Here is a 57,671-nt window from a genome sequence, read left to right as displayed (position 1 = left end):
ATGATTTTGATTGTTGATCATGTCTGAAACAACCTGTCGGTGTCAAATGGTGATCAAAAGCAGAACGGCGAAACTCCAAACGTGCTCATGATGACACGCGCGATCCGGCCATCGTCGCAGTGCCTCGTGGCAACCAAAGCCAGGTCGTTCTGGCAAGATTCCCTTGGATAACTCGTTAATTGCGAACGATCAAAGCTGCGGTTCGCCATCAGCTACCGGAAGGTTATGCGGGCTGCATAGGTCCTATTAACCATATTTCCATCATGCAAATCTCCCCCGCTAGACTCGCGGTACCGCCGCTGACTATGTTCCGCGCCAGTTTCAAACACGGAGCCCCACGATGATACGCATCGTCATTCTAGGAAAGACCTTCCTCAGCTCCATCTGAAGTAAGGACACCGTGTCCTCTACCTCCGGATGGGCTGCCACCCATGTGCGCCCAGGAGGTATCTATGCGCCCATCAAAAAATGTGCTGCACCACGTCTTGGTGCGTCGTGCCATTCTGACCGAATTGCGCTCCGGCAACGGAGAAGGCATTCATTCTCGCTTCCAGGTTTTCCAGGATGGCGGGATTGATGCCGATAAGAACGCAATGGTCGGGATGCGTACGTCCAAATGGTAAGCGCGACCTGTTCTTCCCCTCAACCCCACGATGAACCTGAGCTTTGGGTGCCCCCTCGCCTTCACGGAGGTGCACGCAACGTTCCTGTGAAGCACATGCTGAAAACCAACGGCGCGTCGGTCTTCGACAATCGCCAGGTACAGCATGAAAGCGAGCTGGAGCAGCAGGTTTCTGCTGTCATCCAGGCCCGCCACGGCATCGTGGAAGTCCGTTCCCAGTTTCCGAAGGTGACGTATGTCGATCCGGAGGGACACCTGCGGGAACACATCTTCGATTACTGGGCCCGGTTCAAGAACGGTTTCCGGCTGGCTATCGCGGTCAAATACGAGCGCGACAAAGCCGAACTCGATCCGGTTTTTTCTGGTGTCCAGAGAATACATCGCGCGCTGTTCGATGACATGAGGATCATGACTGAACGGCACGCGACCAAGGATGATTTTCGCAATGCAAAGACCATCCTCTGGTCTCGCGAATTTCATGATGAGGGCCATGTGCGCACGCTGTTGAGCGAGCTGCATGGGCAGAGCGGTAGCCAGATACAGTTCTTCCAGCTGTATGCGCCGCATGTCGAGCGGACGGATCGCACCATCGCGATTTGGCGGCTGATCGATCTGCAGGTCCTCAAACCTGTTCAACGTGGCCGGGTCAATGAACTGACCTGGTTCACCATCAACCTCTAACCAACCTCAATCCTGCCCTCACTCAGCCACGTCGCGCCTGGGAACGGCGAAGCTATGTCCAAAGGAAACGAAGATGACTGAATATACTCCTATCACCGAAATGGGCCCTCTCGACCGTTTCACCTACCGTGGCACCAATTGGGTCCCGGTTGACTACGACAGCAAGGAATACCGTTTCCAAAAAGAAACTGACCACCGTTTCGAAACGCGCATTTCTCATGCTGAAATCCGCCAGGCACTGAAGAACGAGACGGCTTCGGTCCATTACAATTTCCACACCAAGACGGAGACGAAGCTGCGTCATCTGGTCGGCGACAAGCGCGTCGACGACTTCAGAGCCCGTGACGTGGCCATCGCTCGTTTCCACGAAGCGTTGATCCTTCGCTATGAACAGCATTGCGCAGAAACCGGTCGCAAGCTTCCTCGTAGCGAAAAACTTGCAGGTCTGCTCAAGAAATGGAGCCTCGAAATTCAGATCGAGGCCCAGGAACTGACGGAACAGGATGGCACCAAGCGCAAGACGCGCTGCGATGCCAGCACGAGCTTTTACAACACGCCGTCCGTCCGCAGCTTTAATCGCCATTTTCGCGAGTACATGAGCTGCGGACGTGACGTTCGCGCGTTGATCTACCGTCGCAATGGACCCGGTTTCCGTAATGCAAAGGTTGAGTGCGCCGAAAGCTATGCCATCTGGCTGGAGGAAGCCCGCAACTACGCGAGCCGCCGCAAGCCGTCGAAGGCAAAGCTGCTGCGTGATGTCCATGCCCGTATTGCAGAAGAAAACAAAACCCGCGTTGGGAAGGCACCGCTCATTACTCCCGGACGCAAACGTTTCGAAGCTCTGATTGATGCCATGGACGAGTTCGAGGTTGTTGCAGGCCGCGAAGGGCTTCCCTTCGCTCGCGCCCAGTTCAAGCCGAAAATGGATTCCTACGATTCCGAACGTCCTGGCGAACGCGTCGAGATGGACGACTGGAATGCAGACGCCATGACGTCCATGCAGGCGTGCGGCTTTTGGCAAGCGCTTCCGAAGGCACTTCAGGAATACCTGATCGAAAACCCGCAACGCATCTGGTTCTGCGGCGCTGTGGACACTTCCGTCAACTACGTGCTGGCCATGAAAGGGGGACGCAACCCGTCCTCGGCCCTCATTGTCGATACGCTTGAAATGGTGATGACCGACAAGACGCATATCGCCAAACTGGTAGGAGCGAAGACGCCGTGGTTCGGCGTCCGCCCTGAGGTTGTCTATACCGATAACGGACCCACCTACATCGCGGACGCGACGCGCGATGCGTTTCTCATGTGTAAGATTGCACTGACGCGTCCGCCCGCCGGTCAAGCCTGGAAGCGTCCCTTCATCGAGAGCCTCTTCAAAACGCTCGCGCGCGACATCATGATGTTTTTCGATGGGCGTACGTTCTCGAACGTGGTGGAGAAGAACGACTATTCGGCCGCGGAAAACGCAGCTCTGGCTGTCGATGAGTTCATCAACCTGGTGATCCGCGCAATCTGCGATATCCATCACAATCGCCCGTCGGCGCGTCTGAACAATCTGACGCCGCACGAAGCCTGGGTCCAGAAAACCAAAACCTATCGTGTGCGTGCCATGCCCGGACGTCACGAGAAGCGCCACATCTTCGGCGTGACCAAGGAACGCGTGATCGATAGCGCGGGTGTCACAGTTCATGGAATTCCTTACAATTCCGATGCTCTGCAGATCCTCCGCCGTAAGGACGGCTGGAAGAAGTACAAGGTTCGCACCCATCGCAACGATCTCTCGGCCGTTTCCGTCTTCACCGGGGAAGGTTGGCTGACGGTCGAAAATCGCATCAGCATGCCGACGAACATCTCGCTGGCAGAATGGTACTTGGCCAAAAAGGACCTCAATCGCCGCAACGGGGCGAAGTCCGAAGCCAACCTGCCAATCATGTACGAGGCGATCAACGTCATGCGTCGCGCCGGTACCAGCGCCGCAATGCGCGCTGGAATCTCCCTTCACACGCTGCGCCCGGAGGAGATTTCGGACGCCACCGACCAGCTTTTTGAAGGTCGCCCTTTCACCGAGGAGGACAAGTTCGACGAGGTGAACCTGCACGATGACGAAATCGCCTACGACCCGCTTCACGACGGCTACGTCGGCCCCCAGGGCGGTGAGTTCGCTGGCCCTGCGACCAGCGAGGAGATTCAGGAAAGCACTACGGAAGCGGACACCTATTCCGACAACAACGATGACGAACCTTCGCATTTTGGAGAGATCGAATGACCGACGCCAGCATCGCCATGAACGCCCCCACCATGACCCCGTCGGACCGCAAGCTGCATCTCCATAAGCTGTACCTGCGCTACGCAAAATATCACGAGGTCAGCAAACACCTTGATGACCTTATTGCCAATGCGAAAGCCTGCCGTGAGGGAGGGGGTTTTAAGGAGCGCGCTCTCTTTATCATCGGTGAATCGAATACGGGAAAATCGCGCATGCTGGAGGAGCTTTTCCGCGAAAAGGCGGGCTTCCAGCCGTATCAGGATGAAGATGGCGAATGGGTGCGCCGCTTGATCAGCATTGAAGCGCCGTCGCCCTGCAGTTCGAGGGAACTTGCCCTCAAAATCCTGAAGGAGCTTGGTGCTGTCGTTCGTAATAAACGGATTAGCAATCCGGAACTGTACGATTTCCTGAAAGATCAGCTGCGAGATCAGAAGGTGGAGTACCTGCATATCGACGAAATGCAGGACACGGTTCTTCACAACACGGAGTTCGCCATCAAATCCGTTCAGAGCGACGTAAAGAGCCTTCTCCAGATTAAGAACTGGCCACTGCATGCCATCTTCTCTGGCGTCGATGACTTGGCAAACTTCATCAGCGGCGGTGATGATCAACTGAGTAATCGCTCTAACACCGTTCGCCTCGAACTCTTGAAAGACCCAAGGGACCTGCGGGCGGCTGAACAGATTTTGTCCAATATTGTCGTAAAGCACGCGGGCCTTGAACCTGGTTGGACTGAAAAGGACGAGCTTCCGGCGCGCCTCATACTGGCGGGACAAGGACGCTTCGGCACGATCTGTGACGACGTCAAAAAAGCCTGTTTTGCCGCGATTGACGCCAATCGCCGCAAGGTCACGCTGGCTGACTTTGAAGTGGTTTACCAGGTCCGCAAGGCACCACTGCCCCAGGACAACCCTTTCCGTGGAAGCAAATGGCGGGACATCGTGCCCAAAAACGCGCTCGCCGACATTCCTAAACCAGTTGCCAAACGAAAGAAGTGATGATGTTCGGTTCAAAGCTTGCCCGCGAGATCGCTCTCCACGATGACGAGTGCCACGCAATGTTCACTTCCCGGCTGGCGAAGGCCAACGGCTACCGTGACCTGGAAGAGTTTTGCTGGATGACAAACCTGCCCCTGTCCAAGCTGCAGACCATGGATGAGGAGACTGCAGGCTTGTTGTCGGCTTGGTCTGGCGTTCCGGCAGGACGCCTCCAAAGGTTTGCGCTGACGGGCCACAACGTGACGAGTTTCGGGGCTACGACCATCCGGCGGTCACAGTTGGAAATGGCAAATCTCCGAGTTTGCCGCCATTGCCTTTGCCATGACATGGTTGCAGAGCACGGTCGCGCGGTGACACGTCCTTACGTGCGTGCGGCGTGGCGGTGGATGGTGATTGCCACATGTCCGATCCACGGGTGCGAACTGGAGGCGATCTCTGCTAGCGATATTACCGCTTGGATCGCACGTCGCGGTGATGCGCTGGGTTCGAACCTTCCTGAAATTCGCGAGCCGGACCAGGCTGATGTTTACTTCGCCAACCGCGTGAACGGTGAAGGAAAGGCGTTTGAATTTCTGGACGAACTCCCAGCGTATGTGGCGGCAGAGTTCTGCACCGTCATCGGGCATTTTAAAAATTTGCCTGAGGACGGAAGTGCGCGCAACCGCATTCCGGAAGGATTCATGAATGCCTCATGCCGCCGGGAGGGCTACCTGATTGCCAAGCAAGGCAAGGAAGCGGTCCTGTCTTTCCTTTCCCAACACGTTCGTGCAACCATCGGAACTGCCACCGAATTCATGGACATCTACGGGGTAGCGCGGCGTTGGCTGCGGAAGTTCGTGGGGGACCCGGACTACGGCGCTGTCGTTGAACTGTTTCAGCGCCACGCCGAGCAGCATATTCCCATGGAGGCAGGTGATGTCTTCCTCACCGAAGTTAAGGAGCGACAAGTCCACACCATTCGTTCTGCTGCCGTCGAGTACCAGCTTACGCCTGCCCGGGTGAAGAACGTCGTCGAGAAACACGGATTCACTGCGGTCACCCTTGATAGTGGCGTTAAGGCCGCACGCGTGTTTCCCCGTACAGCTCTGCATGAACAACTGGTTCTGGAGAAACAGCTCCTCACGACACCTGAAGCAGCCAGCCTCCTGGGCTGCACATGGCAATTTCTCGACATTCTTCTGCAGCAGGGACACCTGCCGTATCATGCGAACTCGGAGGACTATGCAAGGGTATTCCGGCGCATTGCTCGTGAAAGCGTGGAAGGTCTCCTGGCACGGATGAAAGCGCAACGAAACTGTGTATCGAACGATGGCCTCGTCTCGATCCACATCGCCACAGCTATCTGCCATTGCAAGGTGCCCGAGATCGTTGATCTCATTTTCGGCGGCAAGCTGACGAAGGTGTCGTGGTCAGGCGATGAGCTGCTCCTTAAGAATCTGCTCGTTGATCCACAAGAGGTGCTTCCGCATGTGACCCTTGATGAAACGGAAAACTATCTCGATGTAGCCGCCCTGGAGAAAGCGTTGCGCACGACGACCGCCACAATCGATGAACTCCTTAAGCGTGAGTTCCTCCCGGTGCAAATGCGGCGTCATCCCCGCACTCGGGTCAGCCAGCGTTTTGTTCATCCGGTCGCCGTCGACGCATTTCTGGCGAAGCATATTTCGTTGAGTGCCATGGCTCGGGAGAATGGCAAGCAGATTGCCGGTTTGAAGCAAACGCTGGACAAGAAAGGGATCAACCCGATCTTTGAACCCACCGGCAAAATTGCCAGGTTTTATCGCCGATCCGATGTTCGACCGCTTGGACTAGCGTGACGGAACTTCCCTGAAAAGACCTTCAAAGCCCGCGAAAGCGGGTTTTTCTTTGCCTGTCTGGCAACAACGGCCACCGATAACCGCCCTTTCTGCAATGGACAGGTGAACGATTTCGTGCTGAAACCCCGTGAAACCTAGGCTTTCGTAACGGTCAGGGCCAAACCTTACGGGCCGCACCAGCATGCGTCAAGTAAAAGATCCACCGGATGCGACAAGAAACACGAGACACCTATTGGGGAATGCCTGGCCGGGTCCCGATGCTATAGCGATCTCAGACCTGCACCTCGATTGCGAAGGCGTCCTGTATAGAGAGAAGCTCAAAGTTGCCGCACCGGACGGCTTTGAGGACGTGGTACTCGATCTCTACAAGCAAATCCCGCCCACGCGGATCACCTATGTCCAGACGTGGATGCTGCGACTGGCTTCTGCGAAGCATTCAATCATCTGCGGAGCGCCCTGCGATGAACGTCATCCTCGCGGAAGGGACTAACTTTCACCTGCGCATGATGGCCGATGGCACAGAGACACCCACACCTTGTGGGTGTTAATCCGTATTCGACAGTGGCATGTCGAGGGCGAAGCCTACGACCGGGGCTAGCCAGGGTGGTCGAGGCGCAGGCGGGGTTACCGATCCATGAGCACTCCGGCTTCGAGCGACGGCCTATTATTTGCCGCCACCGCGCAAGGCGATGCCATTAGAGGGTACTGTTCAGAATAACCCTGACAGACCGGCCCCAAAACCTTCAGAAACCGACCTGTCGCTCTTTCTTCGACGCGTCGAATGGAAACCCTCTGGCCAAAAATATGGATGCCAGCGATAGTTAGGCTGATTTGTACGCGTGGATCGCACGCACCCGCCTTACAGAAGCGACCCGATGCCCGGTCCAGGTTTTTCCTTGCCCCGTTGGCATGCCCATTCGATTAAGCGACGCGGCGATATGTTCATCGGAGCAGCGACCAGCCATGCTGCGCATCACCGCCAGGGCATCCTCAGTGGTGGCACAACCGTGTTCACCGGTCTGAGGCTTACGGACCTTGAGCTCCGAAGCTGACCGCCCTTCCAATGGATCGTCAACACCACGTCACGCACCGCATCGTCGTGCCGAATGGAAACCCTCTGGCCGAAATACGGATGCCAGCGATAATAGACCTCGACTTCATCGCCGACATGGGCAGAATGAACGGGCTTTGGTGTTGGAAGAGGGAATTGGCTCTTCGCAGGAGCCGATACGGGAGCGGAGACCTTGGCGCGCGCCATGACGAACATCGAGACAGCAAAGATGAATGGTCTTGATCCGCAGGCCTATCTGGCTGACGTGCTCGATCGTATCCACGATCACAAGATCAGTCGGTTAGACGAATTGCTTCCGTGGAACTGGTCGGCGATCACCACAATCGACGCAAAGGCAGCCTGATGGCGACAGTCACCCACGTCCGTACGATCAAATTTGTTGCCGAAATTCTCGAAGAGGACCCGGAGCTTCTTCAGGCAATCGTCTCCAACGATGATAATCTGAGCTATGGCAGCATTATCTCCGTGTGCACTGGCGACGACGAATCCGTGACCGCACTGACAGACGACGGCATGGACGAATTGGAGCAGATGCTCAAAGACGCCCGCCGGTCATCCCAAGAATGGAACGACTTCCTCGACAGCTTTGTTGACGACGAGCCGCTCGTCGCTCGCATCAAAGCAAAATCTCCGCGGTAGCAATCGGGCCGGTTACGATCGAGGCGACGACCCTGGGTTCCCACTCGCCACCATCTCATGCACTGTCTCGACCAAGAGATGGACGGCCGCCTTAGCGGTTTCCGCCTCGCCTAAATAAGACAGCGTAAATGCCAAGGTATGCGCCTGAGGACGCCGCCGAACCTCCCGCGCGGTTTCCTGGCAGAAACGACGATACAGCCGCTCCCCCGTAGTAGCGCCTGCACCGGCTGCCTGGCCGGCTGGGCGAAGTGGGTTAGCTCGATGAAGCTTGTATACGGAGGGGACATTTGATTGATGAAAGGCTAATCGCGCGCGAGACGGCTTCTTACTTTTGCTTCCCCACAATAGAACTCGCTAAAATTGCCTGGGCTTTTAGATCGGCTCTCTTTTGAGAGGAACCCACAGGTGCTCCAGAAGACGCTGGCGATTTATTAGTAGATGAAGACCGTGCCGTTGCCATTCCTTCCTCAGGAAGCGTAGCTACTTGAGCGGCACTGTCAATCGCTCTACGGCAGTCATCAAGGAAGTTAGCTATATATTCATTGACATAGACAACCAACGGCTCTTTTGGAAGAACAATCAGACGCCGTTTGTCCGTTTTGTCCCGAGTGATGTCGATGAACCCACGCAGATGCGCTGCCTCGACATACTTTTGGCAAACAGTCTGGTTTTTAAAAGGTAGATAGCGACACGCCTGCATTTTCGTCATGGGTCTGTTATTAGCATGCATATGATATACTTTAAGCAGCAACCCAAGAATGTTCCTCAGGAAAAGTTTTTCTTCGGAATTTTCGCTAAAGAGATCTGACAAAAACGAGTCAATTTTCTCAAGCTTATGCTTTACGCCGACGTCGATCTGTTCTGGCGTATATATTACTCTTCGTGTTGTTTTCGCCACGGCCACGCCTCTGCGCAATGGGTCGTTCTGTTTTCACCCAAAGCCTGTTACCGGATCCCATCGCGGCGACATTTATCATATGTATGTCTCTATAACTACGACGAATGTAGAGTTTTTGGCGGTCGTGCGACTGACCTTCAGGGCGCACGAGCCCCCGCTCTTGTTTTCACATCCATTTATAAAAACAGTTACACAAGTGTAACTACCAGTGCTATCAAAAAATTCGGGAGCTTCGCTTCCGATGGAAGGTCGGTCTCTTAGTTGGCCCCCGACCCAGCTCGCCCGCCGCCCGAGCTGGCATGAAAGAGCCCGACCTTCCGTTTTGAACGTGTGGCTTTTCGAACGAGGGATCCGAAATGACTAAAGAGATCTGGACAGATTACAGCCTACCGTTCGGGACGATCGGTCCATTGATGACAGTGGGCGAAATTCTGGAAAAGAACATTGATGCCGGATACAATGCGTACGATGAGTATACAAACGCAGCTCTTCAGAAATTTGCTCGGTATGCCTCGGACTTCCTCTCCAATCCACATCCTCGCTTGGGTCGGGACGGGAGCGTTTGCCCTTTCGTTCCCGAAGCTCTGACGAAGGGACTCTTACGGATTGCCGCGTCGCAAGTTGTTGCAGTTGACGAAATCGAAAATGAGATGGCGCGTATGCTCGCCGTCTTCAGCCAGATGAAACCCGTTATGTCCTTCAACGATCGAACGGGCGACTGGATCTATAAGGCGATTATTATTGCCCTTCCTGGAATTCAGGATGAAGGAGAGATCAACATGATAGGTCAACTGCAGAAACGGCTGAAGCCCGACTTCATTCAGGAAGGTTTCATGATCGGTGAATTTTATCCAGGTTGCCCGGAGCCTGGGTTGCACAATAGGATGTTTCGACCGCTCGACACGCCGGTTCCAGCCTTGGCTATTCGGCATATCACCAAATATGATGCTCCTTTCATGCTTGGCAGCGATAAGTGCCTGGAGGCTTACTTCAGTATTTTTGGTGACGAGGGTCGCCGCCGCATTAGGCAACTTTTGGAGCGAACCGGCTGAAACCTACTCGCAACCGCGGTGTACTCGCAGTCGCAAACAGCCATGCTCGATCATCCTACCATATGAAACGGAAGGAAACGACTATGTTGGATGTTCATCCGAACGTACTTGCTGAACTGCACCAGATCGGAGCGTCGACGGTACGATTGTGGCGATATAGTGATTTCGCCACCCCTATTACATCCCCTTCAGATTTAGCCTCTGCTATCGGCCTTCCCGTCGGACGCGTTGCAAAGACAATGATTGTTGCGGAGCAGCAAGCAGACGATGTGATGCGCCGATTGGATCCTGGACGCCACCTTTGTGCCGTTTTGCTGCCATCACCTGCAAAGATCGACATGAAAGCGGTTGCTGGCACGTATGGATGGAAACGAGCCGAACTGGCTCAGAAAGAACAGGTACTGGATCTCTTCGGCTACCCGTCAGGAAGCGTATCACCATTCGGTCTCCAGAAGATCGCCGTACTGATTGACACCGCCCTTTTTGCTTATCCTACCGTAGTCACCGGTGCGGGCAAGTTTGGAGTCGAGCTTGAGATCGACACAAGCATGCTTTGGAAGATCGGGCAGCCGTTGCAGACGCGTGCACGAGCCACCCAAACCTAACGACTCCGTCACTTATCAAAGAGAGGCCGTCACCAAGGTTAGGTTATTTTTCGGAAGAGGAAATGCGGGTCGACATAACGGCGTCTTGATAGATAATGAGGGTTCCAATACATATGCCGCGTAACCGGCTCACAGTCCACACTATAACGAAATCCGTCCGGAGCCGCCCGCTCTAAGGCCGAAACTCAATCAGTCGAGCGCAAGCTTCAAACGTAACGGCACGTGGGCCGTCCTGAGGATAGCTGAACACGCGAAAAAACCTTCGAGCATCTACTCGCCGGCGCATGGAATTTCTAAGTACGGATCGTACGAGTTCGCGCTGACTGGTTGTTTCAACGTGAATATCTAGTGGACTATGTCTGCGCATCGGCTCCCCATAAGTGGTAGAACCATGCGCCATGCCGGACTCGGCGCTAGCGCATGCATTTCCAACCTGATTTCGTTCCATTAAACGCGCTCTCGATCAGATGCTGCGCTCGGTATCGTCGCTGATCAAAGCGGACTGCGCGGCGACAATCAAGGTGAGACTTAGCGTCAATCAGGATGAGACTCGGCGGCGGGGGTGTGACGAAGGGAGGGCGTAGCCCGACCGGAGTTACACCCCCGCCGCGGCGCAATTTTTCGGCGTCTCATGATCGCGGTTGGCTCGGTAGCGTGGGTGATTTTCTGACAATGGAGAATCACCTTTGTGCCGGGTCGCCATGTAACCGATCATCAGACGAGGCTTTTCATGAAGTACCGACAATCCAACCCCATCGAGGTCGCCGCCGCCAAGGCGTCGATCAGCCGGGCGACGGCTTACCGCATCGAGAAGGATGTGCGACTTCCATCGCAGACCAAGCCGCCGCGCGACCGGCGTCGCCCCGATCCCCTCGAGCACATCTTCGACGCCGAGGTTGTTCCGCTCCTCAAGGCCGCGCCCGGCATCCGAGCGGTCGCCGTTTACAACGAGATGCTGCGGCGTCATCCAGAACTGGCCGAAGGTATTCGCCGCGCATTGGAGCGGCGCATCCGGTCCTGGCGGGCCGTTCATGGCCAGGAGCAGGAAGTGATCTTCCGTCAGACGCACGAACCCGGCCGGTTGGGACTGTCGGATTTTACCGACATGGGGAGCCTTGGCGTGACGATCGCCGGTCAGCCGCTCGACCATCTGCTCTATCACCTCCGGCTGGCCTGGTCGGGCTTCGAGCATGCCCATGTCATCCTGGGTGGAGAGAGCTTCGTCGCTCTGGCCGAGGGGCTGCAGAACGCCCTGTGGTCGGTTGGCGGTTCACCGCTTTATCATCGCAGCGACAGCTTGTCGGCCGCCTTCCGCAACCTTGATGCTGATGCAAAAGCTGATCTCACTTGCCGCTACGACGAACTGTGCGCTCATTACCGCATGACGCCGACGCGCAACAACAAGGGCGTCGCGCACGAGAACGGCTCGATCGAAAGTTCCCACGGCCATCTCAAGAATGCGATCCGCGATGCTCTGCTGATGCGCGGAACCGGGGACTTTGACGATCTCGCCTCCTACCGCGCCTTCATCGACGAGACCGTCAGCCGCCGCAATGCCGCACATGGCAAGCGCATCGATGCCGAGCGCCCGCATCTGCAGGCTCTTCCCGATCGTCGCACCACCGACTTCGAAGAAATCATCGTTACCGTATCGAGCACCGGCGGCTTTGCCTTGCGCAAGGTCTTCTACACCGTACCTTCCCGTTTGATCGGCCACCGGCTGCGGGTCCGCCTGTTCGACGACCGCCTCGACGTCTTCATCGGCGGCACGCATCTGCTGACGTTGCCCCGAGGCCGCGCTCACGCAAATGGCAAGCACGATCAGGTCGTCAACTATCACCACGTCATTCATTCCCTGCGCAAAAAGCCGATGGCGCTTTTGGGGCTCGTCTATCGCGACAAGCTCTTCCCCAGGCCAGAATACCGAAGGACTTTCGACGCGCTCATCGAGCAAATGCCCGAGCGGCAGGCTTGCAAGATCACCGTTGAACTGCTGGCGCTGGCTCACGATCGTGGATGCGAACGTGAGTTGGCCGAAGCACTTTCCAGAGCCCTCGACGCCGGCAAACTTCCCGACCTGGCGGCCTTGAGAACGCTCTTCGGCCCGGATCCAGACCAGTTACCGACCGTTCACGTGCAACTCGCATCGCTCAATGGCTACGAAGCCTTGATCGGGACAGCCTACGCGGGAGAGGTCGCATGAAGAGCATCCACACAATCGACGAAGCTCGGCTTGGCATCATGCTCAACGAACTGAGGCTGCCCACGATCAAGACGCTCTGGCAGCAATTTGCCGAGCAGGCCGATCGTGAAGGATGGCCTGCCGCCCGCTTCCTCGCTGCGATCGCCGAGCATGAACTGGCCGAACGATCGCATCGCAGGATCGAAAGACACCTCGCCGAGGCCCACCTGCCACCCGGAAAGACGCTCGACAGCTTCGCCTTCGACGCTGTGCCCATGGTCTCCAAGGCCCAGATCATGGCGATTGCCGCTGGCGATAGTTGGCTCGCGAAAGGAGCCAATATCCTGATGTTCGGCCCGCCCGGCGGCGGAAAGAGCCACCTTGCGGCGGCCGTCGGCCTCGCGCTGATCGAAAACGGCTGGCGCGTGCTCTTCGCCCGAACGACCGACCTCGTCCAGAAACTTCAGGTCGCGCGGCGGGAGTTGCAGCTCGAAGCCGCCATCGCAAAGCTCGACAAGTTCGATCTGCTCATCCTCGACGATTTGGCCTACGTCACCAAGGATCAGGCCGAAACCAGCGTGCTCTTCGAACTGATCTCGGCGAGGTATGAGCGGCGATCCATCATGATCACCGCCAATCAACCCTTCGGAGAATGGAACCGCGTCTTTTCGGACCCAGCCATGACACTTGCCGCGGTGGACCGCCTTGTTCATCACGCAACGATCTTCGAGATGAATGTCGAAAGCTATCGGCGACGTTCCGCCATGGAGGCCAAACGCCAGCGCGGGAGGCCCGCCTCATTCGCGACAATCAAAAGCTCTTCCCAGGTTGTCGCGGAGCGGCAATCAGAAACCGACGGCGCTCTTGCCAGCGACAATCAACATGATACCTTCATCCCGACCGCGACATAAGAATCTCATCCAGATTGTCGCTCGCGTCTCATCCTGATCGCCGCGCCATAGCGGACAACCTTTTTTCGGTTGCGCCGACTAGGAATGACCGGTGTGCATTTCTTCGTTTGCAGCGAGCAGCGCAATTTGCCCAGCGTAATACTTTTTGGCTCCCAACAGATAACGCATTGGGCCAGCGCGGGCGATCAAGCCTGGCGTACGCATTAACTGTCTGACGTCTCCTACTGTGAAATTGCGGGCGGGAATCACATGGTGAGCGCATAGATTTTGGTGGTCCGGCCACCGCGACAACGGCCGATGGCTTGTCCTTGCGCCCCCTTTCCACCAAATGCCGCCGCGGGTCGTGCACAATTGGCGCAGTCCGCCGTACTCTTCGTCACTGCGCCAGTCTGCACGAGCGACTTCAGCCAGGAGCCTCATCGCGACCATCAACGGGTTGAGCGATTATAGACCTCGTCGGTGGGTCATAAGCGGCCAGGCATCACACCAGCTGCAACCGACCTTCTGAACGTGGATGATGCCCGAATCACGCGACGGTCATCCACCCCGCGTGCACCTGGCTGGTTTTTCGGCAAGTGCGACGTAAGCGCGTAGGCCACCCCACGTATCTTTCGGACTGCTGATCGGCGATTTTCTGCGTGAGTCATGCGGAGAGTCCTATGAGTGATAGTGTGAATCAGCCTCGAACCTTTGAGGTTTTGACGGCAGAACCCGTCCGGCGTCGCCGCAAGCCGCGTGACTGGTCGGATGACGAAAAAGCGCGGATCGTCGCCGCGACGCTGCAGCCTGGGGCCAATGTCTCGGCGGTTGCCCGGTCTGAAGGCCTGGATCCGTCGCAGCTTTATGGATGGCGTCGCAAGGCACTGGCATCGGGCGTTGTTGCGCCCCTGACGGCGGGAACGGGCAAGCAGATCAAGTTCGCGCGGGTTGAAACGGTAAGCAACGGTTCGGTCGATATTGTCATTGCGGATATGGTCGTGCGCGTCGGCGGCGATTTTGACCCCGATCACCTGGTGAAGGTTCTGCGGGCGGTTCGCAAGGCATGATCGCTTCGGGTGTGGTGGTCTATGTGTCGTGCCAGCCGGTCGACTTCCGCAAGGGAGCCGCCTCTTTGATGGCGCTGGTGCGGGATGGCGGTCTCGATCCCTTCAATGGCGCGCTTTACGTCTTCCGGTCGAAACGGGCCGATCGTATTCGCATTGTCTGGTGGGATGGCAGTGGGGTCTGCCTCTATTCGAAAACCCTGGAAGATCAGGGCTTCTGCTGGCCGGGCATATCGGCGGCACGGATCCGTCTGGACCATTCTCAGCTGATGGCGTTGCTGGCCGGAATGGATTGGAAAAAGATCCGCCCGACCAAGGTCAGGCGCCCCTTGTTGACGGGCTGACAGCGCCTGCGGCAAGATGAATCATGCCGCTGTAATGGTTGGGAAAACGGCTGTTTTTGTGCTCTACTTATTGCCATGGATTTGCCCCCTCACGACCTGCCGGACGACGTTGACGCACTGAAGGCGATGGTCCTCGCGATGGCGCGCGAGCAGGCTGCGAAAGAAGCCCGACTGAAGGCCGCTGAAGCTGAGATCGCCCGGCTGGAGGCGGTGGAGAAGAGCGCCAACGAGCGGATTGCCAACCTCACATCGATCTTGAAGGTTCTGCAGCGCACCCAACATGGCACCCGTTCCGAGCGACTGCGCCTTGGCGTCAACGACGAACAGGTGTCCTTTGCCTTCGAGGAAGTCGAGACCGGCCTTTCGGCAATCCAGAGCGAGCTTGATCACGCGGCCAAGGACAAGCCGAAACGGGCAGCACGTCCGCGCAAGGGTTTTGCCGCTCATCTCGAACGCATCGAGGAAGTGATCGAGCCGGAGATCCCTGCTGAATACGTGGGCTTGGAAAAGGTCCTGATCGGTGAGGATCGCTCCGAACGGCTGGATGTCGTGCCGCCGAAGTTCCGGGTCATCGTGACGCGCCGCCCCAAATACACCTTCCGCGGCCACGATGGCGTGCTCCAGGCTTTGGCACCGGCGCACATCATCGAAAGCGGCCTGCCGACGGAGCGGCTGCTCGCCTATATCGCCGTCTCCAAATACGCCGACGGCCTTCCGCTTTACCGGCAGGAGGCAATCTATCTACGCGACGGTGTCGAGATCAGCCGATCGTTGATGGCCCAGTGGATGGGGCATCTGGGCTTCGAACTTCAGATTTGCGCCGATTACATCCTTGAGCGCGTCAAGGAGGGTGAAAGGATCTTCGCCGACGAAACGACCTTACCCACTCTTGCGCCCGGCTCGGGGAAAACGACGAAGGCCTGGCTTTGGGCTTATGCTCGCGATGATAGACCCTATGGTGGAACCAGCCCGCCGATGGTGGCCTATCGGTTTGAGGACAGTAGGGGCGCTGACTGCGTGGTGCGTCATCTCGCCGGATTCAGCGGCATCCTGCAAGTTGACGGCTACTCGGCCTATACCAGTCTCGCCAAGACGCGTGCCAAAGACGGCAGCAATGAAACGATCCGGCTCGCAGGATGCTGGGCGCATCTTCGCCGCAAGTTTTACGACCTTCACATCAGTGGTGTCTCAAAGGCTGCAACGGACACGATCATCGCGATGACCGAGCTGTGGCGCATCGAGGATGAGGTCCGCGGTCGGGATGCCGACAGCCGTTCCATGCTGCGTCAGGAAAAATCTGCAACCATCGTCTCCGAACTCTTTGATCTTTGGGAGAAGGAGCTGGGCAAGGTCTCTGGCAAGTCCAAGACCGCCGAAGCAATCCGTTACGCGCTCACCCGGCGCGAAGCACTGGAGCGCTTCCTGACGGACGGCCGGATCGAAATTGACTCCAATATCGTCGAGCGCGCGATCAGGCCCCAAACAATTACGAGAAAGAACAGTCTATTCGCCGGCAGCGAGGGTGGTGGACGCACATGGGCGACCGTCGCCACCCTCTTGCAGACAGCCAAGATGAACAACGTCGATCCGCTCGACTGGCTCTCCCAGACATTGACCCGCATCGCTCAAGGCTGGCCGGTATCCGAGCTCGAGGCGCTTATGCCGTGGAACTTCAGGCCTGACGCCATCAGCTAACCGCTTACAGTGCGACTCCATTGTTAACCGCTCTTCCTTCGACAGCTTAGACAATTCTAGTCGTTTCTCCTGATCAATGCCCGGCAGTGAGTCAGGTAAGAAAACTTCATCAATAGCTGATTGGATTTTGACCGAGGGACGCGACGCATGGCTTTTATGCCTTATGTAGCTACGTCGGTTCCGTGTCATACTCGTCGGAACGAAAGCAGCTCTGGAATTCCTCGCATTGTTGGTAATTCGGAGGGGAGCACAGAATGAAACCTGCAGATTGACAGATTTGGTGGTAGAGGTTTTCTTCCACTCATATTGTGGGTGTTCTCAGCAGCGAGCTGGGGGAATGATTGGCGACCAATCTGGTTCGTTCGCCCGGGTCGTGAGGCCGAACTCCTTCCATAGGTCATCATCTCGCAAGCGCGAAGCGCAATAACTTTGGCAAATAGGCTGCTGATGAGCTCGTGCGGCCGGGCGTAATTCAGCAACAGACCATGCAACAGTCCTTGTCGACGCCAACCTCTGCATCCCGCACGTTTTCAACGGCAAATGACAAAGTAAGCGTGGTTGGATAGCGCATCTCGGAGTTCAATCTGCGAAATCCGGCACCTCCGTAGCCGTCGCCTCGCCGGCCTCAACCTCCTCCAGTGCCCGCGAAAGTACGCAAGTGATGACATACTGATCGAAGTCAATTTCGCCCTTCAGAAGGGGGTAGTGAGACAGCCACCGCTTCAGAGCGTCGCTTTGCAACGCGAATTTTTCGGAAGCTCCACTCCTGCTCACCCCGATCGGGTGCTATGGAGCTCAGCAGGATGCCTTCGCCGCGGCGGAGCCCGGAGGTACCATTCGTGCGGTCGGCGCGGCAGAAGATTGGCTTCACTTCCAGGCAGCGGAGCAGTATCCTAATGGCGCCGATGCTCACTCGCCTCTATGTGCCTCTACGCACCATGGCGATGGTCCTAGAGGCGCAGGCGTTTCTGACCCGGAAGTGTCCGTGACAAAAACGACGAGGTATCGAAAAGACGCGCGTTCTTGGCAATCAGTGCGCAACCTCCCGGCGTTTTTTCGAGGGGCTGCCTCTAAGGAGGTATGCAATGACACTCGCCACATCAACAGTGTTGCTGATCACACTTGGGGCGATCTCCGTCTGTACTATCGTTCCAACCGACGCCCATCAAGCGAAGAGCGGCTGGACCTATCCTCCGGCGTGCTGCAAGGCCCACGGTTTGAGTGGAGATTGTCAGTCCATTCCGACTCAGAACATTCGTAGAGGGCCCCGCGGTTTTTCCGTCTTACTGCATGCGGGCGACCACCACCTCGCGACAAAACCACATCTTTTCTTCATTCCGTATGGGGACGAAATCCCTTCCGGAGATGGCCGGTATCATATCTGCCTTCACCCGACTGAAAACGACGTGAACTGCTTCTTCTCGCCGCCTGACAGTACCTAACTAGCTTTGCCAACTTGGCCACCGCTAGCTTCTCCACTCGTATCACTGGCGCTGAATCAGTACGCATTCTCCATTTCAAATGGTTCTGAATTAGTTAATGGCTATGGGCCAAGTGCGGGTGTAGGGATCCCGACTTTAGCTTTGAAGCGGTTTTCGAAGCGCCAGGACTCTTTCCCAATTTCTACAATGGTGAGTCAACCAATCGAGCAGTGCTGTCGTCATCTTGGCATCACCGAACGCCGACGGGCCGTTCACCGAAGGCCATGTTCGCCGGTGACGAGGATCGAGGTGCGCTCGTAAAGCCTGCGGATAAGATGGAACAGGAGCGGGCCTCCGTCCTTCGCGAACGGCAGATAGCCGATCTCATCGAGGGTGATGAAGTCGAGGCGTGTGAGGTAGTCGACTATCCGCCTTGCTTGTCGTCACGGGTTTCCGGTTCCAACCGGTTGACCAGATCGATGACATTGAAGAAACGGCCGCGCATCAAGTCCATGAAGCGATCTATAGAGTCTGATCTGCCAGCCCCTACGCGGCGTCTCCTCATCTCCCCAATCGTAACACCTTTCATCCTATAAAGCTAAGATCTGGAAATGCAGGGACATACAACCGCACTGGCTCCTGATCCTTCCACCTCAGAAGGGACCGTGATTTCGCCCGGGTCGGCCTTACGCCACTTCGATCGACCGAAGGAAAGCAACGGTTCGGCCGAACATCCAAAATGGCATCGAACGCTTAGACGCCTTCTGAACATCGGGGCGAGCGCTGTTGTGCCCTGGGTCAGACGTGGCAAGAAGCGTTGACGTTTGAGCAACCCTTTGAAGGTGGATATCCCGGGTTATTCACCTGGTGGATCAATGCCATACAAACAATTAATTTTACGAAGCCGTGGGATGTTATTAAACACCTCGACTATGAATTGGGGATACCATGATGTTGCTCCACCGGAGAGCAGCCGAGGGCTAGGTCACAGACCTGGCCGATAAATGGAGACGAATATGGCCAACGTGGAAATGCAGAACGCACTCTCGTCTGCCAATCAAGTGCGGAGACATAGCTCTGGGTCCTTTCTTCGCCTACTGCAAGAGCCTCGTCGCATTACACCGAATACCAGCCATAACCCGTTCGGGTCGCCACAAAAGCTGAACAACCACTAATCGAACTTCCCAATCCTTGGGTTCTCAAAAGTGAACGGAGCTGTGGGTATGCGAGATGGGGTGTTACTCGCCGCGAAGTCATACAGGGAATGTGAAGGATCCAATATCATTTCAGCGTGAGCATTATGTTCAGCTCATCGGCGTCAGCATCGGTTTCAGAGCCAACGGCTTTACGAAGAGAACCGCAAGGATGTTAAGTATGGGTGAGGTAGTGAGCCTGGCGCTTTCGGAGCGGGGCTTTCGATCACCCTTTCGAAATTAACTTCGCACTTTTCAGGGCCCGGGCGGGTAAAAATGGAAGGTTTTGGAAAAGGGAATTAGAACGGAGAAATTTATACTGGCAATGTTTCCGAACGAAGCTCTTTGCCATTCCATATGCGTTATCGGTACGGCAACGCAGATAAATCCATTGATGAAACTGTAGACTGCATTCTTGGAGCAGCCACCTGATTGCGGACACGAGAGCCGTCGCCAGCAATCGCATGCTCGTAACGGTAGATGAAGCGGGTGGCGTCCTGGTCTAGGGGGTGAAAGCTGAGCAGGTTCAATAAACTCGAAGCCCCCAACAATTATCGGCTCTGGAGGTGCGGCCTCCAATTCCTGCCAGACCCTCAAACCACCTAGCGCAACGGGCTTCGGATAGATTTTCCGGCGCCGCCGTAACCATAAGATAATTCAGTGTAAACTTAAGAACGGCGAATAATTCCTGGCGAAAGACATCGGGGCCACCCTCCGGTCCTGGCCACCGAAAACTCGCCGCCAAACTTGGAGACATTCAGATGACAAACTCTCTTCCCGCAAAGCTGATGGTTGGCATTTTCGACCATTTGGACGAAGACGGCAGAGAGATTGCGCGCCAATATGAAGATCGCATGAAGTTGGCAGAGGTTTGCGATCGCCTTGGCTTTTATGGATATCACGTCGCAGAGCACCACTGTACCCCCCATGGTAGGGGACCTTCGCCGAATCTATTTCTAGCAGGCGTAGCTCAGCGCACGCAGCATCTTCGTCTCGGTCCGTTGGTTATGCTATTGAACCTTTATCATCCGATACGTGCGTTTGAAGAAATTTGCATGCTGGATCATCTGAGTGGTGGCAGGCTCGAGTTGGGCATGGGACGCGGCTCCTTACCAATCGAATGGGGCTTTTTCGGTATTGAGGAGGAGGTGGCGACATCGCGCTATCTCGAAGCCAGCGAGATCGTCATCCAAGCGATGAAGGGAGGAACCCAAGCTCTTTCCTATAAAGGCGACCACTTTGAACTCGACAAAGTCCCGTTGATGTTGAGGCCACACCAACGTCCTCAGCCTCCGACATGGATTACAACCAGTCGTCCTGAGGTTGCGCGGTGGGCGGCTGAGAACGATACAAATCTTGCCTGCGGCGGCCCAGCTTCTGCTGTTCGCCAGATCACTGATGCCTATCGAGCACACGAGAGACATACCGCCGGGGGCAGGAAACGGGCGCCATTCCTTGGGTTGGTCCGAATGGTGGTGGCCGGCAGCACGACGAAGCATGCCATTTCGCTCGCGGCCCCTGCTTATCAACGGTGGCTTCGGAGCTTTAAGTTTCTGTACGAGTTAAACGGGATACAGACTCCTCAGAACCTCCCGCCAGATTTTGATGCAGCAGTAGACTGTCAGTTGTGCGTAGTTGGTACTGCGGCGTCAGTTAGGCAAGATCTTCTCGATCATGTCGAGGAAGCAGGTGCTAATTATCTTCTTTGCCAACTGGCGTTTGGCGATTTGCCATTGGAAGCTTCCTATTACACTGCAACGAGCGTTCACTCTGGAGTTATGGCTTAATCTGGACTGGCCTCAGGTTGCTTTCCGAGCACAGAGATTAGGTCTCTGTGGCCGCGCCCTCAAATCGGTTGAGGAGCGCAAAGGCGAATTCAGCCATCGCCGTAGGAACAACCATTGTGGAAAGGCTGCATTATTGGATAGTTAAAAGATATGCGATTTAAGGGCCTCGATCTCAACCTCCTTGTCGCGCTCGATGCACTAATGATTGAGCGCAACCTTACTGCGGCGGCACGTAGCATCAATCTGAGCCAGCCCGCAATGAGTGCAGCCGTCCGACGGCTCCGCTCCTATTTCCGCGATGAACTTTTTACGATGCGTGGTCGTGAATTTGTTCCAACGCCGCGTGCGGAAGACCTCGCGCCTGCGATTCGTGAAGCTTTACAGCATATTCGGCTCAACATCATATCCTGGGATAAATTTACTCCTGATCAATCAGATCGTCATTTCAGAGTAAGCTTGTGCGATTTCGTTACAGTTGTTCTTTTTCAGAAGATACTGGAGCGTCTTGCGCGGGAGGCGCCCGGCATTAGCTTTGACTTGCTGCCTCTTACTGACAATCCAGACGAGCTCTTGCGACGCGGCGACGTAGACTTCCTTATTAGCCCACCGTTATTCATGTCGAGCGCGCACCCTAAGATAGATCTATTTCAGGAACGACTGACTTGCGTCGGCTGCAGTAATAACAAACAACTTGAGGAAGCCCTTACTGCCGAGGAGTATTCATCGATGGGGCACGCGGTAGTTAGGTTCGGTCGGACGCAGCAGCCTACCATAGAAGATTGCTTCTTGCAGGAGCATGGCCTCAAGAGGCGGGTCGAAGTCGTTGTTTCAAGCTTTAGCATGATCCCCGCCGCCCTGATGGGCACTGATCGCATCGCAACCATTCCATTACGATTAGTTGGGCTTTTTGAGGAGAAGATACCATTGCGGATGACTGCGCCCCCGATAACGCTGCCGACATTCACCGAGGCGGTCCAATGGCCGGTACTTCAAGACAAAGATCCGGCGAATATCTGGATGCGAGATATAATGGTTCAGGAGGCAGCGCGATTGCCGTGACCATCTTGAAACCTGGGAAGCTGGGCTGCGTTGGATCGATCGACCCGCGACGTAGCCGATTAGCTGAAGACGGCACCACCTGCGACTGACCCGCAGGCCATTTTATCGACGAAGCTGAGCGCCAGTCCGTCGCCGGTCGGCCGCCCTTCGGACGATTGCGCGACCTGCGGTCTAGCACCTTCGGCGGCAAAGCGAAGGGTGCTGGGGGACCACAATTGCTGGTATTGTTCGTTTCTGATGGTTTTTGGTGGCATCTGCTAAGCTCCGACGCTGCTCCTACGCAAGCAGGGACGGAGGCCTCGGGAATGTGGCCAGTGTTCACGTTTAACCGCTTCACAGGGGATTCAATCTCGAATTCTGAACTAGATTATGATAGCAGCCTTTCTAACCGCGGCTTCTTCAGCGATCCAATGCGAGCGCTCCAATGTGAATTTTCATGCGCTTGGGCTCTGAAACGCCTGTTTGGTGGGTGCAGTATCATGACGGATCTAAATACCACATGCTCTCCTTCGGCCTCGGCCGCGAATTCTCCGCGTTAGTTGAACTTGTTCGGACTCGGCAGATCGTACTCAAGCAGGAACCTCCGTCAGGAACCGGATTATTGCAGCGAGCCATGTATTTTAGGTGCGTTGGAGGAAATCATATGGGAAGCTTCCTCAACCAATATCTCCCTAAACCAGATGCTCCCTGGATCGGCATTATGTAGCGCTGGCCATTGAACAGCTTCGGTGAAGACGGGAAGCGGTAACGGAAGGTTGATGATCCGCAAAGGGAAAGTACTTTCGTAATGCTCGACTAAGCGAAGCGGTAGGTTAGCTATGCGTTTCGTGCCACGCAGGACTGATGGTATTAAGCTAAACCCTTGCACGACGACCTCCACCCGCCTCTGAATCCCATTCTCGAGCAAGAACCAGCCCTCGACCGATGGCTTCAAAAAGCGCCCAAACGCGGCAGCGACGTGTCCCATGGAAACATATTGCTCAATCGTCAGCGCTGAAGGTAGGTCCACATTTGTCGAACAGGCTACACATACAAATTTCTCTGTGAACAGCTTTGCGCTCGGATGTGCGCCCGAGAGAAAAAATTCAGGCAGGATGAGGAAATCGACGTCACCGCGGCTAAGCATTTCGTACGGATCACTATCTAAAGGCAGCAACTCGAAGCTGACTGCGGGCGCTTCTCGAGCAACGCGCTCAATGATCTTATTGAAGTATATCAGCATCATGAAATCGGACAGAACTATTCTAAAGCATCTGTCAGACTTCGACGGGTTAAATGGCTCCCAAGAGATGATTGAGCATTGTACTTGCAAGAGAGTTTCGCGCACTGCCGAGGCAAGTCCTTCGGCACGTGGCGTCAGCCGAAGTTCTCGACCATTCATTGTAAACAATTCGTCGCGGAAATAGTCCCGCAGCCTGCCAATGGCGGCACTCATGGCTGGCTGACTTAGATTGATACTACGTGCGGCAGCCGTTAGGTTGCGCTCGGTCGTGAGCGCGTCCAGTGCAACGAGCAGGTTTAGATCAAGACCCTTGAAACGCATCTTTAGTCACATCCAAACAACGGATATTTTATATCCAAACAATCAATTTTTCCAGTACAGAACCTTCCAGCGTAGATCCAATGAAGGTTCGTCAAAAAGGCTTAGGTTAGTTTGACGATCTATTAAGTAGCGTTCATAGTTACGATAGACGTTATAGTTGCAGATAGTCTAATTTAAGTATGGAAAGGCGCCTTAGCAATAGGCGATGTGGAGCGGCGTCACTGAGCGACATGACATTCGGAACGCTAGTGAACGGAATGGGCGGAAGTAGGTGCATCATATCGCGACACCGGAGGGCTTTGGTGATTGGTCGCTCGCGGCGGTCGGGCGCTATGCGCAACGGATGAGCCGCACGCTGGCTATCGACGGGCGGGGCTCCTTCTGTTTGGAGCCGGCTCAAGATATTGGTGGCGTGCCAGTAATCTGTGATGAAAAGATCAACGCGCCTGAAGGCGCTTGAGGAAGAGCCGACATGTTCACGAAGAAGTTGGAGCGCGGCCGCTTCATCTGGCCGTCGGCAGCCGACGGCAGATCGGAACGCATCCATTGGACGGATGAGTTCCATCCAAACAAATGATTTCACTTGCTTATACCGGTGCCATTAGAAGCGCTCAAACAGTGCGTATCAAGTAGTTGCTCTGTCGACGCCTGGACAGAGTATTAAGTGGAGGTTTAGGTATGAGCCCTCAGGTGCGGTGGAAAGTGTGCTGGGAAAACGAGTTGGAGCTCTCTGACCACACGGAGCTCGCAGATTTCTTTCGGAAGACCTATGGGCCAACTGGCGCTTACAACGCCCTTCCATTCGAAGGTGCTCGTAGTTGGTCAGGAGCTAGGCCCGAGCTTCGCGTAATAGGCTATGATGCGCACGGTGTGGCCGCTCATATGGGGTTGTTGCGTCGTTTCGTTCGGGTTGGCGAGGTCGATCTACTCGTATGCGAGCTTGGATTGTGGGGCGTGCGTCCAGATCTTGAGGGGTACGGCATCAATTCAATGCGCATTGTTTACCCAGTGCTGCAGCAACTTGGCGTTCGGTTTGCGTTCGGCGGTGTTCGGCAGGCGTTGCGCAACCTTGTTCTCAGGCTCTGCCGAAATGGTCTTGCGACTGTTTTGGAAGGGGTACGCGTGCGATCCACCCTTGCCGATGTTTATCTCAACCTCCCGCCGACGCGCTGTGAAAACGTAATTCTGGTAGTATTCCCAATAGGATGCTCAATGAGTGACTGGCCATCGGGGACCTTGATCGAGCGGAATGGCCCTGAGCTATGAAAGAGCATGGTCCCATAGGTGAAGTTATCCGAAGAGACGGTGGCGGCCCAGTGATCGGTGCGTCTATCTAACCCTCGATGACGGACCGACCCACACGATGACACATCCCGACCTTTCGATCTGCGAACGCTTAGACGTCAAGCGTGAGATATTCGAGACAAGCGGGACTATCAGGGACATATGCCCCGAAGCCTCGCAGGCGATGCGACTACCTTGTCTGCGATCGTTCTGGCAATCGCGACGTAGTCACACCTGTGCACGGATACTGTGGGCAGGCGCTTCGCGGTTCAATGTCATTCTCCCGCCAAAGAACATGGACAAACGCAAAGTCCAGATTGTTGCTATCAGGGGATCATCGGAATAGCTTTCACCGTCGATGCGACATGGAGAATTATTCACCTCGTGCCGTAGTGGTGCTTGCGCCGCCACGGCTTGTCGTCGATACCAATCACCGAGGGCGGGGTCGATGGCGGTTCCTTGTCTGCGGATGACACAGAGCAAGGTGTCGTCTCTAACGGAAGCATCAGCCGCTGGGCAAACCGCGCCGCCGGGCGTCCTCCAAGCGCCAACTGGTGAACGACATGCTCGAGGCGTCCGTCTGTCATAGGGCGGCAGCAGATCGTCAAACCGCTCAGCAAATACTGGCTGCCGCAGAGCACGGCATCGGAGCCTGCGCACAAGCGCACTGCCGACCATACTGCGATGGCCGACAACCCAGATCTTCTTGTTGGACAAGTCGTACACTTAGAGCTCTTCCCGACTGTTCAGGGCCTTCCAGTGCTTGACACCTCGCGCACCTTCTCGGCGACGAGCTTCCGAACCGGGTTCTTGTGTTGCCAGCCCAGCTTCTGGCGGGCCTTGGTCGGATCACCGGCAGAAGATCGACTTCCGTCGGGCGGAGGTATCGAGGATCGCCTTCCACAAGGCAGGCACCGGACGCGGAGTCGTAGCCATTTCGTCGACGCCTGACGCCTTCCATTCCAAAGCAATGTCCACGTCGGCAAAAGCCCGCTCGTGAAATTGGCGGACACTCGTCGTCTCGCCGGTCGCCAAGACGTGGCCATCCGGCTTGTCCTGCTGCAACATGCGCCACATGCCCTCGACATACTCACGTGCGTGGCCCCAGTCGCAGCTCCTGGCGCTGTTTTTGGCCAGCTGTCGGGCGCTGCGGGCCTGCGCGATCGAAGTTGGCTTGTTCAGCCACAAGGCAAAGCTCTATCACCTGGGCGCTTGCAGCGTCGCCCGTGCGATACGCCATTTCTCTCTTGGCTACAGGGATGTGCGATTGTCTCCAGTTTTCGGAGCTTCGTTTGATCCTGCTGATAGTCGCGGTCGCCCTGCCGCGCGGTCGCCCTAGCGGTGCAAGTGATGCCCTTACGACACCGTCTGTCGGCTTTGTCTTGTCGGCGACATTAGGGTTGGTTGGCCAGTTTCCTGTGCTGGCTCGGGCTAACTTCCTGAAACCCAACAAAAAGATCTTTCCTTCGGCTCGATCGGCCCACATGGCACGGGTTTTGAAGATTGCCCTGGGAGGCGGCGCGAGCTGCCGGCCTTTTACTCAGCGATGGATGGAACGAAAGAAGGAAGGCGATATGTCAGATTTGCGTCAAATCGCATTTTACGGCAAAGGGGGGATCGGCAAGTCCACCACCTCCCAAAATACGCTCGCAGCGCTTGTCGACCTCGGGCAGAAGATCCTGATCGTCGGATGCGACCCGAAAGCCGACTCCACCCGGCTGATCCTGAACGCCAAAGCACAGGACACGGTTCTGCATCTGGCAGCACAGGAAGGTTCGGTGGAAGATCTTGAGCTCGAGGACGTGCTCAAGGCCGGCTACAAGGGCATCAAGTGTGTGGAGTCCGGCGGTCCGGAACCGGGCGTCGGCTGCGCCGGGCGCGGCGTCATCACCTCGATCAATTTCCTCGAGGAGAACGGCGCTTATGACGATGTCGACTACGTCTCCTATGACGTGCTTGGCGATGTGGTGTGCGGTGGTTTCGCGATGCCGATCCGTGAGAACAAGGCCCAGGAGATCTACATCGTGATGTCCGGCGAGATGATGGCGCTCTATGCCGCCAACAACATCGCCAAGGGCATCCTGAAATATGCCCATTCCGGCGGCGTGCGGCTCGGCGGCCTGATCTGTAACGAGCGCCAGACGGACCGCGAGCTCGACCTCTCCGAGGCGCTGGCTGCCAGGCTCAATTCCAAGCTCATCCACTTTGTGCCGCGTGACAACATCGTCCAGCACGCCGAGCTCAGGAAGATGACGGTGATCCAGTACGCGCCGGACTCCAAGCAGGCCGGGGAATATCGGGCGCTAGCCGAGAAGATCCATGCCAATTCGGGCCAAGGGACCATTCCGACCCCGATTACCATGGAAGAGCTCGAAGACATGCTGCTCGACTTCGGCATCATGAAGAGCGACGAGCAGATGCTGGCCGAACTACAGGCCAAGGAGTCAGCGGTGGCTGCGGCTCAATAACTGCCGCTGTCGACAGGACGCGCTGGCCCTTGAGCCAGCGCGTCCTTCCACGAAAGACGCTTCGTCGACGACGACATAACCCGAACCTTGAAAGGGGCAGGGGCCCATGAGCCTTGATTACGAGAATGACAGCGTTTTGCATGAAAAGCTCATTGCGGAAGTGTTAGCGCAATATCCAGACAAGGCGGCAAAGCGCCGCAAGAAGCACCTCAGCGTCGCAACGAGCGGCGACGAGCCTGGCGATGAGCCGAAGGCGCTTTCCGAATGCGACGTCAAATCAAACATCAAGTCCATTCCGGGCGTGATGACGATCCGCGGCTGCGCCTATGCCGGCTCCAAAGGCGTGGTATGGGGGCCGGTCAAGGACATGGTCCACATCTCGCACGGGCCGGTCGGTTGCGGTCATTATTCCTGGTCGCAACGCCGCAACTACTACGTCGGCCTGACGGGCATCGACACGTTCGTGACGCTGCAGTTCACCTCAGACTTCCAGGAAAAGGACATCGTGTTCGGCGGCGACAAGAAGCTTGAACAGGTCATCGACGAGATCGAGGCGCTTTTCCCCCTCAACAACGGCATCAGCGTGCAGTCGGAATGCCCGATCGGGCTGATTGGCGACGACATTGAAGCGGTGTCGCGCAAGAAGGCCAAGGAGCACGAAAAGACGATCGTGCCGGTGCGCTGCGAGGGCTTCCGCGGCGTCTCGCAATCGCTCGGCCACCACATCGCCAACGACGCCATCCGTGACTGGGTTTTCGACAAGAACGAAGTCGAGTTCGAGACCGGCCCTTATGACGTCAACGTCGTCGGCGACTACAATATCGGTGGCGACGCGTGGGCTACGCGCATTCTATTGGAGGAGGTGGGGCTGCGCGTGGTCGGCAACTGGTCGGGTGATGCCACGCTCGCTGAGGTCGAGCGCGCGCCAAAGGCCAAGCTCAACCTCATCCACTGCTACCGCTCGATGAACTACATCTGTCGGCACATGGAGGAAAAGTACGGCATCCCGTGGATGGAATACAATTTCTTTGGTCCGTCCCAGATCGAAACCTCCCTGCGCGAAATAGCCAAGCACTTCGGTCCGGAAATCGTCGACAAGACCGAGGCTGTCATCACCAAGTACCGGCCCCTGGTCGATGCTGTCGTCGACAAGTACCGGCCGCGCCTCGAAGGCAAGACGGTGATGCTCTATGTCGGCGGCCTGCGTCCTCGCCACGTCATCACGGCCTATGAGGACCTCGGCATGCGGATCGTCGGCACCGGCTACGAGTTCGCCCACAACGACGACTATCAGCGCACCGGCCATTATGTGAACAAGGGTACGCTGATCTATGACGACGTGACCGGTTACGAGCTGGAAAAGTTCATCGAAGGCATCCGCCCCGACCTTGTTGGGTCCGGCATCAAAGAGAAGTATCCGGTGCAGAAGATGGGCATCCCCTTCCGCCAGATGCACTCCTGGGATTATTCGGGCCCCTATCACGGCTATGACGGCTTTGCCATATTCGCCCGCGACATGGATCTGGCCATCAATAATCCGGTGTGGGATCTCTACGACGTCCCCTGGAAAAAAAAGGCCGCGCCAGCTGAGGCGGTTGCGGCCGAATGAGAGCTTGGCCTGTCTTGGGAAGGGGCAGGCCAGGCCCTTCCATCGGCCTTGATCCGCACTCGTGACAGATGACATCCCATTGCCGCCACCGGTGCGGCGCGATGAAAAGAAAGGTGCTTACTATGCCGCAGTCGGCGGAAAAAGTTCTCGATCATGCTCCCCTGTTCCGCGAGCCGGAATACAGGCAGATGCTCGCCGAGAAGAAAGCCAATTTCGAATGCCCCCACCCGGATCAGGTCGTTGCCGATCAAAACGACTTCACGAAGACCTGGGAGTATCGCGAAAAGAACCTGGGCCGCAAAGCCCTGGTCGTGAACCCGGCCAAAGCCTGCCAGCCGCTCGGTGCCGTCTTCGCAGCCGCAGGCTTTGAGCAAACGATGTCCTTCGTCCACGGCAGCCAGGGCTGCGTCGCCTATTACCGTTCGCATCTGTCGCGTCACTTCAAGGAGCCTTCATCGGCGGTCTCGTCCTCGATGACGGAGGACGCGGCGGTGTTCGGCGGGTTGAAGAACATGGTCGACGGGCTCGCCAATACATACAAGCTCTACGATCCGAAGATGATCGCCGTCTCGACCACCTGCATGGCCGAAGTCATTGGAGACGACCTTCACAGCTTCATCGAAAACGCAAAGAACGAAGGGTCGGTCCCGCACGACTTCGATGTTCCTTTCGCTCACACACCTGCCTTCGTCGGCAGCCACGTCGATGGCTATGACGGCATGATCAAGGGCATTCTGGAGAACTTCTGGAAAGGCAACGAGCGGAAGGAGGTTGCCCAAGCCATCAACATCATTCCCGGCTTCGACGGCTTCTGCGTCGGCAACAACCGCGAACTGAAGCGCCTGCTCGACATGATGGGCGTATCCTACATCTTCATCCAGGATGCCTCCGACCAGTTCGACACGCCGTCTGACGGTACGTACCGCATGTATGACGGCGGCACGAAGATCGAAGACGTGAAAACGGCGTTGAACGCCGAAGCGACCCTGTCGCTGCAGCACTATAGCACGCGCAAAACGCTGGAATATTGCAAGGAGGTCGGTCAGGCTACGGCCTCGTTCCATTATCCGCTGGGTGTCCAGGCGACCGACGAATTCCTGATGAAGGTCTCGGAGATTACCGGCAAGGAAATTCCTCCGGCACTCGGCCTGGAGCGCGGCCGTCTCGTCGACGCTATGGCAGATAGCCAGGCCTGGCTGCACGGGAAGAAATACGCGATCTACGGCGATCCTGACTTCGTCTACGCTGTTGCCCGGTTTGTCTTGGAAACCGGCGGTGAGCCGACCCACTGCCTTGCTACCAACGGCACGTCGGCCTGGGAAGCCGAGATGAAGGCGTTGCTCGCATCCTCGCCCTTCGGCAAGGCTTCCCAGGTCTGGGCGGGCAAGGACCTGTGGGCGTTGCGCTCGCTGCTCTTTACCGAGCCGGTAGATCTTATGATCGGCAATTCCTATGGCAAGTATCTTGAGCGCGACACCGGCACCCCATTGATCCGGCTGAGCTTTCCGATATTCGACCGGCACCATCACCACCGTTTCCCGCTCATGGGCTACCAGGGCGGCCTGCGCGTCGTGACGACGATCCTCGACAAGATCTTCGACAAGCTCGATCGCGAGACGAGCGAGCCGGGTGTGACGGACTATTCTTACGACCTGACCCGCTAGGAGCGGCGGCGGTCGGCCTTGCGAGGCCGGCCGCCTTCATCTGAACTTGGAGACCGCAATGCCCTCGCTCAATGCTAAAGTCCAGGATGTCTTCGACGAGCCTGCCTGCGAGAAGAACCGCAGCAAGGATTCCAAGGCGCGTAAGAACGGCTGCTCGAAGCCGCTGATCCCCGGGGCGGCAGCCGGCGGATGCGCTTTCGATGGCGCCAAGATCGTGCTGCAGCCCGTCACCGACGTCGCGCACCTGATCCACGGGCCTCTCGGCTGTGAGGGCAATTCCTGGGACAACCGAGGATCGGCTTCCTCAGGTCCAACGCTCTGGCGAACGAGCTTCAAGGTGCTGACCGAATCAGGCGCCACCGAAAAGAAGCCTTTCGATGAGGAGGACTAGGACATGGGTACATTGACAGGAAGTACGGATGGCCCTGCTGTCAAGGAGGATGGGGATCTCGCCACCCCTTTTCTCAGATGCCTCATAAGGCTCATCCGCGCTCAGGATGCCCATGGGGCGTGGGAGGGCAAATCGGACGCTGACCTGCTGGCCGACTTCATCCTCACCAAGGAGCAGCGCCGTAAGATCCCGATCATCGGCGATCCCGATCCGGATGTGCTGTGGAGGCTCCAGAATTTTTACAGTTGCGTGGGGCTTGTGATCGAAGAGTGCACAGGCCTGTTGGCATCGCCGATCATGACGATCGGCCATGAGGGCTTCGGCCGCGTGCTTTTCACGACTGGACGGTTGGTCGTTCTGTCGAAGACCCTGCGCGATGTCCACCGGTTCGGCTTTGAGACGCTTGGCAAGCTCGCCGAGGTCGGCAACAAAATGGTCGATGACGCGATTGCAGTTATCGAAACCTATCCCGACGTTGCGCGGGCATCATGAAATCAGTTTTCGAGGAGAGAGATCATGTCAGACCTTGAGGAACTGCAGAAGAAAGTCCGTAAGCTGCAGTCACGTGCCGCCACTGCGAAAATGGAGTTGCACGATCTTGCCGAGGACCTTCCGATTAATTGGGCTAAGATCAAGACCATTGCTGGAGAGACGTTCGACGCCTTCGCCGAGTTGAACGCTGCGAAGGAAGAGCTCGCCGCATTGGAGAATTCATGATGACCGGCTCTTTCGTCACGCGCGACGGCTCCAGCTGGGTGCCGAAGTACCTGACCTGCATCGATGCTGCAACCTGCATCGGCTGTGGCCGATGCTTCAAAGTCTGCTCTCGCGAAGTCATGCACCTCTATGGCGTCGATGAAGCGGGTGGAATCCTCGGCATCTGCGACGACGAGGATGAAGACTTCGATGGCGAGCTCAATCGTATGATCATGGTTGTCGACCAGGCCGGCCGCTGCATTGGTTGCGGCGCCTGCGCGCGCGTCTGCCCGAAGAACTGTCAGACCCATCTCGCGGCAGACAAGGTTACTGCGTGATCTTGCGAACAAATCAGGAGAACGCTTTTGCCTTCATCTGGTTTGTTGCCTCCTGCTGCTCGTACTCTGCGCAAGCCAACGAACGAAGTTACTTCCTGTGGCATTCCATCCACAAAGTTAGCGTTGCGATGGTGGCTAGTTCATCGCTTCTTCAGTGAAGCTTTTTCAAAAGCGCGAAGTGGCGATCGCTGTCTCGTCGCCTTCGGCGATGAACCGATTATCCGGTTGCCAAGGCAGATGCCCCGTGATCGGATCGCCACACATGGTGACATTCGTGTCCCATGCCGGGTCCGCGGATGCGGATGCGGCGGTTTCTATCCAGATGACGGCCGGTGTAAAGAAGGCACTGCGCTTGCACGCAATGTCTCGCGCAAGCTGACCGTCAAGGCAAACACCAGTGCGCGGCTGGAGGCACTTGCGGCGAGGACCGCAACGTCACTTTCCACCCCGCAGGCTCAATACGATCCGACACAGGACGATCCTGAGCGCGATTGAATTACATGCTCATTCGCTTGTCCCCATCTCAGCTGTCCACATGTCTCGCAAATGTCGGGCACCCGACACCTATTGTCGGATTGTCGAGATTAGAACGTTTGTTCGTCCGCCAAATACCGATCAATCCGCCCATCGATAAACGAAACTCATCTTCTTGGAGCGTCTGAGCAGTTGGCATGGTGTTTGCTGATCCTGGTTACAAGCGGCAGAAAGCAGTCTGCATGATGGCGGTTCATGAAACGAACGGAACGGGGGCCACATGACGGTTCGTCATCGAACCGACGTTCTACCAAGCGGCCATGCATAGTCCGCCGGCGGAAGGGGTCAATCCCGACGTCACAGCTTGCAACCAACTCAAAGAGAAGGAAAACGCTATGACCAAGATTTCCGAAAGATCCTTTGAAACGATCGAAAACCCGGCGTCATCGCCGCTCAAGGTGCCAGATCAGTTCGGCGCATCCGTTGAAAAGGGGAACAAGCAGGTGACAGAGGCTTTTTTGAAATTTGCGTCCGGCGCTGAAGCGACACAGAAAATGCTGCCTCCGATCCTCGAAACGACAAGTCTGTTCGGCAACGAATTGTCGTGGAAGACGATCGCTGCACTGCAGGCCGACGCCGAGGCCGGCTTCTCGCATCTGCAAGCTTTGCTTAGCGCAAATTCGCCGTCGCAGGTCCTCGAACTGCAGTCGACCTTCCTGCGCAAGCGGGTTGAGACAAGTTTGCAGCACGCCAAGGAATTCCGGGTACTCGCAAGCAGGACGGTGGAGGAAATCTCAAAGCCGGTCAAGGATGCTTTTGACAAGGTGCTGACGGACCTCAAGGCGACGTAAAACTGAGGAGAGCCTGGAAATACCGCGCGGTGATCGGCCCGGTGAAGAAACAGCTGAAGTTCGCACTCGCTTCGATGACCGCTCAGTAGCCCCCGATCTTTCCCATCCATCTTCTGTGCACGGCTGATGCGCGGGACCATGTCTATGGCGCTCATATTCGCGCCCGAATGCAGAGCCCGCTCGAGCAACTCGTTGTTGGCTACGGGATAGATGAAAGAGATCAGCGTCTTTTCAGGCGACAGCAGGGCGACCTCATTAGTCGGGGCGCACCTTGACGATCACGTCGGCGGCCGCGGCGAGGGCCTGTGGACTTGGAACGACCACGACTTCCGCATTTCGGTAGGCTTCGTTCGAGATTTCCGCCGTTAGGCCGGCACCAGTTTCCACTGGCGATCAGCAAAATATCGCCGGGGGCCCGCGCATGGAGCGTGCCGAGACCGTGGGATGCGGCTCGACCGGCGACACCACGCGGACATCAATTTGAGTTGTTTCACCCGGTATCAGTCATTCTTGCTCGTTTCCTTGTGCCACGTCTCTTCGAACAGACGGGATCGCGGCTCGACCCATGTCAGAACGAGATGTTAGGCGGGTTCGAAAGTGCTGACTTTCACAGCGGACAAAGATCGGGCTGAGTCTGGCCTGAGACGTCATCATTGATTTGGGACAAGGAAGCCGGCGCGGCCGGAGGTCATAAAGCATCCTGTTTTGGGAAGGGATGCGAAAATGTCCGATGATCTGATCGCCAAATACGGCGATGCGCGGGTTCCGCGTTATACGAGCTACCCCACGGCGGCGGCTTTTTCAGCCGCCGTGGGGCCGGATGAATATGTCGGCAACCTCGCCCATATCGCCGCGGCTGGCCCGGTTTCGGTTTATCTCCACGTCCCGTTCTGCCGTTCGATATGCTGGTACTGCGGCTGCCACACAACCATCACCCGGCAAGACGCTCCGGTCGCCGACTATCTCGACGTGATGAAGGAGGAGATCGAGCTTGTTTCCTTTGCGGCCGGAAACGACGTGCCCGTCAAGTACGTGCATTTCGGCGGCGGCACGCCGTCGGTCATGAAGCCGCAGGAATTTTCGGCTCTAATGGCAAAGCTCAGGAGCGCCTTCACATTCGAAGCGAAAGCCGGCGTCGCAGTCGAGATCGACCCTCGCACATTGGTCGCCCCCATGATCGACGCGCTCGGCGAAAACGGTATCGACCGCGCAAGCCTCGGCGTCCAGAGCTTCGATCCGATCGTGCAGGCCGGTATCAAGCGGCTGCAATCCTTTGAGCAGACGGAAAGGGCGGTCGCCGGGTTGCGCTCAGCAGGCGTCAGCAGCATCAACTTCGACCTGATTTATGGCCTTCCGAAACAGACCGTCCAATCTTGCATCGAAACGGTCCGGCTGGCTGCAGAACTGCGTCCCGAACGTTTCGCCGTTTTCGGTTACGCTCACATACCCGCTTTCAAGAAACATCAGCGCCTGATCGACGAAGCATCGCTGCCGGACGCAAAACAGCGGAACGAGCAGGCGGAAGTGATCGCCGAGGAGCTGCAGAACGCCGGATATCAGCGCATTGGGCTCGATCATTTTGCACTGCCGGACGATCAGTTGGCACTCGCCGCGCGCAACAGAGCGCTGAGGAGAAACTTCCAGGGCTATACCACGGATGATTGCGATAGCCTGATCGGCCTCGGCGCATCTGCGATCGGGCGGCTGCCGGCCGGCTATATGCAGAACCACGTGCCTCTCGGCCTCTATGCCGAGCGGATTGCCTTCGGGGTGCTGCCGACCGCCAAGGGATATCTTCTCAGCGAGGAGGACAAGCTTCGGGCGAGGGTCATCGAGAGGCTGATGTGCGATTTCGAAGCCGATCTCGGCCAGTTGAGCAGCGGGTCGGGTTTCGACACCGGCTTCCTTGTCGAGCGCAACGACCGTCTCGGCGAGCTCATGGCCGACGGCGTCGTGACGATCAGCGGTGAACGGATTGTCGTATGCGAGGAGGCGCGCTTTATGGTCCGTGCAGTCGCGGCGGCATTCGACGCCTATTTTGGCTCGCACGGGCACACGCACAGCAAGGCAGCCTAATGCATGTCGCCTGAAGTTTGCATCGGTTCCGGCGACACGAAACGCATCAAAGGCCGCGCGAGAAGACATCGAGTTCCCGTTTCTCGATCGAGGACCCTGCGGTTATCTTCCCAGGAGTCCCGTCGACAACCGCACGTCGACGAGGATCAACGTCGCAAGTTCGTGTGAAGCAGGGCGGGCGCACTCACAAATATGGTGATCGGGCGCCCTGTCGCAAGCAGATGGGCGCGCGCCCGTATTACCGCCTGGACGTCGAGGTCGTTACCGTCGAGCTTTTCGGCTCATTGAAATACAGCTCGATCTCGGCAGGCCGCGGTCTAGGATATCGTTGGCGACTGACGTCGAACCTTTCAGGTGGCGTCGGCAAGCGCCGGTCCGCAGAAATGTGCCCATCGCGATTATGGCGGCCGCGCAGGCGCCTGAAGGAGCCTTGTCGCGAGGTGAGCTACCGAGCGCCACATGGTCGACGGCTCTCGCCCGCTCACGAAAGCGGTTGTTCGAGCACGTCGAAGGACGAGGGCAGGGGTCTCGTAATTGTAGCACGACTTGCCTGCCGCGGGATTTCGATCAAACGTTCGACGGCGCCTTCCGTGCAATTCCTAGAGCAAATTCTGTTCAATCTGGGTCATATCCAGCGGCCTTAAAGTAGTTTGCGCATTCTGCCGCAGTGAAGCGAGGCATCAAGGCCCCGACCGCATCCCACAGGGCGTCGATCTTTCGCTCGGCTCGGCCTCGCAACATGGCTTTCAGCTTCGAGAATGCGTTCTCGATCGGATTGAAGTCTGGGCTGTAAGGGGGCAGGAACATGAGCGTGGCGCCGACACGTTCGATGGCGTCGCGTACACCGGCTGTCTTGTGAGCCGGTAGGTTGTCCATGACCACCACGTCGCCGATCTCCAGGGTAGGCCCCAATACCTGTTCGACGTAAGCCAGGAAGACATTACCGTTCATGGCGCCATCGTAGACAAACGGCGCGGTCATCCCAGTGAGGCGCAACGCTCCGGTAAAGGTCGTTGTTTTCCAATGGCCATGTGGCACGCCAGCTCGGCAACGCTCACCTCGAAGTGCACGTCCGCGTAGCCGTGCCATCTTGGTCGAAAGGCCGGGGTGAGTAGGCCGGAGGGATTTCACCTGCCGGCCTCTCGCAGAACGGTGCGTGAACCTCTCGATTCACACCGCTCCCATCAGGTAAACGTGTTCGTTCCGAACGCCTGCCAGTGTACGAAGAGGTCCCGTCTATCTCGGGCAAGTTGCCGCAGGAACTGCGAAGCCCGAGTTTTGTGGAACCGAAAGCGCTTGTACTTTCGCATGATCCAGGCCTTGAGCTTCCGATCGACATAGTCAGTGAGAGAACAGGGCCGAACGACTGAACCGCCCATAGTAGGCAATCCATCCCCGGAGGAGCGGATTGATCTGTTTGGCGATTTCAGCCAGCGTCCCCGGCGTTTGCCGCGGAATGTTCAAGCTCTTGATCGTGGCCCGCATTGATTTTAGCGCCGCCGGACTGGCCGCTGGGGTATAGCCACAGAAGAACTCATTCCGCTGTGAAGTCGCCACCTGTCGCGGCCTGAACTGGTATCCAAGGAAGTCAAATTTGACAGTCGGATACATTTCCCGGCGCCGATTATCTTTGCAGTAGACGATATGGGTCTTAGTCGGATGCATCTGAAGTCCGCATTCTGCCAGCCGCGCTTGGAGCTCGACCATGAGGGCCTCTGCTTACTGCTCGGTCCGGCAGTGCACCAGACCATCGTCTGCATACCGACACCATGGTAGATCCGGATGCGTCCGGGTCATCCAGACGTCAAACGCGTAATGCAGGAAGAGATTCGATAGGATCGGGCTGACCACGCCCCCTTGCGGGGTACCACGCGTCCGCTCAATGACTTCTCCGTTCTTTTCCATAGGCGCGGTCAACCATCTTTCGATGTAGAGCAGAGCCCAGTTGCATTTGACGTCTTTTCTGACCGCCTTCAGCAAGAGATCATGCGGAAGATTGTCGAACAGCCCTTTGATGTCGAATTCCAGAACCCAATCGTATTTCCAGCACCGCTGACGCGTTACCCCAACGGCATCCAAAGCCGACTTCATCGGCCTGTAGCCATAGGAGTCTGGCAAGAAGAGCGGCTCTAAATCCGGCTCAATCATCTGCTTGACCACCATCTGCGCGATCCGATCACTGACCGTCGGCACACCCAAAACCCTTTCGCCTCCAGTCTTCTTTGGAATGGAGACGGCGCGCACCGACGGCGGAAAGTAAGCCCCAGAAGACATCCGATTCCAGATCTTGTAGAGATTTCTCGCAAGGTCTTTGTCAAACATCTCCAGGGTCTCACCGTCCACCCCGGCTGCACCACGGTTGGCTTTGACCGCTTTGTAAGCTTCGTACACTTGCCGCTTCTCAATCCGAAACGGCTTGTCTGTCGTACCTATCGAAGTCATCCTGTTTCCAGTTGTTCCAAACAATACGACCACCTGATCCGATCCCTTTGCTCTGGCCCCATTACAGGGCCCTCAACGCTCATACGGATCGGTCCGCCCCAGTCTCCTGCATCGGTACTCTCGCCTTACGGTTTCTCCGCTTGGGCTTCTCCCTTGGCATCAGGAGCCCGGTTCCTGCAGTTCCGCGTGAAAGCCTGTGTCCAACTCACGCCCCTCTACGCCGGTCGCCGCCCGCCCAATCATCAGGCACCCGACGGACTTGTCCCAGGATGACGAAACAGTCCTGGTTTCGACGACGCTTTATTCATAACGGCGCGTCTTCGGAGGGTTCACTTTCGTTCGTCTTTCGGACACGCACCTGCTCGGATCTCGTCCGAACTTTTTCATCCGACGCTCACCACCACGGCTCTTTACCGCAGCAGCTCGGACTGAACCCGCTCCTGAAAGCCGATCCCGGGGGGCCTTCCCCCATCATTCACGCAGCTTTACGCTACGGTCTTAGTTCATGTAACTCCTTCCGCTGCTCTGCAGCACACTTTCGTCGATGAAGATCAGTTTCTCCGGATCGAGATCCAGTTGGCCGTCGAACCAGACACGCCGGCGCTTCAGGACGTCCGGCCGGTCCTGCTCCAGTGCGTGGGCGGTCTTTTTTTAAAGGTCCATCCGCGGCCTCGAAGCCAAGCGCCAAGTGCGCTGCGGCTGATCTTCACCTGCCGCTCGACAGACAAACGTTCGACCATTCATCGAGCGTCACGTCCTTACGCTCTTCAATCAGTGTGACAACGAATTCCTCGTGTGCATCCACCGCCGACCGGCGTCTCCACCCTTGCGGCCGAGCAGTCAGCTCACCCTCTTTCGCTCTCGCAATCCAGCGGATCGCCGTCGAAATCCCAACTCCGAACCGAGCTGCGGCCTGTCGAGCCGACATTCCCGCCGCAGACGCTTTCAAAACCCGTATTCGAAGATCATCGCTCAGTGCTTGTCCCATCATCCACCTCTTCTCCTGTGGATGTTTGAATCAGCTTCGATGGACGCCGTCACATCACAATCGATTCATCGATCGCAGGACTTGCTCTAGCGATTCGACCGATGTTGGGCGATGATCACCTTTTAGCTGGGGGCACTTGTGGTGGTGCGGAGAGGTGGGGGGGCTGTGGTTTTTCCTGTTCGGTCGGAGATGGTGCGATCGACCAACTGATTAAGTCGACCGCGCGCTCAAGTGTTGCCTCGGTCCGGGCAAGGCTGGGTGAGGCTGCAATAACATGTCCAATAGCGTCAAGGTAATCGCCGTTCCTGGCGATCGTCTTCTTAGGTTCAACATAAAATTTGACCTCAGCGACACCTGGTACGGCCGCCGCCCGACTGCCGCCATCGATCCAATCAAGGGTGCCGTCGCGGTCAGGAATAAGGTACCGTGTGGCCGCAACGTCTGAACGGCTTCTGCGCAAATTCCATTCCTCGCCGATGACAACCTTGATGTGCTCGGCAACGAGATCGACACCATAAGCCAGTTGAACCCTTTGAGGGTTGGTCCCACCCGAAAGACGTGGATTGACTTCAATGACAACTGGACCACGCTTCGTCCACCGGAACTCAATGCTCGTTGGGCCCCAATCAAGGCCGAGAGCTTGCAGACAGGCTAGCGAAACATCGGCAATACGCTTATGCGCGTCGTCAGTTAGCGGTGCCGGATAGGTGCACTCACGAAAGATAAAATGGGGCGGGGAGGCAAAATCAGCGGTGCCAATCCCAATGACCTCATTTCCCATTATATCAGCGCCATAGAAAGGACCTTGTGCAAATTCTTCAACTAGTATCCTTGGCAACGACTTCCATGTGTGCTTTCTGCTCAATAGATAAGTTGTGTGTTCCGCTAATTCATTGACACTGCGACACAATCGGACACCGCTGCTGCCCGTACCCGCGGCTGGCTTAACAACCACCGGCAGGCCGATCTCCGCAGCATATTTTTCTACGTCCGTCGCGCTCGCTGCCAAGCGATAATCAGGCATCGGCACACCGGTTTGCGCGAGAAGCTGACGTTGAGCGAATTTGTCGCAGCATCGTTCAATCGATGCAGGGTTGGGTCCCGGGAGATCGAAATGCCTGCAGAGTTTGCCGACTGTCGCATAGAGCGACTCGTCGAGGGTCGTAAAGCCGGTGATGCCAGCTATGTCATGCTTCGCGCGCAGCTGGGAACATTCGCCGATTAGTGCACCGAGATTTTCTGTATCCACTTGGATTACGTCGACTCCTTCCGCTGCAAGATAATCGTACTCGGTTGGATCAGCCGACAGAGTAATTGGATTGAGGCCAAGTCCTCGGGCTTCTTTTAAGTACATTGGACCAATACTTCTGTGGCCTTCAAGCAGGATGAGCGTCCTTCTTGCCATTGGCGATGACCTCCGTTGCACTCTTTGGGCGGTCTGAGGATCAGCAGGCATCAGCCTTTGTTCGTGCCTGGCCCAGATTCGAGGTGAAGGTACCATTGTCCGCGATCTATAATTGCAAAGAATTTGTAAACTTTGTTGAATGATTTTTGAATGTTGATGGTTCGGTTCATTCTCTCAACCTGACCGTTGGTCCATGGATGCTTTACCTTGGTGGTGCGGTGCTCGATATCGTTAGTGGCGCAGGTATATTCGAAGGCATGGGAGAAAGGTTCTCCATTGGCGATTGCTTCTTTGATCAGCGGCACAGCGGAGCCTCCAGCACCGGGCGTGGTGAACTGGATCCCGTTGTCGGTGAGCACGGTGTGGATGTTGTAGGGGACGGCTGCAATCAAGCGCAGGAGGAACTCGCGCGAGACGGCGGTGGTCGCCTTCTCGTGCAGTTCGATGAAGGCAAACTTTGAGGTGCGATCGATGGCAACGAATATATGTAACTTACCCTGTTCGGTGCGCACCTCGGCAATGTCGATGTGGAAGTAGCCGATCGGGTAGCTCTTGAACTTCTTCTTCGCCGGCCTGTCGCCGTCGACATCTGGCAAGCGGCCGATGCCGTGACGCTGCAGGCAACGATGCAGCGAAGACCGCGTAAGATGCGGGATTGTCGGCTGCAGTGCATAGAGGCAGTCATCGAGCGGCAGCAGCGTATACCGGCGAAAGGCAACGATAACAGCCTCCTCCTCGACGGAGAGCACCGTCGATTTCGGCTCTTTCGGGCCGGTCTTGCTGCCGCGCAGCCTGTTCGGTCACGTGGACCAGTCTATCGGCAAGAATACTGCCGCCGGTAACCTGGGCCTGATCCAGCCGACGCGCTACTTCGAGAAAGATTTCGAGAGTTGACGATCGATGGCGTCACGATGGAATTCCAGAACACGCCAGGCACGGAAGCGCCGGCGGAGATGAATACATGGTTTCCGCAGTTCAAGGCTTTCTGGGCGGCAGAGAACATTACCGGGACCATCCACAATATCTACACGTTGCGCGGGGCCCTCGTGCGCGATGCGCTGGCCTGGTCGAAGCATGTCAGCACCGCTCTATACCGTTACGGGACAGAGGCAGAGTTCATGTTTGCCGCCCATAGGTGGCCGCGCTGGGGGAACGAACGCATTCAGGAGGTCATGCGGGCACAACGCGACACCTATGCGCATCTCAACAACAATGTACTGCACCTTGCCAACCAGGGCGTCACGATCAACGAGATCCAAAATGTCTACAAGCTGCCCGCCAGCCTTCAGAAACAGTGGGCAGCGCATAGCTATCACGGGTCTGAGGAGCATAATAGCCGCGCTGTGCTGAATCGCTATCTCGGCTACTGGGATGGCAATCCGGCGACCTTGATCCCGCTATCGCCACGCGAGTCTGCACCCCTGTATGTCGAGATGATGGGCGGCGCGGAAAAAATTATGGCCAAGGGTACACAGCTCTACGGCGCCGGCAAATATCGTGAGGCAATGGAGATCATGAACAAGCTCGTCTATGCCGAGCCCGGCAACCAGACAGCGAAAGATCTTGTGGCGGATATCTTTGAGCAGATCGGCTACCAAAAAGAGAGCCCGAGCGTGCGCAACAGCTTCCTCGCCGCCGCCTACGAACTTCGCCACGGCATGCCGAAAGGTACTGCGCCCAAGAGCAGTGGGGTCGACACGATCCGGGGGATGACCACCGAACTCTGGCTCAATTTCCTCGGAATTCGCCGACAGCAGCAAGATCGAAGGTCTTGAATACGTCATCAACCTCATCACGCCTGACAATGGCGAGGAATATGTGGAACGCCGACAGTCCATCAATTCCACGCCGCATGTCGGTCACTCCGCAGGCAAGATAGACCCGGAAATTCCCGGAAGGCCCGATCATGCCGCCTCCACGCAAGCGATCAACGACCCGAGCATCCTTAGCTCCACGTCAGCCGGAACCCTCAAGCACCGACCGTTTCGTAGCGAGATCTCGATGACCGCTGGCGTCGGTGGCGTGTCAGGTGCCTGGGTAGCGCTCACCTCCTCGGTGATTTCCACCGGAAGGAACATCGCTGGTCGACCGACATAGCTGAAGGACTGCCGCCACAAACGGATCTGGCCAGGATGAATGTCATGCCGGCGAGCCACATCACCAATGCGAACACCAGGTTGATCCGCTTCTGTCAATATCCTCAGTTTCGCCTCATCCGACCAGCGCCGCCTACGCTCAGTGCCGGACATGATCTCCATGCGAGCCATGCAACCTCTTCGATCTGGTATTAATGCCAGAACATCGCCCGATTTGCCCGATCAGCAAAATCCGCTCGTTGGGCGCTTACGATATATTGACGAGGTACCCAACTATTAAAATATTACTTTAATGCCTCGTGGGTATTGCCCCGGAAGGATGGCCTTGCTCGGTCTTCAAGCAAGAGTTCCGCACGAGCGTAATGGAAACTAAAAGCAATCGACTTGGTTACGCACTGATGTCCGCTTCTATGATAGCGGCGCGCGAGAACCGAATACCGGGTAACCCGGCTCGGTCGGATTCTAGACTGATGATCATTGACGCTTGCCTCGCCGCCTCGCCGCCGTCTCGTCGCCGTAGCATTCTGCTATAGCTCTTCCGTTCTAAAACGGGTATGGCCGCGCATGATTACACCTGGTACAATGACGGCACTCTGTTGGAAGGATCCAGTTCTTCACTATAGCCCGCTCCACCGCGGTACTACTTCCCGACATGACAATAAACCTTCGTTCATGGATTCTGATTGGCGGCGCGCACGGCAGCAATCCGACTATCCCTCCTTAGCTTCAATGCTTTAAGACCTGACTGAGAAACAGTTTTGTTCTTGGGTGCTGCGGATTCGCGAAGAAGTCATTTGGAGCACCCTCCTCGACGATCTGACCTGCGTCCATGAAGATGACGCGGTCGGCAACAGATCGTGCGAAACCCATCTCATGCGTTACGCACACCATCGTCATGCCATCCTGGGCGAGGCTTGTCATCGTTTCGAGAACTTCTGACACCATCTCCGGATCAAGCGCCGAAGTTGGCTCGTCGAACAGCATCACGGCTGGTTCCATGCAAAGGGAACGGGCGATGGCAACGCGCTGCTGCTGTCCCCCGGACAGCTGAACAGGGTATTTGTTCGCCTGTTCGGGAATGCGCACACGCTCCAGGAATTTCATCGCAGTCTTTCTGGCCTCGGCTTCCGGAACACCCTTAATCCACATCGGACCCGCCATGCAGTTCATCAGCACGGTCATGTGTGGAAAGAGATTGAAGTTCTGGAATACCATGCCAACGCTTTTGCGAACCTCAGTCACGTTGCGCATCTTGTTGTGCAATCTGACGCCATTGACGGTGATCTCACCCTCTTGATGTGCCTCGAGCCGATTGAAACAGCGGATCAGCGTTGACTTTCCGATCCGGAGGGCCCGCAGATAACAACGCGTTCACCCTTACGGACACTGAGGTTGACGTTCGTCAATACTCTGAAGCTGCCATACCACTTAGAAACGTTTTTGGCTGTAATGACATCCTCACAAAATTGATCCGAATTTAACTTATGCGCTACATCTTGGGCGGTGGCACAAGTTTTGCTACCTTCTAGGTCCATTTGAACTGCTTTGGTGATCATCGCATCTTGCTCCTGTGGTAATAGCGTTCAATCCTTGATTGAATCAGTTCGAGACAACAGGATAAAACCCAGTAAATCAACGAAGCCGCTACAAGCATCTCCATATTGTGAAAGGTGGGCTGGCCAATCGTGCGAGCCAGGAACGTCAGTTCCCATACGCCAAGGACGGACACGAGCGAGCTATCTTTCAGCATCGAGATGAAGGTGTTCCCCATCGGTGGAACGATAACGGGAAGCGCCTGCGGAAGTATAATCCTTCGCATTGTCAGACCGAAGCCGAAGCCCATGGACCTGGATGCTTCCCATTGCCCGCGGTCGATGCTCTGAATTCCAGAGCGGAAGATTTCCGTCATATAGGCGCCGATACAGACTGAAAGGGCCAATATTCCTGAAGGCACCGCGTTCAGAACGATACCGAACTGAGGCAAACCGAGGTAGATGAGGTAAATCTGCATCAGCAGGGGAGACCGCGGAAGAACGACGTGTAGAAACTTGCGATCCCGTAAGCGAAGCCGTTACTCGAAAGCTTCGCAACAGCGGCGATGATTGCGATGAGCGACGCAAAAAGCAGCGAAATTGCCGACACATACAACGTCGTAAACACACCCTGCGTTATCAGAAAGGGAAGGTTCTCCGGATGAAAGGCAGACTGAGCTCAAACGACTTGAAGAATGCTAGAATGAGCAGGAGCAACTCAAGCCAAACCAAGATGATTTGGGCTTTTATCGGCGCGAACCCGATGAGCACGAGATTAAGACTGAACGCAACCGCAATAACAAAAGCGATCGCAAAGCGGCCGTAGAGGCCGCTTTGCGACGGATCGCCGATGACGGGGCGCATAAGCTCGCCATAGTTGTGCCAGTCAGGTTATACATCAGAAACAGAGCGAGCACGACAGCGAAGGTAGAGGCCACAAACCACGGCTTGTGAACCAAGACCTCGGAGTCAATTGTATCCTGATAAAGCATTATGGCGTCCTTCGATAAGGTTGTTCAAACAAAGGTTTACAACCTATTCAGCGGTGCTATCGATACCGTACCACTTAATCGAAAGCTTAGAGAGTGTGCCATCATCCTTCATGCTTTTGATGGCGGCAGCTATCTTATCAGAGAACTCCTTGTCCCCTTTCAAAATTGCGATGGCTCCTGGGGTCGGGAACAATGCATCGCCGAGCACTCTCAGGGGGTAACCGGCCTTGATCACACCTTGCGCACTCACTTCATCGGTGATGATTGCATCGAGACGAACGCCATCACCTAGTCGGAGGTCATCTGCCTGCAACCCGGTATTCTCGTAGTTTCTCATTTCGCCCGGTGTAAACTTGTATTCTAGCGGCTTTTCGTCCGCCCAATCCAACGTCAGGTTATGACGGGCATATGCGATTGCCGCATCATCACCTGTTACGAGGCCGATCACCTTTCCATCCAGGTCGGAAAGTTTGGTTGCTTTACTGTCTTTGTGAATGACAGCAACGTTCCTCGTGTAAAAGTAAATGGCAGGAAAATCGAACTTTTCCGCGCGTGCCTTGGTCGAACCATCTGGCCCATCGCCATATCCCAACGGCCTGCCCATTTGCCTGCAACTATGACGTCCCAGCCCGGCGTTACGAACTTGACGGAGACCCAAGGTGTTTCGCCACTCCCTTGGCAACCTCGATCTCAAAACATCGAGTTCCTGTTTGTCATTCAGGAACGAACTGTTAGGCCAACCGCTAGAAGTCGCTACTGTGAGCGTCTTTGCCGCCTGGACTTGATCGAGAACGGCGCCAGCGTTCGCTGGCAAAGCTGTCGACACAACCGCAATCAACGCCGCAGCTGCAGCTGAAATTAAAGATTTGCTCATGTGATGTTCCTTTTGTGTTCCCCTCGGCCGGTGATGCGACCGTGTTCATCTACCCAGTTCAAACAGACGTGAGGCTCTAAGCCGCAGTCTGAAGCGATCGCCTTGCAGTCAACGGAGCATCCGTCGTCCGAAGGTCGAAAGCGCCCGCCGATATTCACTCTCGCTGCGACGCGTTTTCGATCATTCTGTTTCACCAAAGGCTTCCGCCTTTCTGTGATCTCAAAGGTGGCGATCTGAGATATACTATTGCATGGTTTGAGACCTGTCAACGGCGGCGCGAGGGCCAACACGAAGGATGCGATATCACGCAGAGCAAGTCATGTTTGGGCTTGCCTCGATTCACGAAGGGATCTTTCCTTCCATCTTCACGTCAGGCGCGGCCGCCACGACGACATCGGTTCGGCACAGGCGGCTTCCGCATTCGGCTGGCCAAGAAGGTGTGGTCAAGACAGACCTCGGCGTGGCTCGCTGGCAGCGGGTGTGCAGCGAGGCAGTCAGTCGGGCCCGATGGCGAGGCGCCTACTTAAATTGCTCCAAACAGACCAGAAAGAGCCAAAAAGGCCCTCTAAGGACGGTTCATCCGGCTTCGCGTCGCCTAGCCGGCGATGGCAATCGGTGGCGCGGCGTTGATGGTCTATACCTGTCATAGACACGCAGCCGGCCTCTCTATGCGGCCGTTGGAAAAGCCGAGAGGCTTCTATTCGCCGCTAGTATCATGGGCATGACGATGCCGCCCCAGTCTTATCGTGCAGGTTAAATTTGCAGACGACGCCAAACTTCCCGTCTCGCGCTGTGCGGTATTGAAATTGAAGTAGAATGGTATAGGCTTCTCGTAAGTTTGTGATGCCAAATGGCGCAGACGTGCATTTCGTCGAGCGGGTCCGCAAGTGCGGCCTCGATGCGATCGTGTTGGGAGAATGACCGAAAACTCAGTTGCGCGAGACAGCGTTGCATCTCGTAAAAATGACCGCCGGGACCCCAGTCCAAAACAGATGCCCGCGGGCCACAAGGATGGACTCTGCAGGCGGAGCGCTCGGAACCCACCAGCTTTCTGAGCTAACAGTAAACACGTAGGAGACCTTAATGAATGCGCTACCTGCCGTCTTGCACCACATCGATACCGAATGCGAAGCTGCGGTGTCGCGCCTTTTCAGCCTTTTGCGCATAAGTCGATCTCCACTGATCCGGCCTACAAAGCGGATTGCCAAAGGGCTGCGGAGTGGCTTGTGGATGATCTAGCCTCGATCGGCTTCGAAGCCAGCATTACGCGATACTCCAGGTCACCCAATGGTCGTCGCTCACCATGACGGACCCCCGGTGCTCCGCATGTCCTCTTCTACGGACATTATGATGTTCAGCCGGTTGATCCCTCGAGTTGTGGACCCGCGACCCGTTTGACCCGCCGTGCGCGAGAGCGAGGATGGCTACCAGGTCATTGCCGGACGTGGCGCTTCGGATGACAAAGGTCAACTAATGACGTTCGTGGAAGCGTGTCGTGCTTACAAGGCGGTGGGTGGGTATTGCCCTGTAAGGTTACAATCCTTTTTGAGGGTGAGGAGGAGTCTGGCTCTCCTCGATGCGCGCGTTTCTTGCGGCCAATGCGGACGAATTGAAAGCCGACTTCGCGCTAGTCTGCGACACGAGCCAACGCGACGCGATGACTCCTGCCATCTGCGTTGGCATGCGTGGACTGGTGGAAGAAGAGATGACGATCCATGCCGCCAGCCGCGACCTTCACTCAGGCATCTACGGCGGCGCGGCGGCGAACCCTATCCGAGTGCTTGCGAAGATCCTTGGGGAGATCCACGACAACGATGGCCGCGTGACAATTCACGGCTTCTATGACGGCGTCGAGGAGACCCCGAGCCAAGTCTTGGCCTCGTGGGAGGCCCTCGGGAGACGGCCGAAAGTTTCCTCGGACCAATCGGCCTGTCGGTTCCATCGGGTGAAAAGGGGCGCTCGATACTCGAGCTGGTTTGGGCGCGCCCCACGGCCGAATTCAACGGGTTTTCCGGTGGCTACACGGGTAAGGGTTTCAAGACAGTCATTCCGGCTGAAGCGTCTGCCAAGGTTTCGTTTCGTCTCGTACACAAGCAGGACCCAGCCAACGTTAGGGCTCGTTCCGCAAATTTGTCGAGGAGCGCCTCCCGGCAGACTGTAGGGTGGAATTTCAATCGCACGACTGCTCGCCGGCGCATCAGCTTCCATACGACGCCCCATATTTGGCTGCGCCAAGTCAGCACTGGCCGACGAATGGACAAAAGCGCCGATCATGAGGGTAGTGGGTGGTTCGATACCTGTTGTCGGCGAGTTTCAGGCATATCTGGGGCTGGACTCACTCTTGGTGGGCTTCGCGCTCCCTAACGATCGCATCCATTCGCCCAACGAGAAGTATAATCTGACATCCTTTCATAAGGGTCAGCGATCCTGGGCGCGGATACTCAACGCGCTGACGAGGAACTAACACACAACGCGAGGCAAACCGGGAAGGAAGAGAGGCCGCTTTTTTTGAATATAGTCGTTGACCGGCACCGTATTACTTCGCCCGGTCAACGAAATACGGGGCATCGCAGTGGGGACGTCGGAACGATGCAAATCCTGCCTATCGATGGACCTTCGAGAAGCAAAGAGCTCAAGGGAGAACTTCTATTCATCACTGCCTCACGTACACGATCCAGGACTGCCTCTGAAGGCTTTTTACTCCGAGTGCGCGCACCTCGACATGGTCAACGAGAAAATAGGCAAATCTGCTCTAAGCCCGTTGGCGCCCTCCAAAGACGGTGCCAGTGGCTAGCTAAGGTGAATAGGATGATTTTGAGTCTGCAGCGTCTTGTTACAGATGCGTCGTCGATTTAAATGATTGATCAAAATAAGGAAGCCAGAGGTGGGAATTTGATCACGCCGACAACCGCCGTTTTGAGAGACCAGGTTTATGACCGATTAGGAGCGCTGATCCGCGGTGGCCATTTCTCTCCGGGCGAGAAATCACTATTAGAGACCTTGCCAAGAACCTGTCTATGAGCCGACACCTGTTCGTGAGGCCCTCTATCGCTTGATATCCGAGGGGGTCCTACAGGGTGAAGTGAACAGGTCCGCGGTTGTCCCCCTTTTGATGCCCGAGCAAATCGCCGAACTTAAGGATATCCGTCTGCACATTGAGTGCTTTGCGCAGAGCGCGCTGCACTTAAGGGCACGCCAGAGATTGCAGACGCGTTACGCAAGACGTCGGAAAAACTGAAAACGGCTCGCGCTGCTGGCGATCGGCGTACCGACATTGCGCTGGTCTATAAATTTCAGTTTGAGCTCTATGCTGCGTGCAGCATGCCCGACCTTATCCGGATCATCAATTCCCTTTGGCTGAAAGACGGGACCATATCTGAAATTTGCTGTACCCCCACTATATTGCCTCGATATCAGCCGGCGCGGCGACTGGCGGGAAAGGATCGCGAGCGGGGTCGAGAAAAGAGATGCCGCAGCCGTTGCCGAAGAGATACGGCTGGATATCGACCAGGCGCTGACCTACATCTCCAGTATCATCACGGCTGCGGCATTGTTGAATCAGACACGCGGCTAGCGTTGTAATTCACTCGGGGAGTAGCTGCCGCGGGTCCAGGTTACTCAACGTTCAATCCTCATTTGGTCCCGTAGGTTCCAATGAGGGAAACGATCAAAGGATTTTTCGCCCGCGTTGAGCTGAGCAATAACGTCCCGAAGGTCCGTTAAATAGGCCTCCACCACTTCCCCAAAGCGAGACTGAGAATACCCAAATTGATCGCGGGTGGATTGAGAGACGGTGCACAGTATGCCAGCCTTGCAGCGAGACCTGCCGCAATATCGGCCGCGTCCAGCGACTTTGAACCGTAACTCATCACCGTAAGTTCGGGATCACCGTAAACAAACAAGTCCTCGATTGTCGGGATCTCGCGCATAAGCGTTTCACGTATCGTCCAGATTTGTTTCTGCGATTTTGCAATAGCCTTCATTACCAAGAACCGCATCACGGCCCAGGAAGCAGCAATGTTGGCGCCAGAACGGGTGCCGGCGAATGTGGATGTCACGTACCTTCCACGCGACCAGTTGTTGAAGTCAAAACACCTGGTACTGCTGATACTCGCATCTGAAAAGGCGACAATCGAAGCCCCCTTTGGAGCAAAGCCATATTTGTGCAAATCTGCAGAAATCGACCTTTACGCCCTTTACTCGAAAGTCCCAAAGCGGGATCTGGTGTCCATTCTGCTCGGCGAATGGAGACAAAAAGCCGCCGACACAAGCGTCAGTGTGAAACCAGATATTTCGCTCCGATGCGAGGGCAGCAAGTTCCTCAATCTGATCGAAAACTCCCATGGTAAACTGCGGCGCCGATCCTGCATTATGATCGTTTGTTCATCTTAGAGCTGCCTTCAGCGCGGCGATGTCCGTTTTGAAGTCGTCACGCGGCATATTCTCACGACTTCCCAGGCCAGGTACTTTGCTGCCTTGTCGAAGGCCGGGTGCGCACTGTGGGAAATGAGCATTTTCGGCTTGGTGACCTCGGGGCGAGTAACCTTGGCCCACTCCGCGCAGTCTTCATAGCGATGAAAATACTTTCGGTTCCCCCGACGTGATGCTCGCCACACCGCCACCCCGTGAAAAAGGGAGAGGCCCATTCGGCAACTTCCGACTCGAATTTCTTGATCGATGGAAATGCGCTGAGTCCAACGCGTTTGTCGCGTGGAATTTTTCCAGAGCGATTTTACCGATGCGATCAACATCATCATTGGCGAAATGAACGTAAAAGCCCGGCAAACGTCCCGCTCTCCAGTCCACGTCGCCCTGCCTCGCGCACTCCATCGCCTGCCAAATTGCCGCTTCTTCCAGGCCTTTTTGCGGGAAAGTCATCTTTTTCGTCATCAGCTCCGTCTCCAGTGGTATGCCAAAGCTATAATAACGATATTACAACTTCAATGAAAATATATATCTTTTCTCGCTGGGACAAACGCACACGCAGCACGCTTGAGGGCAAACCTGGTCACCTGGCGACAGGGCTATAAGTGGTGGCGGCGGTAGCGGTTATATGTGAACCGGAGCTCCCTGCGCCAATTTACAGGCTTCTCGGCGGCAAAAGGCGCATCGGCGCCAAAGATGGGAAGCGCACAGGACAGCGAGAAAGCCAGTCCACGCGCCGGCGGCGCATCTCCATAGCGTGAATGCTGTGACCTGTTTCGAGATCGGCTAGTCAATTGTTCGGGCAGGCATTGCCGTTTGACATGCTTCGAAACGAGGAATATTGTATCTCATAAGAACAAGTTTGTGATCACAGAAGGCGGGGAGCAGCGATCGAGCGGATCTTGGAAGGCGCTATCGTCACGAGTCGAATATGGTTGAGCGCTTGCGACCTGTCGGCCACGGCTGAGCTGGGTTTGCGCTTCACCTTCGACCGGGTGCCGTCCTTTGTCCGAACACGAGACCTGACAAAGCCTGGAGGTATCAAAGCCATGATCAGCACCGCGGCGCGCGACATCTCTCGTGCCGCGGAGATGGCTGAAAGTGGTATCTGCGCGAGAGGCCTGCGAAATGCGTACACGAGACAACTTTAGGGAAAGTACTTCATGACTTCACGAACGACACGGTCTCTCGGAATTCTAACCTCGAACGAGGGGTACCGCCGGGGGGCAAGCCGCCGACGCCCGCGCCCGGCTCGATACTCAATCCGTCTTCGTTTGAATTCCCAGCGATCCAGGAGATCGTAGCGGGAGCTTGGGTTGAAAATGTCGTTTCTGGTGATCCGGCACTCGAGCCAGCCTATATAGCGGCCGCCAACCGCTTGGTCGAACGAGGTGCTGTCGCGATAAGCTCAACTTGCGGCTTCTCAATCCGACCATCAATCGGCGGGTGGCGGCCGCTGTCAAAGTGCCTGTTGTTATGTCAAGCCTGATCCTGTTGCCAGCACTGCTACGCAAGTGCCGTCGCCGGGCAAAATCGCTGTCTTGACCTATGACTCGAAGCATCTGAGCGAAGACTTGCTTGGGGTTGCTGACCAGCCGAGCGGGCGCGGGTCGTGATTGGAGGCATTGAAGGCGGTAAGTATTGGCATGACGAGCTAAAGCGTCCAGCGCCACCAATGGACATCAAAGCGATCGAGTCAGATGTTGCGACTGCATCGCACGGCTCCGGGGCGCGCATCCCGAGATAGCAGTTATTCTGTTCGAATGCGCGGGATTTCCGACGGTCGCGTCCGCGATCCGGCGAACCGCGAACCTGCCCGTTTACGACATCACCGATCTTTGCCGGATGACAATGGCATCCATAGCCTGAGTTGCGCAGAAAAAGGTCGGGCTGGGTTTCCGAAATCAGTTCACAATGACGCAGTGAGAGCTTGTGCGTTCAACTGCAATAAGAAAGGAAGTTACCTCATGACAATGCCAAAAGGACCGCAAGCGTTTCCACGGGCCGAGTATCTGCGAAGGCTGGCCCTTGTTAAGGCTAAAATGGAACAACGCGAGGTCACTTCGTTACTGATCACCTCCCCTGCAGACATCACTTATCTATGTGGTTACACAGCCAAGTCGGCGTACATTCCACAAGGCCTCGTCATCTCCTTGAAAGATGAAGAGCCAACTTTCTTGACGCGTCGTATGGATGCGCCGGCGGCGGTGCATCAAACGTTTATGGAAAGGGACCGGGTAATTGGTTACCCCGAAGCTCTGATCGCTGACCCTGACAAGGACGGCTTCGACGCTCTAATTAATTTCCTGCGAGACGACGGCCTCGGTGGTGGGAGATTAGCGCTTGAAAACAACTTACTCTCGGCGAAGTTGATCGACAGGTTCCAGGCCGGGGCTCCGGGGACAAAATTAGCAGACTTCAGCAACGAAGTGCCCTGGATCCGACTGGTCAAGTCAGATCTTGAAATCGAGATGATGCTAGAAGCCGCCGCGATTACGGACGCAGGAATGCTGACAGGGAAAGAAGTAATGCGTCCGGGCGTAAGAGAGGCGGATGCTGCTGCAGAAATCATCGCGACGCTGGTTCGCGGCGTCAATGGCAAAGTCGGCACAGATTTGAGGCGAGTTTTCATTTGTGCCTCGCCGCGTTCGGGCACTGCGCACATTATCTGGACCGAAGATGTTTTCCGCCAGGGATCGCAAATTAACCTTGAGAGGGCGGTGTACGTCACGGTTATGTCTCGGCCCTGATGCGGACCTACTCGATCGGTAAGCCGTCAGATCGCCTTCGCCGGGTCCACGACGCCGAGGTTGCTGGCATGGAGGCCGCACTTTCTGCCGTCAAACCGGGCGCCACCTGTGGCGATGTCGCCGTCGCTTTCAACACCACGCTAAAGAAGCATGGACTAGAGAAAGAATCGCGATGCGGCTATGCGATCGGGATTGACTGGACCGAACCTACGGCCAGCCTGAGGGAGGATGACCATACGGTGCTTCAGCCGAACATGACGTCCACCTGATGCTAGGGAATTGGATTGACGAAGACTTCGGCTACGTGATCAGCGAAACATTTCGTGTTACCGAAAGCGGTGCCGAGACCTTCTCCGCACTTCCGCGGGAGATTTTCGAAATCTAGACCGCTTCCATTTTCAGCTGAATCGGTAGGAATTTCGATTTTTAGCTATCTGTGATTCAAGATGCTGGCTAGAGTGGAAGCCAGCATCCTATGACTCGACTTCATTTCAAATGATCTTCATAATCGTGTTGTTGATGCAACTGAAGCCGGCGAAATCTGCCGGTCGGTGGTGGCGCGGTTCGGTATTGCGGTGTCTTCAGCGATGAAGTGACTTAACGTTACCGTCCCAGGGGATCTGTCGCGCCTGGGAAGATGGGCGGTCACCGCAAGCGTGTTCCTGAGTCGTACCGGGCGTTTATCGCCGAAGGTATCCCACGACACCGTATGGCAATTCCCGCGGCGCGAGGGGCTGCGGTTAAGAGGCTGCCCCAAAAAGATTTGAGTGATTTCAGCCAGTTGTGATTCCTTCGGATTTGCGAAGATTCGATGGAATGCACAATGGCCTGGACTGAAACCACCCGACAGGAATATGTCCGTCGGACGAGCCGATATGCAAGCGATGTTACCGATCGCGAATGGGAATTTATTGCGCCGTTCATGCCCGCGCCACGACGTCTGGGCCGGCCACGCAAGACCGATCTGCGCGAGGTTTTAAACGTAAGCGCGTAGGCCACCCCACGTATCTTTCGGACTGCTGATCGGCGATTTTCTGCGTGAGTCATGCGGAGAGTCCTATGAGTGATAGTGTGAATCAGCCTCGAACCTTTGAGGTTTTGACGGCAGAACCCGTCCGGCGTCGCCGCAAGCCGCGTGACTGGTCGGATGACGAAAAAGCGCGGATCGTCGCCGCGACGCTGCAGCCTGGGGCCAATGTCTCGGCGGTTGCCCGGTCTGAAGGCCTGGATCCGTCGCAGCTTTATGGATGGCGTCGCAAGGCACTGGCATCGGGCGTTGTTGCGCCCCTGACGGCGGGAACGGGCAAGCAGATCAAGTTCGCGCGGGTTGAAACGGTAAGCAACGGTTCGGTCGATATTGTCATTGCGGATATGGTCGTGCGCGTCGGCGGCGATTTTGACCCCGATCACCTGGTGAAGGTTCTGCGGGCGGTTCGCAAGGCATGATCGCTTCGGGTGTGGTGGTCTATGTGTCGTGCCAGCCGGTCGACTTCCGCAAGGGAGCCGCCTCTTTGATGGCGCTGGTGCGGGATGGCGGTCTCGATCCCTTCAATGGCGCGCTTTACGTCTTCCGGTCGAAACGGGCCGATCGTATTCGCATTGTCTGGTGGGATGGCAGTGGGGTCTGCCTCTATTCGAAAACCCTGGAAGAATCAGGGCTTCTGCTGGCCGGGCATATCGGCGGCACGGATCCGTCTGGACCATTCTCAGCTGATGGCGTTGCTGGCCGGAATGGATTGGAAAAAGATCCGCCCGACCAAGGTCAGGCGCCCCTTGTTGACGGGCTGACAGCGCCTGCGGCAAGAATGAATCATGCCGCTGTAATGGTTGGGAAAACGGCTGTTTTTGTGCTCTACTTATTGCCATGGATTTGCCCCCTCACGACCTGCCGGACGACGTTGACGCACTGAAGGCGATGGTCCTCGCGATGGCGCGCGAGCAGGCTGCGAAAGAAGCCCGACTGAAGGCCGCTGAAGCTGAGATCGCCCGGCTGGAGGCGGTGGAGAAGAGCGCCAACGAGCGGATTGCCAACCTCACATCGATCTTGAAGGTTCTGCAGCGCACCCAACATGGCACCCGTTCCGAGCGACTGCGCCTTGGCGTCAACGACGAACAGGTGTCCTTTGCCTTCGAGGAAGTCGAGACCGGCCTTTCGGCAATCCAGAGCGAGCTTGATCACGCGGCCAAGGACAAGCCGAAACGGGCAGCACGTCCGCGCAAGGGTTTTGCCGCTCATCTCGAACGCATCGAGGAAGTGATCGAGCCGGAGATCCCTGCTGAATACGTGGGCTTGGAAAAGGTCCTGATCGGTGAGGATCGCTCCGAACGGCTGGATGTCGTGCCGCCGAAGTTCCGGGTCATCGTGACGCGCCGCCCCAAATACACCTTCCGCGGCCACGATGGCGTGCTCCAGGCTTTGGCACCGGCGCACATCATCGAAAGCGGCCTGCCGACGGAGCGGCTGCTCGCCTATATCGCCGTCTCCAAATACGCCGACGGCCTTCCGCTTTACCGGCAGGAGGCAATCTATCTACGCGACGGTGTCGAGATCAGCCGATCGTTGATGGCCCAGTGGATGGGGCATCTGGGCTTCGAACTTCAGATTTGCGCCGATTACATCCTTGAGCGCGTCAAGGAGGGTGAAAGGATCTTCGCCGACGAAACGACCTTACCCACTCTTGCGCCCGGCTCGGGGAAAACGACGAAGGCCTGGCTTTGGGCTTATGCTCGCGATGATAGACCCTATGGTGGAACCAGCCCGCCGATGGTGGCCTATCGGTTTGAGGACAGTAGGGGCGCTGACTGCGTGGTGCGTCATCTCGCCGGATTCAGCGGCATCCTGCAAGTTGACGGCTACTCGGCCTATACCAGTCTCGCCAAGACGCGTGCCAAAGACGGCAGCAATGAAACGATCCGGCTCGCAGGATGCTGGGCGCATCTTCGCCGCAAGTTTTACGACCTTCACATCAGTGGTGTCTCAAAGGCTGCAACGGACACGATCATCGCGATGACCGAGCTGTGGCGCATCGAGGATGAGGTCCGCGGTCGGGATGCCGACAGCCGTTCCATGCTGCGTCAGGAAAAATCTGCAACCATCGTCTCCGAACTCTTTGATCTTTGGGAGAAGGAGCTGGGCAAGGTCTCTGGCAAGTCCAAGACCGCCGAAGCAATCCGTTACGCGCTCACCCGGCGCGAAGCACTGGAGCGCTTCCTGACGGACGGCCGGATCGAAATTGACTCCAATATCGTCGAGCGCGCGATCAGGCCCCAAACAATTACGAGAAAGAACAGTCTATTCGCCGGCAGCGAGGGTGGTGGACGCACATGGGCGACCGTCGCCACCCTCTTGCAGACAGCCAAGATGAACAACGTCGATCCGCTCGACTGGCTCTCCCAGACATTGACCCGCATCGCTCAAGGCTGGCCGGTATCCGAGCTCGAGGCGCTTATGCCGTGGAACTTCAGGCCTGACGCCATCAGCTAACCGCTTACTTTTAAACGCCCTTCTCTATATCGCTTCGACAGGCTGCCAGTGGCGGATGCTGCCCAAGGACTTCCGCCCTGTCCAACGGTGCAGCGGTATTTCTATGAATGGGGGCAATGGGTCTTTGGCCACGGATCAACCATCACCTCGTCATGGAGGCGCGGGAGCTGGATGGGAAAGAAGCTTCACCGACGGCTGGTGCCATTGACAGCCAAAGCGTCAAGACTACTGAAAGCGGCGGTATTCGGGGCTTTGATGCGGGCAAGACCGCGACAAACTGCGTTTGCGCTGAGATTAATGGCCGCAAGCGTCATATCATCGTGGATACGCTCGGGCTGATGGTTGGTCTCATGGTGCACAGCGCTGATATCCAGGACCGCGACGGGGCTCCCGATCTTCTGAAGTCCATCCGCAACCGATGGCCGTGGCTCCTTCATGTCTTCGCCGATGGCGGCTATGCAGGCGACAAGCTGAAAAAGCGGCTGCAGAAAATAGGAAAGTGGACACTCGAAATCATCAAGCGTACCGACAAGGCCAAGGGTTTCGAAATCCTGCCGCGTCGCTGGGTCGTCGAACGGACGTTTGCGTGGTTGGGTCGATGCCGCAGGCTGGCCAAGGACTTCGAGACATCCATCGCTTCAGCAGAAGCCTGGATAACCATCGCTCACATCCGAATGCTCACCAGGCGGCTGGCAAGATACGGATATCGTTGAAACCTTTTCGAGTCCACTCTTAGTCCTTCCACGCTCTTTTAGACGAGGTGAAATCGCTCGCAAGTGGGGCTCAATGCCGACAAAGTGGGGCATGCTCACTTGGTTTGTCATAGCTCAGCACTGCTTCATCTTCGGAAAAACATGCGAGGGCTCAGTGATGCAACAATCAGATTAAACTTTGATCGGCAGAGCAAAACTCGCTTTTACGCGATCCATGACAACCATCGTCTTAAAACCCTTGATATCATGATTCTCGTAAAAGAAACGACGGGTGAATTGTTCATACTCTTC

General features: G+C 56.3%; 40 protein-coding genes and 22 pseudogenes. 39 read left to right on the top strand and 23 right to left on the bottom strand.

What is annotated here, in order from left to right; translation table 11 throughout:
- The first annotated feature begins 452 nt into the window (after positions 1-452).
- From CO657_RS38380 to CO657_RS38075, 6 genes and pseudogenes are all read left to right on the top strand, one after another.
- On the top strand, positions 453-623 hold the full coding sequence (locus tag CO657_RS38380) for a hypothetical protein (RefSeq protein WP_245293072.1): 171 nt from the start codon (positions 453-455) through the stop codon (positions 621-623).
- A gap of 95 nt (positions 624-718) precedes the next feature.
- Positions 719-1,303, top strand: a complete 585-nt coding sequence (locus CO657_RS22595; protein ID WP_054185939.1) for a hypothetical protein — start codon at positions 719-721, stop codon at positions 1,301-1,303.
- 73 nt (positions 1,304-1,376) lie between these two features.
- Complete coding sequence (locus CO657_RS22590; RefSeq protein WP_082366393.1) at positions 1,377-3,569, top strand: DDE-type integrase/transposase/recombinase; 2,193 nt, start codon at positions 1,377-1,379, stop codon at positions 3,567-3,569.
- Positions 3,566-4,567 carry a TniB family NTP-binding protein gene (locus CO657_RS22585; RefSeq protein WP_054185941.1) on the top strand — a complete coding sequence of 334 codons (1,002 nt, stop codon included), beginning with the start codon at positions 3,566-3,568 and terminating at the stop codon, positions 4,565-4,567. The genes CO657_RS22590 and CO657_RS22585 overlap by 4 nt, the downstream gene beginning before the upstream one ends.
- Entirely contained in the window at positions 4,567-6,384 is a 1,818-nt protein-coding gene (locus tag CO657_RS22580; protein WP_054185942.1) for a TniQ family protein, read from the top strand. Before CO657_RS22585 ends, CO657_RS22580 begins: the two co-directional genes overlap by 1 nt.
- 295 nt (positions 6,385-6,679) lie before the next feature.
- Positions 6,680-7,081: pseudogene (locus tag CO657_RS38075) on the top strand (Tn3 family transposase); the annotation flags it as partial.
- A gap of 127 nt (positions 7,082-7,208) precedes the next feature.
- Here CO657_RS38075 and CO657_RS37360 read toward each other — a convergent pair.
- Positions 7,209-7,483, bottom strand: a pseudogene (locus tag CO657_RS37360) (recombinase family protein); the annotation flags it as partial.
- Between the two features lie 91 nt (positions 7,484-7,574).
- On the opposite strand from CO657_RS37360, the pseudogene CO657_RS22570 reads away from it, so the two are divergent.
- Positions 7,575-7,799: pseudogene (locus CO657_RS22570) on the top strand (transposase domain-containing protein); the annotation flags it as partial.
- Positions 7,799-8,095, top strand: coding sequence for a hypothetical protein (locus tag CO657_RS22565; protein ID WP_054185944.1), 297 nt, complete (start codon positions 7,799-7,801; stop codon positions 8,093-8,095). The pseudogene CO657_RS22570 and the gene CO657_RS22565, both read left to right, overlap by 1 nt.
- A gap of 325 nt (positions 8,096-8,420) precedes the next feature.
- Here the strand turns inward: CO657_RS22565 and CO657_RS36845 are convergent, their stop codons facing one another.
- Positions 8,421-8,993 (bottom strand): hypothetical protein, encoded by a 573-nt coding sequence (locus CO657_RS36845; protein ID WP_156339811.1) that lies wholly within the window; start codon positions 8,991-8,993, stop codon positions 8,421-8,423.
- Positions 8,994-9,349: 356 nt separating this feature from the next.
- Between CO657_RS36845 and CO657_RS22555 the strand changes: the two genes are divergently transcribed.
- The 4 genes from CO657_RS22555 (at position 9,350) to istB (ending at position 13,743) form a co-directional block, all read left to right on the top strand.
- Positions 9,350-10,045: a DUF6875 domain-containing protein gene (locus CO657_RS22555; RefSeq protein ID WP_054185945.1), complete on the top strand. Its 696-nt coding sequence runs from the start codon at positions 9,350-9,352 to the stop codon at positions 10,043-10,045.
- 83 nt (positions 10,046-10,128) lie between these two features.
- Positions 10,129-10,650 (top strand): aminoacyl-tRNA deacylase, encoded by a 522-nt coding sequence (locus CO657_RS22550; protein ID WP_054185946.1) that lies wholly within the window; start codon positions 10,129-10,131, stop codon positions 10,648-10,650.
- Between the two features lie 688 nt (positions 10,651-11,338).
- The gene (gene istA / locus CO657_RS22545; RefSeq protein WP_054185947.1) at positions 11,339-12,853 is read left to right on the top strand and encodes an IS21 family transposase; all 1,515 of its coding nucleotides are present in this window, start codon (positions 11,339-11,341) and stop codon (positions 12,851-12,853) included.
- On the top strand, positions 12,850-13,743 hold the full coding sequence (istB, locus tag CO657_RS22540; protein ID WP_054185948.1) for an IS21-like element helper ATPase IstB: 894 nt from the start codon (positions 12,850-12,852) through the stop codon (positions 13,741-13,743). The genes istA and istB overlap by 4 nt, the downstream gene beginning before the upstream one ends.
- 251 nt (positions 13,744-13,994) lie before the next feature.
- On the opposite strand, the pseudogene CO657_RS38245 reads toward istB, so the two are convergent.
- Positions 13,995-14,075 (bottom strand): annotated as a pseudogene (locus tag CO657_RS38245) (IS5/IS1182 family transposase); the annotation flags it as partial.
- 327 nt (positions 14,076-14,402) lie between these two features.
- Between CO657_RS38245 and CO657_RS22535 the strand changes: the two are divergent.
- From CO657_RS22535 to tnpC (CO657_RS22525), 3 genes are all read left to right on the top strand, one after another.
- Positions 14,403-14,789: a transposase gene (locus CO657_RS22535; protein WP_054186396.1), complete on the top strand. Its 387-nt coding sequence runs from the start codon at positions 14,403-14,405 to the stop codon at positions 14,787-14,789.
- A complete protein-coding gene (gene tnpB, locus CO657_RS22530; protein WP_003495066.1) occupies positions 14,786-15,130 on the top strand; it encodes an IS66 family insertion sequence element accessory protein TnpB in 345 nt (114 codons plus the stop codon). Before CO657_RS22535 ends, tnpB (CO657_RS22530) begins: the two co-directional genes overlap by 4 nt.
- Positions 15,131-15,205: 75 nt before the next feature.
- Entirely contained in the window at positions 15,206-16,825 is a 1,620-nt protein-coding gene (gene tnpC, locus CO657_RS22525; protein WP_128715578.1) for an IS66 family transposase, read from the top strand.
- A gap of 169 nt (positions 16,826-16,994) precedes the next feature.
- Here the strand turns inward: tnpC (CO657_RS22525) and CO657_RS38240 are convergent, their stop codons facing one another.
- Positions 16,995-17,126 (bottom strand): nitrogen fixation protein NifQ, encoded by a 132-nt coding sequence (locus CO657_RS38240; protein WP_116275255.1) that lies wholly within the window; start codon positions 17,124-17,126, stop codon positions 16,995-16,997.
- Positions 17,127-17,910: 784 nt separating this feature from the next.
- Between CO657_RS38240 and CO657_RS22515 the strand changes: the two genes are divergently transcribed.
- Positions 17,911-18,267: a hypothetical protein gene (locus CO657_RS22515; RefSeq protein WP_082366430.1), complete on the top strand. Its 357-nt coding sequence runs from the start codon at positions 17,911-17,913 to the stop codon at positions 18,265-18,267.
- Positions 18,268-18,368: 101 nt separating this feature from the next.
- Here CO657_RS22515 and CO657_RS22510 read toward each other — a convergent pair.
- Positions 18,369-18,757: pseudogene (locus tag CO657_RS22510) on the bottom strand (ATP-binding protein); the annotation flags it as partial.
- Between the two features lie 1,443 nt (positions 18,758-20,200).
- Here CO657_RS22510 and CO657_RS22505 point away from each other — a divergent pair.
- Entirely contained in the window at positions 20,201-21,226 is a 1,026-nt protein-coding gene (locus CO657_RS22505; protein WP_054186303.1) for an LLM class flavin-dependent oxidoreductase, read from the top strand.
- Positions 21,227-21,376: 150 nt separating this feature from the next.
- Entirely contained in the window at positions 21,377-22,285 is a 909-nt protein-coding gene (nodD3, locus tag CO657_RS22500; RefSeq protein WP_054186302.1) for a transcriptional regulator NodD3, read from the top strand.
- Positions 22,286-22,344: 59 nt separating this feature from the next.
- Here the strand turns inward: nodD3 and CO657_RS36840 are convergent, their stop codons facing one another.
- Positions 22,345-22,539 carry a hypothetical protein gene (locus CO657_RS36840; protein WP_156339817.1) on the bottom strand — a complete coding sequence of 65 codons (195 nt, stop codon included), beginning with the start codon at positions 22,537-22,539 and terminating at the stop codon, positions 22,345-22,347.
- Between the two features lie 344 nt (positions 22,540-22,883).
- Positions 22,884-23,828 carry a transcriptional regulator NodD2 gene (gene nodD2, locus CO657_RS22495; RefSeq protein WP_054186301.1) on the bottom strand — a complete coding sequence of 315 codons (945 nt, stop codon included), beginning with the start codon at positions 23,826-23,828 and terminating at the stop codon, positions 22,884-22,886.
- Between the two features lie 271 nt (positions 23,829-24,099).
- Here nodD2 and CO657_RS22490 point away from each other — a divergent pair, with 271 nt between their 5' ends.
- Positions 24,100-24,288 (top strand): hypothetical protein, encoded by a 189-nt coding sequence (locus tag CO657_RS22490; RefSeq protein WP_425349973.1) that lies wholly within the window; start codon positions 24,100-24,102, stop codon positions 24,286-24,288.
- A 218-nt stretch (positions 24,289-24,506) separates the two neighbouring features.
- Positions 24,507-25,094 carry a nodulation N-acyltransferase NodA gene (gene nodA / locus CO657_RS22485; RefSeq protein WP_004679687.1) on the top strand — a complete coding sequence of 196 codons (588 nt, stop codon included), beginning with the start codon at positions 24,507-24,509 and terminating at the stop codon, positions 25,092-25,094.
- Positions 25,095-25,838: 744 nt separating this feature from the next.
- Here nodA and CO657_RS36830 read toward each other — a convergent pair.
- A pseudogene (locus CO657_RS36830) lies at positions 25,839-26,222 on the bottom strand (GDP-mannose 4,6-dehydratase); the annotation flags it as partial.
- A gap of 464 nt (positions 26,223-26,686) precedes the next feature.
- Here CO657_RS36830 and nifH point away from each other — a divergent pair.
- The 8 genes and pseudogenes from nifH to CO657_RS22425 all read left to right on the top strand — a co-directional run bounded on the left by nifH (position 26,687) and on the right by CO657_RS22425 (position 33,603).
- The gene (gene nifH / locus CO657_RS22465; protein WP_054186393.1) at positions 26,687-27,580 is read left to right on the top strand and encodes a nitrogenase iron protein; all 894 of its coding nucleotides are present in this window, start codon (positions 26,687-26,689) and stop codon (positions 27,578-27,580) included.
- A gap of 106 nt (positions 27,581-27,686) precedes the next feature.
- Positions 27,687-29,189, top strand: a complete 1,503-nt coding sequence (gene nifD, locus CO657_RS22460) for a nitrogenase molybdenum-iron protein alpha chain (RefSeq protein WP_007636846.1) — start codon at positions 27,687-27,689, stop codon at positions 29,187-29,189.
- 122 nt (positions 29,190-29,311) lie between these two features.
- The gene (nifK, locus tag CO657_RS22455) at positions 29,312-30,853 is read left to right on the top strand and encodes a nitrogenase molybdenum-iron protein subunit beta (protein ID WP_054186339.1); all 1,542 of its coding nucleotides are present in this window, start codon (positions 29,312-29,314) and stop codon (positions 30,851-30,853) included.
- Positions 30,854-30,911: 58 nt separating this feature from the next.
- Positions 30,912-31,229: pseudogene (locus CO657_RS22450) on the top strand (nitrogenase component 1); the annotation flags it as partial.
- 18 nt (positions 31,230-31,247) lie between these two features.
- The gene (locus CO657_RS22445) at positions 31,248-31,736 is read left to right on the top strand and encodes a NifX-associated nitrogen fixation protein (RefSeq protein ID WP_088397325.1); all 489 of its coding nucleotides are present in this window, start codon (positions 31,248-31,250) and stop codon (positions 31,734-31,736) included.
- Positions 31,737-31,760: 24 nt separating this feature from the next.
- Positions 31,761-31,961 carry a CCE_0567 family metalloprotein gene (locus tag CO657_RS22440; protein WP_054186391.1) on the top strand — a complete coding sequence of 67 codons (201 nt, stop codon included), beginning with the start codon at positions 31,761-31,763 and terminating at the stop codon, positions 31,959-31,961.
- The gene (gene fdxB, locus CO657_RS22435) at positions 31,961-32,278 is read left to right on the top strand and encodes a ferredoxin III, nif-specific (protein WP_054186392.1); all 318 of its coding nucleotides are present in this window, start codon (positions 31,961-31,963) and stop codon (positions 32,276-32,278) included. The genes CO657_RS22440 and fdxB overlap by 1 nt, the downstream gene beginning before the upstream one ends.
- A gap of 869 nt (positions 32,279-33,147) precedes the next feature.
- Positions 33,148-33,603 carry a phasin gene (locus CO657_RS22425; RefSeq protein WP_054186405.1) on the top strand — a complete coding sequence of 152 codons (456 nt, stop codon included), beginning with the start codon at positions 33,148-33,150 and terminating at the stop codon, positions 33,601-33,603.
- A gap of 164 nt (positions 33,604-33,767) precedes the next feature.
- Here the strand turns inward: CO657_RS22425 and CO657_RS38070 are convergent.
- Positions 33,768-33,815, bottom strand: a pseudogene (locus CO657_RS38070) (hypothetical protein); the annotation flags it as partial.
- A 43-nt stretch (positions 33,816-33,858) separates the two neighbouring features.
- Positions 33,859-33,990, bottom strand: a complete 132-nt coding sequence (locus tag CO657_RS38065) for an NAD(P) transhydrogenase subunit alpha (protein ID WP_007637035.1) — start codon at positions 33,988-33,990, stop codon at positions 33,859-33,861.
- Positions 33,991-34,326: 336 nt separating this feature from the next.
- Between CO657_RS38065 and hemN the strand changes: the two genes are divergently transcribed.
- The gene (hemN, locus tag CO657_RS22410) at positions 34,327-35,679 is read left to right on the top strand and encodes an oxygen-independent coproporphyrinogen III oxidase (protein WP_054185950.1); all 1,353 of its coding nucleotides are present in this window, start codon (positions 34,327-34,329) and stop codon (positions 35,677-35,679) included.
- Positions 35,680-36,294: 615 nt separating this feature from the next.
- On the opposite strand, the pseudogene CO657_RS22395 reads toward hemN, so the two are convergent.
- The 5 genes and pseudogenes from CO657_RS22395 to CO657_RS22370 all read right to left on the bottom strand — a co-directional run.
- Positions 36,295-36,783, bottom strand: a pseudogene (locus CO657_RS22395) (IS630 family transposase); the annotation flags it as partial.
- A gap of 80 nt (positions 36,784-36,863) precedes the next feature.
- Positions 36,864-38,121: pseudogene (ltrA, locus tag CO657_RS22390) on the bottom strand (group II intron reverse transcriptase/maturase).
- Between the two features lie 522 nt (positions 38,122-38,643).
- Positions 38,644-39,109 (bottom strand): annotated as a pseudogene (locus CO657_RS22380) (helix-turn-helix domain-containing protein); the annotation flags it as partial.
- 115 nt (positions 39,110-39,224) lie between these two features.
- Complete coding sequence (locus tag CO657_RS22375; protein ID WP_054186035.1) at positions 39,225-40,514, bottom strand: ATP-grasp domain-containing protein; 1,290 nt, start codon at positions 40,512-40,514, stop codon at positions 39,225-39,227.
- 155 nt (positions 40,515-40,669) lie between these two features.
- Positions 40,670-41,290 (bottom strand): annotated as a pseudogene (locus tag CO657_RS22370) (DDE-type integrase/transposase/recombinase); the annotation flags it as partial.
- On the opposite strand from CO657_RS22370, the pseudogene CO657_RS22365 reads away from it, so the two are divergent.
- A pseudogene (locus tag CO657_RS22365) lies at positions 41,289-42,395 on the top strand (alkyl/aryl-sulfatase); the annotation flags it as partial. The pseudogenes CO657_RS22370 and CO657_RS22365 sit on opposite strands and share 2 nt — an antisense overlap.
- A 23-nt stretch (positions 42,396-42,418) precedes the next feature.
- Here CO657_RS22365 and tnpA read toward each other — a convergent pair.
- The 4 genes and pseudogenes from tnpA to CO657_RS22340 form a co-directional block, all read right to left on the bottom strand.
- Positions 42,419-42,781 carry an IS66-like element accessory protein TnpA gene (gene tnpA, locus CO657_RS37350; protein ID WP_054186034.1) on the bottom strand — a complete coding sequence of 121 codons (363 nt, stop codon included), beginning with the start codon at positions 42,779-42,781 and terminating at the stop codon, positions 42,419-42,421.
- Positions 42,782-43,336: 555 nt separating this feature from the next.
- Positions 43,337-44,166: pseudogene (locus tag CO657_RS22350) on the bottom strand (amino acid ABC transporter ATP-binding protein).
- Positions 44,163-45,134, bottom strand: a pseudogene (locus tag CO657_RS22345) (amino acid ABC transporter permease). The pseudogenes CO657_RS22350 and CO657_RS22345 overlap by 4 nt, the downstream one beginning before the upstream one ends.
- A gap of 43 nt (positions 45,135-45,177) precedes the next feature.
- Positions 45,178-46,008 (bottom strand): annotated as a pseudogene (locus CO657_RS22340) (transporter substrate-binding domain-containing protein).
- 1,083 nt (positions 46,009-47,091) lie between these two features.
- On the opposite strand from CO657_RS22340, the pseudogene CO657_RS22335 reads away from it, so the two are divergent.
- Positions 47,092-48,472, top strand: a pseudogene (locus CO657_RS22335) (M20/M25/M40 family metallo-hydrolase).
- Between the two features lie 695 nt (positions 48,473-49,167).
- A complete protein-coding gene (locus CO657_RS38060) occupies positions 49,168-49,590 on the top strand; it encodes an FCD domain-containing protein (protein WP_342637199.1) in 423 nt (140 codons plus the stop codon).
- Positions 49,591-49,727: 137 nt separating this feature from the next.
- On the opposite strand, the gene CO657_RS37345 is transcribed toward CO657_RS38060, so the two are convergent.
- From CO657_RS37345 to CO657_RS37335, 3 genes are all read right to left on the bottom strand, one after another.
- Entirely contained in the window at positions 49,728-50,066 is a 339-nt protein-coding gene (locus tag CO657_RS37345; protein WP_245487167.1) for a hypothetical protein, read from the bottom strand.
- Positions 50,067-50,094: 28 nt separating this feature from the next.
- Positions 50,095-50,352 carry a pyridoxal-dependent decarboxylase gene (locus CO657_RS37340; RefSeq protein WP_245487166.1) on the bottom strand — a complete coding sequence of 86 codons (258 nt, stop codon included), beginning with the start codon at positions 50,350-50,352 and terminating at the stop codon, positions 50,095-50,097.
- 222 nt (positions 50,353-50,574) lie between these two features.
- The gene (locus CO657_RS37335; protein WP_245487165.1) at positions 50,575-50,898 is read right to left on the bottom strand and encodes a hypothetical protein; all 324 of its coding nucleotides are present in this window, start codon (positions 50,896-50,898) and stop codon (positions 50,575-50,577) included.
- A gap of 1,502 nt (positions 50,899-52,400) precedes the next feature.
- Between CO657_RS37335 and CO657_RS22315 the strand changes: the two are divergent.
- The 7 genes and pseudogenes from CO657_RS22315 to CO657_RS22285 all read left to right on the top strand — a co-directional run.
- Positions 52,401-53,568 (top strand): annotated as a pseudogene (locus CO657_RS22315) (M24 family metallopeptidase).
- Positions 53,569-53,671: 103 nt separating this feature from the next.
- Positions 53,672-53,929 (top strand): annotated as a pseudogene (locus CO657_RS37140) (IS630 family transposase); the annotation flags it as partial.
- A gap of 77 nt (positions 53,930-54,006) precedes the next feature.
- Positions 54,007-54,165, top strand: a pseudogene (locus CO657_RS22305) (IS5/IS1182 family transposase); the annotation flags it as partial.
- A 77-nt stretch (positions 54,166-54,242) separates the two neighbouring features.
- Complete coding sequence (locus CO657_RS22300) at positions 54,243-54,629, top strand: transposase (protein ID WP_054186396.1); 387 nt, start codon at positions 54,243-54,245, stop codon at positions 54,627-54,629.
- On the top strand, positions 54,626-55,093 hold the full coding sequence (gene tnpB / locus CO657_RS22295; protein ID WP_128715579.1) for an IS66 family insertion sequence element accessory protein TnpB: 468 nt from the start codon (positions 54,626-54,628) through the stop codon (positions 55,091-55,093). Before CO657_RS22300 ends, tnpB (CO657_RS22295) begins: the two co-directional genes overlap by 4 nt.
- Positions 55,048-56,667 (top strand): IS66 family transposase, encoded by a 1,620-nt coding sequence (tnpC, locus tag CO657_RS22290; protein ID WP_128715578.1) that lies wholly within the window; start codon positions 55,048-55,050, stop codon positions 56,665-56,667. The genes tnpB (CO657_RS22295) and tnpC (CO657_RS22290) overlap by 46 nt, the downstream gene beginning before the upstream one ends.
- 1 nt (position 56,668) lies before the next feature.
- A pseudogene (locus CO657_RS22285) lies at positions 56,669-57,380 on the top strand (IS5 family transposase); the annotation flags it as partial.
- A gap of 171 nt (positions 57,381-57,551) precedes the next feature.
- Here the strand turns inward: CO657_RS22285 and CO657_RS37330 are convergent.
- Positions 57,552-57,671: pseudogene (locus CO657_RS37330) on the bottom strand (Lrp/AsnC ligand binding domain-containing protein); the annotation flags it as partial.

Source organism: Rhizobium acidisoli (genome assembly GCF_002531755.2).
Lineage (GTDB): Bacteria > Pseudomonadota > Alphaproteobacteria > Rhizobiales > Rhizobiaceae > Rhizobium > Rhizobium acidisoli.
Note: the sequence above shows the minus strand (reverse complement) of the source record. Positions and strands in the feature narration are given on the sequence as shown.

What these genes read in the sequence shown, in the direction of transcription:
- nodD3 (WP_054186302.1), top strand. Translation starts at nt 21,377, where the DNA reads ATGCGATTTAAGGGCCTCGATCTCAACCTCCTTGTCGCGCTCGATGCA.
- tnpB (WP_003495066.1), top strand. Translation starts at nt 14,786, where the DNA reads ATGATCGCTTCGGGTGTGGTGGTCTATGTGTCGTGCCAGCCGGTCGAC.
- CO657_RS37335 (WP_245487165.1), bottom strand. Translation starts at nt 50,898, where the DNA reads ATGACGAAAAAGATGACTTTCCCGCAAAAAGGCCTGGAAGAAGCGGCA.
- tnpB (WP_128715579.1), top strand. Translation starts at nt 54,626, where the DNA reads ATGATCGCTTCGGGTGTGGTGGTCTATGTGTCGTGCCAGCCGGTCGAC.
- nifK (WP_054186339.1), top strand. Translation starts at nt 29,312, where the DNA reads ATGCCGCAGTCGGCGGAAAAAGTTCTCGATCATGCTCCCCTGTTCCGC.
- CO657_RS37340 (WP_245487166.1), bottom strand. Translation starts at nt 50,352, where the DNA reads ATGGGAGTTTTCGATCAGATTGAGGAACTTGCTGCCCTCGCATCGGAG.
- CO657_RS22595 (WP_054185939.1), top strand. Translation starts at nt 719, where the DNA reads ATGCTGAAAACCAACGGCGCGTCGGTCTTCGACAATCGCCAGGTACAG.
- CO657_RS22300 (WP_054186396.1), top strand. Translation starts at nt 54,243, where the DNA reads ATGAGTGATAGTGTGAATCAGCCTCGAACCTTTGAGGTTTTGACGGCA.
- CO657_RS22445 (WP_088397325.1), top strand. Translation starts at nt 31,248, where the DNA reads ATGGGTACATTGACAGGAAGTACGGATGGCCCTGCTGTCAAGGAGGAT.
- nodD2 (WP_054186301.1), bottom strand. Translation starts at nt 23,828, where the DNA reads ATGCGTTTCAAGGGTCTTGATCTAAACCTGCTCGTTGCACTGGACGCG.
- CO657_RS22425 (WP_054186405.1), top strand. Translation starts at nt 33,148, where the DNA reads ATGACCAAGATTTCCGAAAGATCCTTTGAAACGATCGAAAACCCGGCG.
- tnpC (WP_128715578.1), top strand. Translation starts at nt 15,206, where the DNA reads ATGGATTTGCCCCCTCACGACCTGCCGGACGACGTTGACGCACTGAAG.
- CO657_RS22535 (WP_054186396.1), top strand. Translation starts at nt 14,403, where the DNA reads ATGAGTGATAGTGTGAATCAGCCTCGAACCTTTGAGGTTTTGACGGCA.
- tnpC (WP_128715578.1), top strand. Translation starts at nt 55,048, where the DNA reads ATGGATTTGCCCCCTCACGACCTGCCGGACGACGTTGACGCACTGAAG.
- CO657_RS22375 (WP_054186035.1), bottom strand. Translation starts at nt 40,514, where the DNA reads ATGGCAAGAAGGACGCTCATCCTGCTTGAAGGCCACAGAAGTATTGGT.
- CO657_RS22505 (WP_054186303.1), top strand. Translation starts at nt 20,201, where the DNA reads ATGACAAACTCTCTTCCCGCAAAGCTGATGGTTGGCATTTTCGACCAT.
- CO657_RS22515 (WP_082366430.1), top strand. Translation starts at nt 17,911, where the DNA reads ATGACACTCGCCACATCAACAGTGTTGCTGATCACACTTGGGGCGATC.
- CO657_RS22585 (WP_054185941.1), top strand. Translation starts at nt 3,566, where the DNA reads ATGACCGACGCCAGCATCGCCATGAACGCCCCCACCATGACCCCGTCG.
- nifD (WP_007636846.1), top strand. Translation starts at nt 27,687, where the DNA reads ATGAGCCTTGATTACGAGAATGACAGCGTTTTGCATGAAAAGCTCATT.
- nodA (WP_004679687.1), top strand. Translation starts at nt 24,507, where the DNA reads ATGAGCCCTCAGGTGCGGTGGAAAGTGTGCTGGGAAAACGAGTTGGAG.
- nifH (WP_054186393.1), top strand. Translation starts at nt 26,687, where the DNA reads ATGTCAGATTTGCGTCAAATCGCATTTTACGGCAAAGGGGGGATCGGC.
- CO657_RS22580 (WP_054185942.1), top strand. Translation starts at nt 4,567, where the DNA reads ATGATGTTCGGTTCAAAGCTTGCCCGCGAGATCGCTCTCCACGATGAC.
- fdxB (WP_054186392.1), top strand. Translation starts at nt 31,961, where the DNA reads ATGACCGGCTCTTTCGTCACGCGCGACGGCTCCAGCTGGGTGCCGAAG.
- istB (WP_054185948.1), top strand. Translation starts at nt 12,850, where the DNA reads ATGAAGAGCATCCACACAATCGACGAAGCTCGGCTTGGCATCATGCTC.
- CO657_RS22555 (WP_054185945.1), top strand. Translation starts at nt 9,350, where the DNA reads ATGACTAAAGAGATCTGGACAGATTACAGCCTACCGTTCGGGACGATC.
- CO657_RS38380 (WP_245293072.1), top strand. Translation starts at nt 453, where the DNA reads ATGCGCCCATCAAAAAATGTGCTGCACCACGTCTTGGTGCGTCGTGCC.
- CO657_RS22550 (WP_054185946.1), top strand. Translation starts at nt 10,129, where the DNA reads ATGTTGGATGTTCATCCGAACGTACTTGCTGAACTGCACCAGATCGGA.
- CO657_RS22440 (WP_054186391.1), top strand. Translation starts at nt 31,761, where the DNA reads ATGTCAGACCTTGAGGAACTGCAGAAGAAAGTCCGTAAGCTGCAGTCA.
- CO657_RS22590 (WP_082366393.1), top strand. Translation starts at nt 1,377, where the DNA reads ATGACTGAATATACTCCTATCACCGAAATGGGCCCTCTCGACCGTTTC.
- tnpA (WP_054186034.1), bottom strand. Translation starts at nt 42,781, where the DNA reads ATGGCTCGCATGGAGATCATGTCCGGCACTGAGCGTAGGCGGCGCTGG.
- CO657_RS36840 (WP_156339817.1), bottom strand. Translation starts at nt 22,539, where the DNA reads ATGCCACCAAAAACCATCAGAAACGAACAATACCAGCAATTGTGGTCC.
- hemN (WP_054185950.1), top strand. Translation starts at nt 34,327, where the DNA reads ATGTCCGATGATCTGATCGCCAAATACGGCGATGCGCGGGTTCCGCGT.
- CO657_RS22565 (WP_054185944.1), top strand. Translation starts at nt 7,799, where the DNA reads ATGGCGACAGTCACCCACGTCCGTACGATCAAATTTGTTGCCGAAATT.